This is a genomic window from uncultured Tessaracoccus sp. (assembly GCF_947286155.1).
Lineage (GTDB): Bacteria > Actinomycetota > Actinomycetes > Propionibacteriales > Propionibacteriaceae > Arachnia.
The window spans coordinates 1-55,966 of the sequence record NZ_CAMYPD010000008.1; the positions used below are offsets into that span (position 1 = coordinate 1).

Consider the following 55,966-nt stretch of genomic DNA (forward strand, 5'->3'; position numbering starts at 1 on the left):
TGTTGAGGGGCCAACTCTGGCCGGTGGACGCGTCGAAGCGTTTACAGAGTTGGTAGGTCGACGACGGCTCCGTCGACAGGAGCGCGAGTAACGCGTGTTTCACGGACATGCACTGTCCCCCGTTTCATGACAGCAAGGATGGTTACTTGATAACTAGTTACAGAGTAACCCCTGGCGGTTCAGGCCGTCAAAACGCACCAGCAGCGGCGTTGCTGCGAAGCTCCGGCTCTTCGCGCCCAGCGGCCTTGGCAACAATGGGCAAACCGATGAGAATAAACATCTATCGGTGTTTAATAATGAGGATCGAGGCCTCGCGCCTCCCCAACTACATGGAGAAGGTAGTCAGTGCAGACGAAACTCACACGACGTGCTCTCGCCCGCGGCGCCGCGGGCGGACTGTTATTGGCCGGGCTTACTGGCTGCAGCAAGGGCGTTTCCCGAGGTGCAGGCGACCAGCAAATCTTTCGCCTGGCCCTCAACCAAGCGGAAGACCATCCGAGCTTCATCGCGCTCGATGATTTCGCGAAGCGGCTCGAGAAGAGCAGCGACGGCCGCATGAAGATCGACATCTACGCCAACGAGACTCTCGGCGCCCAAGCTGAAGCACTGCAACTCGTTTCCGACGACATCATTGGCCTGGCGATCGTGTCCGGTACTCAGCTGGAGAACCTCAACGACGACTTCCTGGCCTACAACATGCCGGGAGTGTTCAAAGATGTTGATCACCAGATGAAGGTGATCAACGATCCGAACCTTTCCGGGGAATTGTTCACGTCGCTGGAAAACAGCAGCAACTTCACTGTGTTGGGAGGGTTCACGCAGGGCGCCCGTCACATCTACGCCAACAAGCCCGTGACGAGCCCGTCGGACTTGGCAGGGCTGAAGATTCGAGTCCAGGAATCGGCGCTGCACATGGCCATGATCAAGGCCATGGGTGGTGCCGCTACCCCGATGGCATATGGCGAGGTGTACACCGCGTTGCAGTCGGGCGTGCTGAACGGCGCAGAAAACAACGAGGTTTCATACTTCACCCAAAAGCACTACGAGGTGGCCAAACATTACTCGTACACCAACCATCTCGTCGGCCTCGACTACCTCATCGTCAACACTGCCATGCTGGGCGAACTGACCGACGCCGACCGCTCCTTGTTCATGCAAGAGTGGCAAACGACCTGGCAGTACCACACGAAACTCTGGGGGAAGAAAACCGACGAGGCTACGGCGGAAACGAAGCAGCGCGGCGCTCAGTATCACGAGGTTGACGCCGAGGCGTTCGCACGCGCCCTCGAACCGCTCCAGGCTGAGTTCCTGAAAACCCCGCGGCAGCGAGAACTGTTCGAGCAGTCTGTCGCGGTCGCTGAAGGAGGCAACCAATGATTCCCGTCAAGAAGGGTCTCGATGCTGTCCTGAAGTGGGCGTGCGTAGTGTTGTTCGCAGTGCTCGTGCTCGTCGTCATCTGGCAGGTGGTCACCCGCCTCGCGGGCTCCCCTAGTCCGTGGGCGGAAGAAGGGGCACGTTTCACGTTCGTGTGGCTTGGGTTCATGGCGAGCGCGTTGGTGTTTTCAGAAAAAGGGCACATCGCCGTCGACTTCCTCGTGCGACGCCAAAAGGAAGCCGGACAGAAACGCACCGCAGTACTGGCCCAGGTAGCAGTCATGGCGTTCGCGATACTGGTGCTGATCTGGGGCGGAGTGCGGGCGTCCATCCGCGCCTGGGGGCAGGGACTCTCGTCGCTGCCCGGCACCATGGGCATGATGTACACGGTGATGCCCATCACTGGAGCAATCATCGTGTTCTACGCGTGGTACCAAACCGTCGAGATTGTGCGCGGGGTGGAGCCCCCGTACCAGCTCGACGAGGCAGAACAGCAAGCCCTAGCGCAGATCGAAGAGGCCGAGGCCGAGCAGGCCTCCGTCGAGGACGAGGAGCACTGACATGGATCCCGTAACGCTCGCATCACTCGTGCTCATTGTTGGCATTCTCGCCTGTATCGCGCTGGGCTTCCCGGTGGCAATCTCCATTGGCCTGCCTTCACTGGCTGCCGCAGTGGTGTTTATCGGCTGGGACTCAGCGGTATTCCTCACAGCGCAACGCATGTTCACCGGCATCAACAGCTTCCCGCTCCTAGCCATTCCGCTGTTTGTTCTCGCAGGCGTGTTAATGAACTCTGGCGGTATCGCAAATCGTCTCATCGACGCGGCGAAGGTACTCGTCGGGAAGATGCCGTCATCGATGGCGGCAACCAACGTGGTAGCCAACGGGCTCTTTGGTGCAGTATCCGGCGCCGCGGTGGCTGCGGCTGCTGCCGTCGGCACCGTCACGCAGCCGAGAATGCGGCAAGAAGGCTACAACCGCGCCTACGCGGCGGCAGTCAACGTGGCCTCGGCACCTGCCGGCATGCTCATTCCCCCGTCGAACACATTCATCGTGTACTCCCTCGTGAGCTCAACGTCGGTGGCTGCCTTGTTCATGGCTGGCGTCGGCCCCGGCCTCGTGTGGGTACTGGCGTGTCTCGTGGTGGTGTTCGCGTTGCACCGGCGCTACGGGGCACCCACCAGCGACGAACGGCTCCCGCTCAAGGTTGCACTAGTCACCATCTGGAAGGCCGTCCCGTCGCTACTCATGATCGTCATCGTCGTGGGCGGCATCCTCGCAGGATGGTTCACTCCGACGGAATCCGCCGGCATCGCCGTCGTGTACTGCCTGGTGCTGGGCTTCGCCTACCGACAGCTCGAAGTTCGCAAGCTTCCAGAGGTACTCATCGAGGCGGCCCAAACGACGGCCATCATCACGCTCCTCATTGGCGTGGCTTCCGCGCTGTCGTTCATGATGACCTTCGCCCGAATCCCGGAAGCGGTTTCGGCCGGTCTGCTCGGCCTCACCGACAACCCGCAGATCATCCTCGTCATCATGATGCTCATCCTGCTCGTCGTGGGTACGTTCATGGACCCGACGCCGGCCATCTTGATCTTCACGCCGATCTTCCTGCCGATCGTCACCGAGATGGGTATCGACCCCGTGCATTTCGGCGCCATCATTGTGTACAACCTCTCGGTGGGCGTCATCACCCCGCCGGTAGGCAACGTGCTCTTCATCGGCGCCAGGGTGGCCGGTATGCGCATCGAGCCCGTCGTCGGCAAGCTTCTGTGGTTCCTCCTCGCCATTATCGTGGGCCTGCTCATCGTCGTGTTCGTACCAGCGCTCAGCCTCTGGCTGCCAGGCTCGCTGGGGCTGCTCTCATAGCTCGTCGCGCTCTGGCTTCCATCGAGTTCGAACTCGGAAGCCGGAGCGCAACGAGAGGTTGCCTTGCATGATGGATGGAGGGGGGGATAATCGAGCAGTACTCAAATCCGGATTTGCCGGCTCCAATACCCGATGCCGAGTTCAGTGAGGAACCCGCCATGCAACGCGTGCCTTTCATAGTCTGTGCAGCGGCCTCGCTGCTGTGTGTCACGGCCTGCGCCCCGGCGAAGCCGGTAGTTGACTCCAAACTGAGCCCCGTGGACGGTGTGTCGATGGACGTCTACCTCTTCGACGACGGCCCCCAGGCCACCCGGCACCACATCACCAACCGCACCGACGTCGGCAAGATCATCAGCTACCTCACCCGCTCGAAGGGGAAGCAGGTATCCGAACCCGACGAGCATGCCCACTACGAATCGTTCGTCATCACTCTGACCAACGGCAGCACCGTCGAAGCGCTCCACGCATATCACAACCCGAAGACCAACTGGATATGGACTGAGGCCAGCGGCTGGGTGGATGTGCACTACGGCGGCGAACTCGTCGGACCTGGCACGTTCGTGTCATTGGAAGACACCGGGGACACCGTCGATGTCAGCCAAGTGCCCCTGTCAGAACACCGGAGGGCATCATGAGCCGCAAACAGTGGACGGTGCTCGCCATCGCCGTGGTGGTAGTGAGCGTTGTCGTCGGGGCTGGCGTCGTGGTGTGGCGGCAGCTCATGCCGCGCGAATACAAGACAGCCATCTCCATGTGCCCGGCAGGTGCGACGACCGCCGACCTGGTGATCTACCATCGCTCGGCGCTCGACGGGCACGCAGAGCAAGTCACCAGAAAACAGGTTGATTGCAGCCCAGGGCTGGAGACTAGGGTGGACCGCGGCACCCACCCACGTGAGCCTGTAGACCAGCTCCCGCTGACTATTATCGTCGCCCAAGCTGGCGGTAGAGAGCAGACCACGTGGCTCTACCAGCTACCCGAAGCCGCCGGGTTTTTCGTGCAGCAGAAGGGCGTAGCTGGCTCCCGCGAAGACCGCACCTGGGACATCCCCCTCGACGATCAACCAACGACGGTGGATCCAGCCAGCCTGCCAACCGCACCCCAGTAACCAAACGACCCCGCCCGCAATAAGGAATGCTGGAACCCACCGTGTTTGGTGGGTTCCAGCATTCCTTATTGACGTCCCCCGTGGTGGCGCATGCAGCACAGGGAACGGAGGGTCACTCGATCACGAGCACCAAGTCGCCGCCCGAGAGCGGCGTCGTGCCGTTGATGGCGATGCGCTGCACGGTGCCAGCGATGGGCGCGTTGATGCTCGCTTCCATCTTCATGGCCTCGATCGTCGCGACGGGATGCCCGGCCTCGACGTGGTCCCCCACCGCGACGCTCGCCGTCACCGCACCCGAGAATGGGACGGCGACGTGCCCGGCGACGTTCGGGTCGGCCTTCTCCGCTGCCGGGACCTCGGACTCGACGGACTCGTCGCGCACCCGGATCGGACGCAGCTGGCCGTTCATCGTCGCCATCACCTGACGCTTCGCGCGCTTGTCGGGGGCGCTGATGGATTCGAGCCCCATGAGGAGCTCCACGCCCTTGCCGAGCGGCACGACGTACTCCCCGTCGGGCTCCATGCCGTACAGGAACGGAATCGTCGGGATGACGGAAACGTCGCCGAAATCGCCCCTGAGCTGGTCAAATTCCTTCGCCGGCCCGGGGAAAAGCAGGCGGTTCAACGTCTCCTGCCGCTCGCGCCCAGGCTCGTCCAGGCGCGGTAGATCGTCGGCCGGCACCTCGGTGATGCGCACCGGCTGCTTCCTGCCTTCGAGCGCCTTCGAGCGGAATGGTTCGGGCCAGCCACCCGCCGGCGTGCCGAGCTCACCGTTCAGGAAGCCGATCACGGAATCGGAGATGTCGAAGCGCTGCGGGTCGGCCTCAAACTCCTCGGGGTCAGCACCGACGGCAACCAGATGCAACGCGAGATCTCCCACCACCTTCGACGACGGCGTCACCTTCGTCGGGCGGCCAAGAATGTGGTTGGCAGCGGTGTACATGTCCTCGACGGCCTCGAAGCGGTCGCCGAGCCCGAGAGCGATGGCCTGCTGACGCAGGTTGGAGAGCTGCCCGCCGGGGATTTCGTGGTCGTAGACGCGCCCTGTCGGCGCCGGCAGCCCCGACTCGAACGGCTGGTAGAGCTTCCGCACGGCCTCCCAGTATGGCTCGAGGTCGAGCACCGCCTGGGGGTCGAGGTCGGGCGCGCGGTCGGTGCCGTCCAGCGCCGCCAGCAGGGCGGACATCGGCGGCTGCGACGTCGTCGAGCTCAGTGCCGAGTTAGCGACGTCGACGGCATCCACCCCAGCCTCGATAGCCGCAACGAGCGTGGCCACCTGGCCACCCGTCGTGTCGTGGGTGTGCAGATGCACGGGCAGGTCGAAGCGCTCACGCAGCGCCCTGACAAGGCGCCTCGCCGCCTCGGGGCGCAGCAGGCCGGCCATGTCCTTGATGGCCAAGATGTGCGCGCCTGCCTCGACGATCTCCTCCGCCAGGCGCAGGTAGTGGTCGAGCGTGTAGGTGGTTTCCGCCGGGTCCAGCAGGTTCGAGGTGTAACACAGCGCCACCTCGGCGACCGACGACGTGCCCAGCACCGCGTCGATCGCCGGGCGCATCTGATCGACGTCGTTGAGCGCGTCAAAGATGCGGAACACGTCGATGCCGACGCTGGCGGCCTCGTCGACGAACGCCGCGGTGACCTTCGTCGGATACGGGGTGTAGCCGACGGTGTTGCGCCCACGCAGCAGCATCTGCAGGTTCTGGTTCGGCATGGCTTCGCGCAGCTTCGCCAGCCGCTCCCACGGGTCTTCGCCAAGGAAGCGCAAGGCGACGTCGTAGGTGGCCCCGCCCCAGCACTCCACAGACAGCATCTGCGGCAACAAGCGCGCCTGGTGAGGAGCGACGGCGAGCAGGTCGCGGGTGCGAACGCGCGTCGCAAGCAGCGACTGGTGGGCGTCGCGGTACGTCGTGTCCGTGACGCCGACGGTCTTCGACGCGCGCAGTTCGCGAGCAAAGCCTGCAGGGCCGAGCTCCAGCAGGCGCTGGCGGGCGCCGTCGGGAATGGGGGCGGAGGTGTCGAGCTTCGGCAACTTGTGCGATGGGTCCAGATGCGTGGGGGCCTCACCGTAGGGACGGTTCACCGTCTTGTCCGCCACCCAGCGCAACAGTTTCGTGGCGCGGTCTGCGGGGGTGCGGGAGGTCAACAGGTAGGGGCGATCGTCGATAAACGACGTGGTCATACCCGGTTTTGCGAAGTCCGGGTCGTCGAGGAGTGCTCGCAGGAACGCAATATTCGTGGCGACGCCGCGCACGCGGAACTCGGCCAGCGCCCGGCGGGCGCGCGCCAGGGCCATGTCGAGGTCGCGGCCGCGCGCGGTGAGCTTCACCAGCAGCGAGTCGAAGTGCGGTGAGATCTCCACGCCGGTGCCGGTGGTGCCACCGTCGAGGCGGATGCCCGAGCCGTTCGCCGAACGGTACGCCGTGATGAGGCCGGTGTCGGGGCGGAACGAGTTCGACGGGTCTTCCGTCGTGATGCGGCACTGCAGCGCTGCGCCGCGGATCTGCAATTCCTCTTGGCGAATACCGATCTGTTCGAGGGTTTCCCCATTCGCCACGCGCATCTGCGCCTGGACGAGGTCGACGTCGGTGATTTCTTCGGTAACCGTGTGCTCCACCTGGATGCGCGGGTTCATCTCGATGAACACGTGCTGCCCGGAGCGCGGGCCCTCCGTTTCGACGAGGAACTCGACGGTGCCGGCGCACGAATAGTTGATGGCCTTCGCGAACTTCACGGCGTCGGACGTGAGGGCCTCGCGCTGCTCGTCGGTGATGAACGGTGCGGGCGCCAGCTCCACCACCTTCTGGTGGCGGCGCTGCACCGAGCAGTCGCGCTCGAAGAGGTGCACGATGTTCCCGTGTTCGTCGCCGAGGATCTGCACCTCGATGTGGCGCGGCCCCTGCACGGCCTGCTCGACGAACACCGTCGGATCACCGAATGCACCGTCGGCTTCACGCATGGCGGCGCCGAGCTCGTCGCGGAACTTCGTCGGATCATCGACGCGACGCATACCGCGCCCGCCACCACCGGAGACCGCCTTGATGAAGACGGGGAAGCCGATGTCATTCGCAGCGGCCTCAAGCTCGTCGATGTCGGTGCTGGGCTTCGACGACTGCAGCGTCGGCACCCCCGCCTTGCGGGCGGCATCGACGGCGCGCACCTTGTTGCCGGCCATTTCGAGGACGTGCGGGGCCGGGCCAATGAATTTGATGCCGTTGTCAGCGCAGGCTTGCGCGAGCTCGGGGTTCTCCGACAGGAAGCCGTAACCGGGGTAGATCGCATCCGCATCCGACTCCTTCGCGACCCGGATGAGCTCGTCGATGTCGAGGTAGGCCCGAACGGGGTGACCCTCCTCGCCAATCAGATACGACTCGTCGGCCTTCACCCGGTGGTCTGCATTGCGATCCTCATGAGGGAACACCGCAACGGTGTGCATTCCGAGTTCGTAGGCGGCACGAAAGGCGCGCACAGCAATTTCGCCACGGTTGGCAACCAATACCTTGCTCAGCATGGTTGACAGCGTACAAGCCCGACGGGGATCGTCGCCCTTCCTGTCCGCCGGCCGAGGCCCTGAACACCCGGTAGTGTGCGGGTATGAGCATGACCGATCCCGAGATCATCGAATTCCTAGGGACGCCAACAGTGGTTGTCCGCGGCGACAACATTCCCGTCGAGGACCTTGCCAATTTCATGGACGAGAGCTTCACGGCTCTCGGCAAGGCGATCCGCGAGCGTCGATTCGTGCCGAACGGCCCTGGCTTCAGCAGGTACGACACGCGGCTCATGGAGACAACCACCGTTGAGGTGGGGTTCCCCGTCGAGGAGGCGTGGGGCGAAGTGATCAAAATCGGCGAGGTGCTCATCCAGGGTTCCGAGCTGCCCGCCGGCAGCACCGCCGTTGCCAAGTTCAAGGGCGGTTTTGAGGACATCGGCGATGCTTGGCAAGAGATGCAGCAGCGGCTGGCCGAACGCGGCTACGAAACCAGCCGCCCGTTTTGGGAGTACTACGACGTGCCTCCCGCGCCCGGACGCGAGGAACGCCACTACCTGACGCGGCTAGCGGCACCCGTCAAGCGCCAGTGACCCACAAAATCTGACCGTTATCCTCCACGAGAAGCTTGTAACCCCCTTGTTTTGGGGATTTTTTGCAGGCGTGGAGGATAACGGTCAGATTTGTGTGTATCGGCCTCGGCGTGAGCCGCCGCGCTGGGCTGGCGGCCGGGCATAGCTGTCCGCCGAAGCAGCCAGCCGAACCCGGCGGTGTTTGACCGTTATCCTCCACACCTGACGATTTCTCGCGAAATCGGGGGTCGCGATGCTTCTCGTGGAGGATAACGGTCACTTGTTCGAGTAGCCCTAGCCTCCGATCAGGTCCAAGATCGGGCCTTGTACGAAGTAGATGATGAACATCGCTGCCACCACGTACATGAGCGAGTGCACCTGCTTCGCCTTCCCCATCACGACGTTCAGGAACACGTAGGCGAGGAAGCCAACGCCGATGCCCGTTGCGATCGAGTACGAGAACGGCATGAAGATGATGGTGAAGAACGCGGGGATGCCGAGCTCAGGCTTCGTCCAGTCGACTTCCACCACCTGCGAGATCATCAGGAACCCGACGAAGGCCAGCGCCGGAGACGCCGCTTCGGAGGGCACCATGTTGATGATGGGCGCGAGGAACATCGAGGCGATGAACGCCAGCCCCGTCACCACCGACGCGAAACCAGTGCGCGCACCTTCACCCACACCGGTGGTGGACTCCACGAAACAGGTATTCGACGACACCGAGCCAAGACCACCAGCAATCGCGCCGAACGAGTCAACGAGCAGAATCTCCGTGGGGCGCTCGGGCATGCCGTTCTCGTCGAGCAAGTCGCCCTCAGATCCCACAGCCACGACGGTGCCCATGGTGTCGAAGAAGTCCGCCAGCAGCAGCGAGAAGACGAGCACCACGAGCGACAGCGTGCGCGTGAGCGAGAACTCGCCGTTGGGGAAGAATGCGCCGATCATGTCGACGTTGCCCAGCAGCGAGAGGTCGGGCAGCTGGAAGTCGCTGAGCTTCGGCACGTTGAGCGACCACCCCGTCGGGTTGGCGCCGTCGGGGCCTTGCGGGCCCACCTTGGCGAGGGTTTCGATGATGATGGCGAGCACCGTCGAGGCGAGGATCGAGATCAGGATGGAGCCCTTCACCTTGCGGGCGTGCAGTCCGATCAGGAGGAAGAATCCGAAGAGGAAGACGAACACCGGCCAGCCCACGAGCGACCCGTCGATGCCGAGCGATACGACGGTGCCCCCGCCGGGCCGCACCACGCCAGCGTTGATGAGGCCGACGAAGGCGATGAACAAACCGATGCCGACGGAGATCGCGCTGCGCAGCGCCGGGGGTACGGCCTTGAACACCGCCGTGCGGAAGCCCGTGAGCACCAGCACTCCGATGAGGATGCCTTCCCACACCACGAGGCCCATGGCCTGACCCCAGGTCATTTGGGGAACGAGCGTGTAGGCGACGAGCGCGTTAAGGCCGAGGCCGGCGGCGAGGCCGATCGGGAAGCGCCCGATGACGCCCATGAGGATGGTGAGGACGCCGGCGATGAGTGCTGTCGCAGCTGCCACCATGCCGATGGACGTGGAGACGGCGGCGGCGTCGACCTCACCGTTCACCATGCGCGGCGCACCCGAGATGAGGTTGCCGTTGATGTCGGCGGAGGTGCCGAGGATGAGGGGGTTGAGCGCGATGATGTAGGCCATCGCGAAGAATGTCACGAGCCCGCCGCGCACCTCGCGCCCCACCGTCGATCCACGACGAGTGATGCCGAAGAAGCGGTCGAGGCTCGACTGTTCGGGGGATGTTTCAGCAACAGGAGAGTTCGTAACCACGGAGGGCATGGTATCGCTATGGGCCCGGACAAGCACTTCTGGGTGCTCATTCCTGCGCCCCAAGCCGGTACAGTTGCCCTCATGCATTCCTCGAGGTGGCGCAGGCACGGGGCGGCTGCGGCGGCGTGTGCCGTCGCGCTGGCGCTCGGCGCCTGCTCCGACGGGCAATCTCCCTCGTCGCCTGGCTCCACCACACCGCACCCTGCGCAGCCCCCGTCGCCTGCCCAGCCGGCGACGCCGTCGGAGGCACCGTCGCCGACGCCGTCTCCTTCCGACGAGCCTGCTCCTACACCGTCGCGAACGGCGAGCTTCGGCGGGACGCTACGTCTGACCCTCGGCGAGGTGTCCGGGGAATATGCGGACGTGGTGTGCGAGACGTCCACCGGCCTCGACGTGGCCGCGGCGGCGGGTTCGCTCGAGGGCGTGCAGTTCACCGTGGATGCTTCCGGGGAAGTGACCGGCCTTGTCATCACGCTGCCCGACGGGGTCACCGCCTTGGTGGGCGAGAACGTCGGACGGGCCACCTTCACCGGCGACAAGCGACGCTTCACCGTGCGGGGCGAAGCGGTGACAGCCGCTGACGGAAAGACGAAGCCGCTCGCCTTCAACATCGAGGGCAGCTGCGCGTAGCCGCGCAGCGTGGGCTAGTCGAAGAGCATGGTGTCGACGCCGATGGTGTCGTACATCGGCGCGGGCAGCTCTCGGGCTCGCGAGCCTTCGACGACGTCGGAGTGTCCGCCGCAGCCGTGGTCAAGGTGCACCACCTTGGCATCCGACGGGGAGTATGCGTTGGCGCACGCACCGAACAGTGTGCCCAATGAGCCGCGAAGCGGCACGAAATACCCACAGGTGCCACAGTTGGCGGGCGCTTCGCGGGAGCCTTCGTCGGAGGGCCCGGGTGCCCCGCGCAGCCACCGTTCGGCGGCTTGGTCGCGGCCTTCGAGTGACAGCACGCGCTCGCGGCCCAGCCCGAGTTCGGCCACCGTCGTGCGCAGCTGCACCCACTCGTTGGGGTCGGCGTCGGCGGGGAGGTCCGTCGCGGCGAAGCCGGGTTCGAGGCGCGGGTCGTTGTCGGGGGTTGCCATGAGCAGGCCGGGCGCGATGTCGCCGGGCTCGATGCGATCCTCCCACGGCACCCACTCGGGCGCGACGAGGGCGCCTTCTTGCGGGCTCAGCGACACCTCGTTGACGGTCGCCTTCTTCGCACGCGAGGCGCGCACGAGCGTCACGGCCCACACCCAGTTGGGGTATCCGGCGAGCTCGCAGGCGAACGTGTGCGTGGCGATGCGGTCGCCCACCTCGGCTTTCACTCCGAGGTGTTCTCCGACGGCGTCCGCGCCGGAGACTTCCTCCGCGGCCACGCGTGCCATGTCGACCGCGTCCGCGACGATTTGGTCGAGCTTCGGTGCGCGAGTTTTCGCAGCTGCCAAGTTACTTCTCCAGTTCTTCAGCGACGCGGCGCAGCACCTGCGCGGCCTTCGTCGCCATCTTCGGGTCAGGGTGGCGGTTCGCGCGGTACCCGTTGCCGAGCCCGTCGAGCATCTGGATCAGATCTTCGACGATCACCGCCATCTCCTGCGGTTTCTTGCGCGATGCCTTCGACAGCGACGGCGGCTGGTCGATCACGGTGACGTTGAGCGCCTGCTCGCCGCGACGGCCGTCGATGACACCGAAATCTACTCGCTGGCCGCTATGCAGCGCGGCAACACCGTCGGCGAGCGCAGTGGAGCGCACGTACACGTCGCCACCGCCGTCTTTAGTAATGAATCCGAAGCCCTTCTCCGCGTCGAAGAAGCGCACCTTTCCGGTAGGCACGTCGAACCCCACTTTCCTACGATGTTCGACCTCCCAGTCTACCGAGCACTCAGAGAGACTGGAAATGTTCCTTGTAGCGCAGCTTCGAGGCTGCCTTTTCGTCCACGACGACGATCGCGTCGGGGTGGAATTGGAGCAGCGACGCAGGGCAGACCTGGCTGACGGGGCCCTCGACCATCGCGGCGATGGCGTCGGCTTTGCCTTCACCTTGAGCGATCAGCACTGCGCGGCGGGAGCGCATGATGGTCGCGGGGCCTTGCGTGACCGCGTGGGTGGGCACTTCGTCGATGGAGTCGAAGAATCGAGCGTTGTCAGCGCGGGTTTGCTGCGTGAGTGGGACGACGTGGGTCGTGGCCGCGAACGAGGTGAACGGCTCGTTGAAACCGATGTGGCCGTTGGCGCCGATGCCGAGCACCTGCACGTCGATGCCGCCGGCTGCTTCGATGTCGGCGTCGTACTGGGCCGCGGCGGCGTCCATGCCATCGGCGAGACCGTCGGGGACGTGCACGTTCTCGAGCTGCATCCCGAGCGGCTCGGTGACAGTGCGCTGGATGACCGCGTGGTAGCTCTCGGGGTGATCGTGCGGGATACCGACGTACTCGTCGAGCGCGAAGCCCTGGACGGCGGAGAGCTTGAGGCCGTCTTCGCGCGCCATGCGCGCGAGCTCGGCGTAGAGGCCCAGCGGCGAACTACCGGTGGCTAGGCCAAGCACCGGATTCTGCGATGCGCGCAGCGCCTCCGCGACGAACCTGGCCGACACGTTCCCAACTTGAAGGGCGTCTGGGCAGATGACTACTTGCACGGTACTCCTGACTCTCTATCTAGCCCCTAGCCTAGGCCGAACACCCAGGCGAGGTCGACGAGGCGTCGACTTGCGGCACTGGCGCAGCGCCGAGTGCCCCGTAGAATAGGTGCATGGCCAGCTGGAAAGACGGAGCGGCGTACGCCCCCATCGAACGCCCCGACGGTTTTGCCACGCCCCATGCCAGCCCGCTCAGCGTGGCCGAGCCGCCCGAGCAGGCGACGCCCGGGGCTGTGCCGCGACCTGCTACCATCCAGCCTGTACCGGTTCCGCCCCTCGACGGTGCTGTGCGGGCCGCGAAACCGTCCCGCGATCCTCAGACGCCGTTCGCCGTGCAATCCGCATTGATGACCTCCGTGCCGATGCTCAGCGACGGCAACCGCGACCCAATGGCACCGTACGCCGTCACGACGGCCGCCCCAGTGTCGGTGCCCGACGCGCCTCCCCCACCGCCGCCTCATGCCGTCCCGCTGCCCCTGTCGCCAGCGCAAGGATCGACGTCGCAGGGGTCGGCGAACATCCTGCTGTGGTTATGCGCGGGGATGTGTCTCGTCGGGGTACTGCTGCCCGCGGGCGCGCCGATTCTCATGGTGCTGGCGGGTGTGCTGAGCGTGTTGCGCGTTGAGACCGCAAACAAATTGGGTGGCGCGGTCGTCGGGTTGGGTGCGACGCTGCTCGCCATCCAGCTGCTGTTGCCACTGGCGGATGTCTCCCCGCTGTCTCGCCTCGCGGGGCTCGGCTTCGGCATCGGTTTTGGCGTACTCGCCACGCACAAGTCCGCCTGATCAGCGACTGGATCCTGGCCGATGGTTGAGCCGCCCGCGGAGCGGGCGCGTCGAAACCACGTCCGTACCCGATGGTTGAGTAGCGCCGAAGGCGCGTATCGAAACCATCCTCACGACCGCGATCTAACCCAATATCCACACGCGTTTGCTACAGAGGGCGGTTTCGCCTTGTTTTGGGAAACCCGTGTGGATATTGGGTTAGCTCCGTCGCCTCCTCGATGGCCGGGCGCGGCGCGCCCGCCCCAGATGGTTGAGCTGGCCCGAAGGGCCGAGTCGAAACCATCGCCGGCAGGCATCACAGACCGAGCACAGGAACGATGCCTCCAGACCGACAAAAGCGTCGGGATTCCGGGTGATGAGCAACATGCCTTCGGCCGCCGCGACGGCTGCGATCAGCAGATCGGCCAACCGTCGACGCGGGTGACGACTCCGCGCGCGAGCAGCGGCATACACGTGACCGTAGGCGCGAGCCGCGGAAACCCCGAACGGGATTGGTTCAAAGGTCGCTTCGACGCGTTGAAGCCTGTCTTGTCGACGTGCCCGCTCGAGAGGATCGGCGGTAGCTGCAGGCCCGGCCGTCAGTTCAGCCAGGGTGACCGAGCAGATAGCGAGCTTTCCCGGAAGCTTCCCTGGCTAAGCAGTATCGAAAGGTCGATGACTGCAGAGGTGTCGAGCAACGCGGTCGGATGCTCCGCCTCACGCCCGCGGCTCAGCATCCTGAATCACGGCGCCATCGATGTCCTGCATGAACGCATCGCTGTCGATACTGGGGGACCCTGCAAAGTTTCGCTCTACGATGCTGAGATCCACAACCCTCGCACGGTGCAGAGGAACGACCTCGGCCACCGGGCGTTCGTGACGAGTAACCACGAATGACTGGCCTTCGTCGACAGCGCGCAGAATCCGCGCACTGTCATTGCGCAGTTCCCGCTGACTGATGCTCTGGGCCATGCGCCCCACGTAGCACGCAGTGCTACATCACTTTACGGGTGATTGAACGCCGTCCTGACCCAGGTGGTTGAGTAGCGAGCGAAGCTCGCGTATCGAAACCACACCCGTCTGGTATCACGTTGGTATCATCACGTTATGGCGATGACACTTCGACTGACGGAATCCGACGAGCAGGCGCTGACTGCGCTCGCGGAGGCCGACGGGGTCAGCAAACAGGAAGCCACGGTCCGAGCGATTCGCGAGGCTGCTGCGCGTCGCGGACACCAGGCACACGTCGCAAAGGCTTCCGCTCGCGTCCGCACTCGATACGCCCAAGTCATCGAGCGTCTCGGACAGTGATCACCTATCTGACCACCGAGGACCTGCTGGCGCTCACGGCAGACCTCGGCGTCGGCCCGGTCCGAGACCTGGGCTTGATCGAGGCCGCTGCCCACCGACCGGCCGCCTCGCTCTGGGGCGACGACGCCTACGCGTCGCTGGAGCTCAAGGCCGCTGCGCTCTTGGACTCGCTCGTCAACAATCATCCGCTGGTGGACGGCAACAAGCGTCTCGGGTGGCTGGCGGCTCTGGTGTTTCTCGATCTGAACGGAGTCTGGATCGAGGCTCCAGACGACGACGCGTACGACCTTGTCATTGAGGTCGCGAGCGGTCACGTGGAGCTGGCTCGCATTGCCGACGCGTTCGCCAGCTGGTCTCGGACGTCACCGGCTAGCGAATGAGGAACCATCCACATCAGGCCCGACGACCCGATCTCCCCGTAGCGTGAAAAACACAGAGGGAGATCCCGATGACTCAACAGCCACCGAACGACCCATACCGCAACTCTGTTCCACCACCGCAGCAACCACACTGGCCACCACAGGCTCCGCCCGGGCAGCCGTTCCCACAGGCGGGGCAACAGCCGCACCCACCCTCAGCAGCCCCCATACCCTCAGCAGCCCGGCCCCTGGCAGGAACTCCGGCAACCCGGCATTGTCTCCGGCGCGGTCAAAGACGGCATGAAGAGCTGGGCAAAGGAGAAACTCATCACCTACGGCATCATGGCGGCGATTGTGCTCCTCGTTGCTGGGCCCGTATTCCTATGGTCGATGTTCGGTCGCAGCAGCGGAGGCCCGGCATCGAGCACTACTCGCGACGACGCGCCCGCCGCGACGAGCGCCGCCACCCCCTGGCGAATCTAAGAGAGGCGAGGACTCCTCCTCGGATCAACCCGCAGACGCCGGCGTCCTGCAGTTCACACTCCCGGATGGATGGAGGACGGAGAAGAACGAGGCGAGCGAATCCGACATCTTGGAGTATCAGGTCAGCCAGGGCGACACGTGGACCATCCTGTTGGCCGGATGCAAGCCTGTCGAGCAGGACATGACGCTTTCCGAGCGCTGCGAAGACGCTATCGAGTTCGAGGCATCCGGAGAGCAGAGCAACGTCGGGCCTGTTTCAATCAGTCAGTCTGGCGACGATGCGGTCAAGTGTGCAGTCTCCGTGAACGACGCCGTGACGGGCGGGCAGGAGGCCGTTGTCACGTATTACTTCCTGCAGCAGCCGGGTGAGGATCGCTACATCGAGATGCGGCTCAGCGGCCCTACCCCGACGAACGACCTCGACATCAGCCCAGCGGACGTCAGGAAGACCCGCGACGAAGGACTCAAGATCGTCCGCGGCACCGCCTCCGCGGCTGGGTTTGATATCAATCGCTAGCGTCCGATCCCGCACCTCGGTACGCCCACTCCATGGGCTACTCGACGACCGGGAGACCGAACGGATGATCAGCCGCCGCCGAAGGCGGCGAGTCGAAGTCATCCTGCACAAAAACTGCAAAACTCGCCAACAGTCGCAACGCTCTCCGCTCACGCAAGCGTGAGGCACTCAACTAATGGCAAGTTTTGCAGTTTTCTCAGCCGACCCCCTCATCTCGATACGGCGACTACGTCGCCTACTCGATGGCCGGTTGTCCGCCGCCCCGGAGGTTGAGTAGCCCCCGGAGGGCGCGTATCGAAACCTCGCTGCGTCTCGATACGGCGACTACGTCGCCTACTCGACGGTCGGGGGAAGGCACGGGCCTACTCGACGACCGGAACCGTCGATTCCTCGACCTGCCCGAGCTGCATCGGCCCGCCGCCCTCCCACGCGAGCAACTCGCCGAGGCGCGAGGGCCACACGACCTCAGGGAGCGCACCCAGACAAAACCATGCCTGGCGCTGCATGCGCTGGCGTTCCGTCGGCGTGAGCCCCGCAGGGTCTGGCTCGAAGCGCTCAACGTCGACACGAAAGAACGTCTCGTGCTGAATCAGGATGCGGTCGGAGTAGCCGTGGTGCACCTCGCGCTCAGCCACCGGGCCGCGCAGCTCCGACGCCGCCACCTCAAGGCCCGTTTCCTCCCACAGCTCACGCACCGCCGCCTCTCGCAGCGACTCCCCATCGTCCACACCACCGCCCGGGGTCACCCACCACCTGGACCCTGCGACGCCGGGATCAGAATCTTCCTGCAGCAGCACCTCGTCGCCCGCCACCACGAGGACGCGGGTGGCACGTCGGCGCTTCACCCTACGCGTCGGCATCGGCTCGGCGCTCCCGCTCGCGAGCGGTTTCGTCGTCGATGAGTTCCCGCCACGACGCCACCAGCTCGGCGTCCACGTACGCCTTCCAAGAACCGCCCGGCCTGGCCGGCGAACCAATGTGGAACGCCCGCACGCCAGCGCGCACCAGCCAGGGCACATGCTCGGGCCGCAACCCGCCGCCGGCCATGATGAGCGATGCCAGTTGCGGGTCCTTTGCCACCGCGACGAGATCGTTCAGCCCGTGTTCCACGCCGCGCACCGAACCGGCCGTCAGCACATTCGTCACCTCGCCGGGAAGCTCCTTCACCGCTTGCCAGGCGCGGCGCTGATCCAAACAGTGATCAATGGCCCGGTGGAACGTGTACGGCACACCCGACTCCCCCATGAGCTCCGCCATGACGCCCAAGTCGATCTGATTGGCGCCATTTAAGAACCCGACAACCACACCATCGGCCCCGGCATCCATATACGCCGACGCCAGCCCCCTCATCCTGGTGATCTCGCCGCCGTCGGTGCTGAACCCCGCACGCAGCCGCAGCATGGGGCGGATTTGAATCGACGTGACCAGTCGCGCTTTCTCGACCAGGTCAGGCTCGGGCGAGAGCCCGTCGTCATCCATGGTGCCGACGAGCTCGATGCGGTCGGCACCCCCTTGCTCAGCACCGCGCGCGTCGCCGGCATGCAGTGCAATCACTTCCAGCAATGCCATGTCCCCTAGTCTGCCCCAGCAGACCCTCTAGCGACGGCAACTCGTCGATGAACCTCGGATAGGCGACGAGGGCGGCCCCGCAATTGGGACCGCCCTCGCTGCTGTTCAAGGGTGAACAGGCGTCACATCATGCCGCCCATGCCGCCCATCTCATCCATGCCGGGCGCGCCAGCCGGAGCCTTCTCAGGCTTGTCGGCGATAACGGCCTCGGTGGTGAGGAACAGGCCGGCGATCGACGCGGCGTTCTGCAGCGCCGAGCGGGTGACCTTGGCCGGGTCGATGATGCCGGAGGCAACCATGTCGACGTACTCGCCGGTGGCCGCGTTCAGGCCCTGTCCGGCATCGAGACCGGCAACCTTCTCCGCAATAACGCCACCCTCGAGGCCAGCGTTGTGTGCGATCTGACGCAGCGGAGCCTTCGCGGCGGCGAAGACGATCTGCGCGCCGGTGAGCTCGTCGCCGGAGAGCCCGTCGACGGAAGCCTTCGCGGAAGCCTGCAGCAGCGCGACGCCACCACCAGGCACGATGCCCTCTTCGACGGCAGCCTTCGCGTTGCGGACGGCGTCCTCAATGCGGTGCTTGCGCTCCTTCAGCTCCACCTCAGTAGCGGCGCCAACCTTCACGACGGCGACACCGCCGGCCAGCTTGGCGAGACGCTCCTGCAGCTTCTCGCGGTCGTACTCGGAGTCGGAGTTCTCGATCTCCTTGCGGATCTGAGCGACGCGACCCTCGAGCTGCGCCTGGTCGCCAGCACCGTCGACGATGGTGCACTCGTCCTTGGTGACCAGCACGGAGCGGGCCTTGCCGAGGAGGTCGAGCGTGGTGGCTTCGAGCGAGAGGCCGACCTCTTCGGAGATGACCTGACCGCCGGTGAGGATGGCGATGTCGGTGAGCATGGCCTTGCGGCGATCGCCGAAGCCGGGAGCCTTCACGGCCACGGACTTGAAGGTGCCGCGGATCTTGTTGACGATCAGACCGGCGAGCGCCTCGCCCTCCACGTCCTCAGCGATGACCAGCAGCGGCTTGCCCGACTGCATGACCTTCTCGAGCACGGGAAGGAGATCCTTCAGCGAGGAGATCTTGGAGTTCGCGATGAGGATGTACGGATCCTCGAGGGTGGCTTCCATGCGCTCGGTGTCGGTGACGAAGTACGGGGAGATGTAGCCCTTGTCGAAGCGCATACCCTCGGTGAGCTCGAGGTCGAGGCCGAAGGTGTTGGACTCCTCGACGGTAATCACACCTTCCTTGCCGACTTTGTCCATCGCCTCAGCGATGATCTCGCCGACGGAGGTGTCACCAGCCGAGATCGACGCGGTGGCAGCGATCTGCTCCTTGGTTTCGATGTCGGTGGACATCTCGCCAAGCTGCTCGACGATAGCCGCTACAGCCGCGTCGATGCCCTTGCGCAGCGCCAGGGGGTTGGCCCCGGCGTTCACGTTGCGCAGGCCCTCGCGCACCATCGCCTGAGCCAGCACGGTGGCGGTGGTGGTGCCGTCGCCGGCGACGTCGTCGGTCTTCTTGGCGACTTCCTTGACGAGCTCAGCGCCGATCTTCTCGTACGGATCCTCGAGCTCGATCTCCTTGGCGATGGACACGCCGTCGTTGGTGATGGTGGGGGCTCCCCACTGCTTTTCCAGCACGACGTTGCGACCCTTGGGGCCGAGCGTCACGCGGACGGCGTCGGCAAGGGTGTTCATGCCGCGCTCGAGGCCGCGGCGGGCCTCGTCATCAAATTCAATAAGCTTTGCCATGGTGGAACGAAAATCCTCCCATATGTGGGGCCTTCGCCCCTGATGTTCAGGTGTCGGATCGGTGCCAGGTGCCCGCGACGGACGGCATGTGCCTCACCCAGACCAGGTAGCACTCGCGCATGTCGAGTGCCAACTTCATTATTAGCACTCTCCTCCAAAGAGTGCAAAGGGATCCGGGGTTTCGACGGGGCTCAACCGCCGGAACGACGCAAGCACCGGGGCCTCGACAAGCTCAACCGCCGGTATGGCTCAACACCGACGGCGCCCCTCGCGCGGTGCGGGGACGCCATCGGGTCGTCTGGGGAACGTCAGCGAGCGATCTTGGGCCATTCGTTCGACGGCGCCGCAGCGTTGGCGGCGGAGCGCAGCTGCATGGTCTGCGACACAATCGCGATGATGGCCTTCACCCACACCTTAATCATTTGCAGAATCGCCTTCACCAGGGCAATGACGTCCTTCGCGGCGACCGCCGTGCCGACCGGCACAGCCCAGATCTTGGCGATGGCCCTGATGAGCGCAATGGCGGCCTTGATGAATCCCTTCACGAAGTCGATGGTGGCTTTCACGCCTTTCTCACCCATCTGCTCAACGACCTGCCCGAACTCGGCGGTGTGCTGCTGCAGCGTGGTGGCGAACTCGTATTGGCTGTCGACGTTGCTGCGGAAGCGTTCAGCGGCCGAACCTGTCCACGTCGTGTTCGACTGGAAGTTGCCCGGACCGAGAGCCTCGGTGAATGACTGTGCCTGCGGCACGATCTGCTCGTTGATGCCGCGCCCGGCCGAGCGGATCTCCCAGGGAGCGAGGGCGTTTTTGCAGAACTGCAAGACGTCGGCTTCCAGGTTGTAACAGAACTCCGCAGCGTCACCAGCCTTGTCACAGGCGGTTCTAATGGCGTCCTTCGCCATCTTGCCGACACCAGGCACCCAGGCGAACCAATCGACGATGCCGCTCAGCGCGGCGAGCACTTCACCGACGATGTCGAACACTTTGTTCACGGCTTTGCCGACGTTGCGGAGGAATTCCGAAACCTTGTCGATGATGTCGATGATCCATTGCACGTCGAGCTCGAACGAGCACGCTTCGGCAGCGGGAGGCACACAGACGTTGCTCGATGATTGCGAGTTGACCAGTACAGCCATGGTTGTATGTTCTCCTTACCGTGCGATCTGAGCGGCGAGCTTCGCGCCTTGCTCTTCTTGCTTGTCGTAGTCGTCAGCCGTGCAGGTGAGCGCTTCGGCATTGCGGTTCATCTCTTCTGCGGCCGTGCGGTAGATGTCCGAGAATTTCTGGCACGCTTCCTCGAACGGGCCGCGCGCGCCAAACCACAGACCCCAGTGCTGCACGAGGCCCTTCATCGCTTCCCAGCACTGTGCCAGGTTCTCCGCAGAAGGAGCGATGCCCTCGAACGAGCGTGCGTCGGAGCGGAGATCGTCGGTAGCGACCTCGTAATCGGTGCCGCCGCCGTTGTCGCCGGTGCTGGGCAGGCCCGGGTCGGCGCCACCGCCACCACCGGATGGAGCACCACCTCCACCACCCGACGGAGCACCACCCCCGCCACCCGACGGAGCACCACCACCGCCACCTGACGGGACGCCACCACCGCCACCTGAGGGGATGCCGCCTCCGCCGCCGGCAGGGCCACCGCCGCCAAAGTCAGGCGCATCGGCGCCACCCGCACCGTCGCCGGAAGGGATGTTTCCGGCGCCACCGCTGGGGTCACCAAAGTCGGGGCTGCCGAGACCGTCGGAACCAACTCCGCCGGACGGCGTATTCGTGCCACCGCCACCGGGGCCGAGGCCACCGCCGAAGTCGGCGTCACCGAAGCTCCCGCCGCCGGACGGAATGCTGCCGCCGCCGGACGGTCCACCACCGGAGCCGCCACCGAAATCGGGGCTGCCGAGACCGTCGGAGCCGCCTTCGGGGATGTTCGCACCGCCGGAAGGACCGCCGAAGTCGGGGCTACCAATGCCGTCGGAACCACCGCCGTCTGACGGGACGCCGCCTCCGCCACCCGACGGGGCACCGCCACCGCCGAGACCCCCGTCGGAACCACCGCCGCCAAGGCCACCACCAGATCCGCCGCCCATGCCGTCGTCGGCACCGAGGCCGTCGTCAGTGCCCGGCTCGCCGCCACCAGAACCACCGCCGGTACCGCCGCCCATGCCGTCGTCGGCGCCTTCGTCTTCACCCTCGCCCGAGCCGTCGTCGCCGAGGCCGCCCCCGGAACCGTCACCAATGCCGGCGTCGGGGCCCATCTGGTCGTACTCGCTCGGCACATCGACGTCGACGGTGCCGTCCTCATGCACAGTGAGCACCTGGCCGTTAGCCTGCTCGATGGTGACGGAGCCGTCCTCGTTGCGCGTAATCACGGTGCCCGATTCCGTGGTGAGCGACGCCCCGACGCCCAGCGTGGACGTGTCGGGCACCTCGAGCTCGTTCTTGAAATCGGCATCCACTTCGACGCTGCCGTCCTCCGCGATGGTGATCTCAACACCGTCAGAGGTGGAGATGAGGCTGCCGTCCACCGACGTGTCGATCACGGTGCCGTCGGGGGCAACCGCAACCAGATCGTCGTCGACGGTCACGTCTTCGGTGATCTCGATGGCATCGTCGGGAACAGCCGTGACGGCCTCGCCCTCGACGTAGTCCATCGTCGGCTCGAACTCCTCGCCCGCAGCTTCGTCGATGGCGCCGTCCGTGGCCGCCGGATCGTCGGCCGTGCCGGGGGCAAGATCGCTTGTAGGAGCGGGTTGGGGCCGCAACGAGCCGATGTGTTGGGCCGATGCAGCCCAGTCGATTCCTTGTCCTTCGGTCAGGTTCTCGGACACGGCTGGTTCCTCCTAGTGGTGATTGCGCTAGCTGTTACTGGTGTGGCTGAGCCGCGGACACACCCGCTAGCCCTTGGATGGCTTCAGTGAAGCATTCGGTGATGACGTTGCCGGACTTGCCGGCTACCCACGACGGGCGGATCGTCACGCCGATGACAACGCCGTTCGCGACCTCGACGCCCACCATCTGATTCTCGGAGTACGAGGTGACGGTTTCCACCTCGACCGGCTCCTCGGAGATCTGCGTCTTCGCCTCGTCGGCGTGCGCGAGGAGGTTCTCGAGCTGCGCGTTCAGGTCGTCGAAGGCCTTTGGCAGCGAGGCTGCGAGCTCGGCGGTCTCCTCCGGCGTGCGGTTGGACTGCATACTGCGAGCGATCTCCGCCTCTTCGCGTTCCCGGATCCGCGCCACTTCCTCGTCGGAAAGCTCGACGACGTCGACAGGCTCGCCGTCTCCGTCGCGGGCGAGAATGAGGGTGTCGGTGATGACGGTGACGAGCTCTTCGGGCTGAATGTTCTGCTCCCAGGTGGGCGCGACGGAGATCGTCTGCAGGTCGCTACCTTGACCGAATTCGACGGTGACGGTGCCCGTCGGATCGGTCGCGGCGCCTGAGCCACCGACGGCTTCGAGTTCTGCGCTCTTGCGGATGAGTGCGTCGATTTGTGCATCGAGGTGTGCCAGGAATGCTTCTGGATCTTTGGCAAGCTCCGGGTTCGTCATAGCCTGTACTCTTCCAGCCAGGGAGTTCTTTTCGGCTAGGTATCTGGGCTCAGATCGGGAGTAAGCCTGTGATCAACTCACGTGTGGTGCGCAACATCGCGAATCTCTGCAACGGGTCCACCGTGCTGGGTCTTGTGGCGGGTGTTATAGGGCGCGGGCGGTTTCGTCGGCACCGGCAGCTTGTCGTCGTCGACGGTGTGCGTCTCCCGCTGGTGCGGGCGTCGGCGATGACGGTCGGCAGCGTGGTGCTGGTGCCGGATAGGACACTCGAGGAGGCGTCGAAGCGCATTCCGCTGCTCGTTGAACACGAGGATGCCCACGCGTGGCAGTACGCCTATTGCATGGGGTTGCCGTTTCTGCCGTGCTACCTCATCGCGACGTTGTGGAGCTTGCGACGAACAGGGCACCGTGCGCAGGCGAATTTCTTCGAGGTGCAAGCTGGGCTCGAGGCCGGCGGCTACCGATAGCCGCGGGAAGCTCAGCGCAGGCGGCGGGCCGAGCGGTCAGCCTGCCGCTGGGAGCGCATGCGCCGCAAACGCTTCACGAGCAGAGGCTTGTAGGTGAGCGCTTCCGGGCGGTCGAGCAACGCGTTGAGCTGCTGGTAGTACCGCGCCGACGAGCAACCGAAGTGCTCCATAATCGCCTGGTCCTTGGGCACCGACGACGTGTACCAGCTGTCCTCGAAGTCGAGGAGCGCGGCATCACGCTCGGCCAGATCGGCCGTGGTGAACGAGAGTGCTTCGGACATGTACCCCATCGTAATAGAAGAATCACATGCATGTCATTCCCTTCTCCTCAACCAATGTGGCGTCGACGGCGGCGTCATTGACTACTATTGGGGCGACCAATTGAGAGGGAGACCGAGATCATGCGTGGCTTGACCGGCACCGTGCAGCACTTCGACTGGGGTGACCGCACGGAGATTCCGAGGATTCTCGGGATCGAGCCCGACGGGCAACCCTGGGCGGAATACTGGCTGGGTTCGCACCAGGCCGGGCCTTCCATGTTCGACGACGAACCAGGGCTGACGCTCGCCGCATACCTCGAACAGCATCCCGACGAAGTGGGCGCCAGGTCACTCGACGCCTACGGCGCCCGACTCCCCTTCCTCATGAAACTGCTGTCGGCGGCCAGCCCGCTCAGCATCCAGGTGCACCCCAATCGAGAGCAAGCCGTCGAGGGCTATGCCAAGGAGTCCCTGATTGGCTTGCCCCTGTCGCACCCCGAGCGGTCGTACAAGGACGATTGGCCGAAGCCCGAGACCATCATCGCGCTCACCCCGTTCGAAGGCCTGCTCGGGTTCCGCGACCCGCAGGAGACTGCCGAGCTCTTCGAAGACTTGGGCGTCGCGAATGAGTTGGCCTCCGTGATCGGCCCACTGCGGGAGCGCACGGAGTCGCTCGCTTTGCAGGAAGTGTTCCTCGACGTGCTCACCATCCGCCGCCGAAGGCCATTGGTTGACCTCGTGCTGGCGCGCGCCGTCGAATTTCTCGACGCCGGCGGCGCGTTGGGCGAGTTTGCCCGCACCGCCGTCGAGATCGATGAGTATTTCCCCGGCGACCCCGGCATTCTGGCTGCGCTACTCATGAATCGTTTCACGCTCCAGCCTGGGGAATCCGTCTCACTCCAGCCAGGCGTCCTGCACGCCTACCTCCATGGCACCGGAATTGAGGTCATGGCCTCGTCGGACAACGTCATTCGCGGCGGGCTCACACACAAGCACATCGACGTCGACGGGCTGCTCGGCATGGCGAACTTCTCGTCGATGGTTCCCCAGGTGCGCCACCCTGAGGGCGCTGACGGGGTGTACCGCTACCCCACGAACTTCCCTGAATTCGAGGTGTGGCAGCTCACCCCGATGACTGATCGGGGCGTGGACATGCCGCGCGACGACACGGCACGCATCGCGCTCGTCACCGACGGGGAGTGCACCCTGATCGGACGCGACGAGGTCACGCTGAGGAAGGGCCAGGCTGCCTTCGTGCCCGCCAACGAGAGCCTGCGCGTATGCGGGGCCGGGCGGCTCTTCGTCTCCGCAGCAGGCTGCTGACGCGCCCCCGCTGCTGGGCGCATTCGACGACGCAACCCCTAACCAGACGCCAAACATGCACTCACGCTGCCAGTTGCGGCACAATAGGCGGCACGCCTCCTTAGCTCAGCGGCTAGAGCACCTGTCTTGTAAACAGGGGGTCGTGGGTTCGATTCCCACAGGGGGCTCCATTCTCTTGACGGCGAAGTGCCCGGCTCATGCCGCCCGGAACCGTTTCAGTGCGCCTTGACGAGTCATGCCAAGCACCTCGCCGATAGCCTGCCAACTGTTGCCAGCCTCTCGAGCTGACGCCACTGCGGCATCCAGCGCCTGTTCCGCTGCCGCGACCTGCATCATCGCAACCGCCACCTGCGCCAGTTCACCACTGACGGTAGCCGTAGGCTCAGGCCCCTCTTCACTCTCTATTTCTGCAAGGATCTCTTCATCCGTTCGCATCACAAGTCACCTCCTCAAAAACTTTTGCCGAGCTCTCATCGCGTGGAAAATCTGCCCTCTAGAATTGACTGCAACCTCCAAAAGCAGTCCGTTCCGGCCCGGGCCGACGATCATTCTGTAGTCATCGAAGAAGTGCACAAACATCACCTGCGCCACCGCATGGAGCATGTCAGCATCGGCCACGCCATGCTTCCGAGCAGTCTCCACGATCTCCACACTGGTAACTGTAGTTACCATCACCTACACCCGTCAACGGCGATTCGCAGACTCGAGGGTGGTTTCTCCCTAGCGGAACTCCAGCCAGCGGCACCCCAGAACGATCAGCCTTGGCGACGTCCTGCGTCGCGGACCGCTTCGTCGAGGGTGTGTCGTCGACGGAGCCACTCCGCGCCTGAGACCCACCCGGACGCGTAGTCGAGGTCGCCGTCCGGATCGATGATCGCCAACACCGCGTCTCTGCCCAGCACCGCTTCTGCACCGCGGGCGGCGGCGAGGTCGTCGAACGCGTCGCGCATAAGCCGGTGGCGCAGCGACGGCCAGGCCTGCCCGTCGGGACCGGGATACACGATGAACGCATCACCGCTCAGGAATCCGCCGCCGGCGCTGGTTTCGCGGAACGGGTCGATGGCGCCGAGGGAGAGCTGCCGCGAGTAGAAGTTGAGCGCCCAGTGGAGGAAACCCTGCGCCTGCGACTTGTAGAGCTGCCATCCGAGCGCACGCGTGCGCATCGCCGTCTGCGCGATGAACCGGTTCGACACGTCCCACGACTGGCCCACGCAGTAGTACACCCAGCGAGGCTCGATGCCGGCCTCCCGGAATGCCGGCACGGCATCCGTCGCGACGACGGGTTCCGCCACGAGCTCCACGAAATCGGGGTGCGAGAGCGCGTCGACCACGCGTGCACCGTCGAGCAGGGGCTTGGCGACGCTGAGCGCCTCCCGGTAGGAGTCGAGGTGTTCGCTGCTGGGCTCGTCGGAGATGTGAAAGAGGGTGTGGCGGAGCCCGACGCGTTCGTCGAAGTAGTGTTTGAGGAACGGCACGAGCGCGGCGAGGAAGTGCTGGTAGGAGGGGTCGGTAGCGGGCACGTCCCAGCCGAAGCGTTCCTGCGGACGACCGTCGACGGTGATGGTGAAGCGCGGGGTGGCCTTCGCACCCCACTGTGTGAAGAGGTGCGGCACCTCCACCTCGCGCATTCCGACGGTGGCGAGGAGGTTCATCCAGCGGTCGAGCTTGTCGGTGCCGAACGAGTATTCGTCGCCGTCGAGCGTGATGTCGAGCAGCTGCGTCGAGCGTCGGTAGGTGCCGACGGCGGTGTCGAGGGGTGGGGTCCACACCGGCGTAAGCACAGAGGTGACGCCCATCTCGCGAGCGGCGCGCAGTTGCTGTTCGACGATGCCCCAGTGCGCTTCGCTCCATGGTTCGACGTCGTAGTGGGTGGCGAGGCAGTCGGCGTGGAACCACTGGGTGTATTCCACGCCGTGTTCCGGGAGCGGCTGGGCGACGATGGCCACGGGGAGGGTGGTGTCGAGGAGGACGGCGTCGTCGGTGGTGACGCGCACTCGCACCTCGCTGGCCGGCAGAGTGACGTCCACCCACAGCGCATGCCATCCGATGTGCGTGGGCCGCACGGTGACCTCCGCAGTACCGGTGGGGCACAGCACGTCGGGCAGCATGCCTGGCTGGTCGAGGATGTACCCGTCGTCATGGCCCTCCCAGCACGGCACCTGCACGGGTACGAGGTCGACCACGGATACCGCCACCGGCCCATCACTCTCGACAGCGACGCGCAGCGCATGCGGGGCGGAGAGCCGGTCGGTGTCGACGGGACGCCAGGCGATCTGGAACGACACCGTCTCGCCTTGCCAACCGCTGAGCGAGGCCGGGGGCTCCGGCGGCTCCCAGCGCGGCGTGACTTTGGTGAGCGCATCGGCGAGCACGACCGTCGGCGCGGAGCTGGGCATCGGGTGCGTCCTTTCGTGGGTTAGGTTCTCGCGCTGCGGCTGGCGCGTCGGCGTGGTGTTGGCGTATCTAGTGTTCCATGTGGGTATTGCCGCCACACGTCTGGCCTCGTCAGGTGCGCTTTGGGGCAGCATTGTCAGGGGCATGCTCTAGGCTGGCAAGCGTGTTGAACACTCCTGCGTCCACGTACCGCCTCCAGCTCACGCCGTCGTTCACCTTCGACGACGCCGCCGCCCGCATCCCGTACCTGCAGGCACTCGGCGTCACGCATGTGTTCTGCTCCCCCATTCTGCAGGCCGCGCCCGGTTCTATGCACGGCTACGACGTCGTCGACCACTCGCGTATCTCCGACGATCTGGGCGGCGAAGAGGGCTTCCGACGGTTGGCCGCGGCCGCGTCGGAGCACGAGCTGGGGCTCGTGGTCGACGTGGTGCCCAACCACATGTCGGTGCCCACGCCCATGTGGTTGAACACTGCGTTGTGGGACGTGATGCGCAGCGGTGCCGATTCGCAGTACGCGCGCTGGTTCGACATGGATCTCTCCGGCGACCAGGCCATTTTGATGCCGGTGCTGGGCGAGAAGATCGGCAAGGAGCTGTCGTCGGGCAATATCAAGGTGGAAACCCGCAGCGTGCCGGGGCTCGGTGAGCAGCCCGTCGTGAGCTACTTCGACCACGTGTTCCCCGTGCGCCCTGGCACCGAGGAGCTGCCCATCGCCGAGCTGCTCGAACACCAGTGGTACCGCCTGGCGCATTGGCGCGTCGGCTCTGAAGAGCTCAACTACCGGCGCTTCTTCGACGTCGACACGCTCGCCGCCGTGCGGGTAGAAGATCCGGCGGTGTTCGACGCGACGCATGCGAAGCTGCTGGAGCTCTACCGCGAGGGGCTGTTTCAGGGCTTCCGCCTCGACCACATCGACGGTCTCGCCAATCCGCGAGCCTACGTCGCGAGGCTGCACGAAGTCACCGATGGCGCGTGGATCGTCGCGGAGAAAATCCTCGAAGCCGACGAAGTGCTCCCCCAGGCCTTCGATTGCGCCGGCACCACGGGCTACGACGCGTTGCAGCGCATCACCGGCCTATTCCAGGAATCCGCCGCACTGCCGCGGTTGAACGACATCTGGGAGCGGGCGACGGAATCGGCCCAGGGCTTCCATGCCGCGCTCATTGAGGCGAAGCACGAGGTCGTCGAAACCATGCTGTTCACTGAGGTGAACCGCCTCACGTCCATCGTCGTCGCCATCTGCGACGCCGACATCCGGCTGCGCGACCACACCCGTCGCCAAATCATGCATGCCATCACCGAGCTGCTCATCGGCATGGATCGCTACCGCGCCTACGTCGAGCCCGGTCTGCCGGCGGGCGAGGCCGAGCAGCAGGTGCTCATCGACGCCGCCGACCGCGCCCGCCCCAACCTCACCGACGACGAACAAGACACCCTCGATCTCGTCCTCGCGCTCGCCATGGGCGAGCCTGGCACCGGCGACGAGGGGTGCGGTGCCGAGACGCTGCCCGTCGTGGATGCCGACGAGGTCACCACCGAGTTTCCTGAGGAACGCGACGAGGTGGGCGTGCTGCGCGCCGAGTTCATGGTTCGGTTCGCGCAGACGTGCGGGCCGGTGATGGCGAAGTCGAAGGAAGACACGTCGTTCTACCGGTGGAACCGCTTCATCGCGGTGAACGAGGTGGGCACGGAGCCGACGGTGGTGGGCCTGCCACCCGACGCGTTCCACGAGTTCTGCGAGCAACAAACCAGGCTGTGGCCGAGCGCCATGACCACCCTCTCCACACATGACACGAAACGCTCCGAGGACGTCCGCGCTCGCCTGGCCGCGCTCACCGAGTTCCCGCGCGAGTGGGAAACGTGCTTGTCGGAGCTGCGTGCGGCGGTTGCAGATGAGCGCTCCGAGCTCGTCGACGGCGCCACCGAGCTGTTTTTGTGGCAGACGTTGGCGGCCGAGTGGCGCCTTCCCGGCGCTGCCGCAGGGCAGCATCCCATCACCCTCGAGCGTCTGGCCGCGTACCTCACCAAGGCCATGCGCGAGGCCAAGCGCTACACCGGGTGGACTGAGCCCGACGAGCAGTACGAGGCCGCGGTGCAAGAGCTCGCCGCGTTCGCGCTCGGAAGCGACGCCGTCGCGGCGGCGCTCGATGCGTTCACCGAGGTCACAGCCGAGTCCGTGCGGGCCAACATTCTTGGCCAGAAGCTCCTCCAGCTCACCATGCCGGGGGTGCCCGACGTGTACCAGGGCTGCGAGGTCGTCGACCTGTCACTCGTCGACCCCGACAACCGCCGCGAAGTCGATTTCTACCGACGCGCCGGCATCCTCGCGTCGCTGCAGGAGAACCCACCTACCGATCTCGACACGGAGAAGCTGTTCATCACCAGCCGGGCGCTGCGCCACCGTCGTGAACACGCCGACGCGTACCGCGGGCCGAGCGCGCAGTACCACCCCATCGCCTCCACGACGGGTCACGCGGTTGCGTTCTCGCGCGGCACGGGCGACGAGGTGGCGGCCATCACGGTCGTCACACGGCTGGCCGCGAAGCTCGCTGAGCGCGAGGGCTGGGGCGACCACACGCTCTTCCTGCCCGACGGTGAGTTCCGCAATCTGTTTACCGACGAGGTGGTCTCGGGCGGCCAGACGCCCGTCGCCGATGTCCTCGGCGCCTACCCCGTCGCGCTGCTCGTGCCTGAGCCGAGCGGGGAGTAACCTGGCCCACTTTTCTACCCAGTTCTACCTTTTCCATCGATTAAGGTAGAACCATGGCGATCAATGTCAAAGACCCAGCCACTGACGCGCTCGCACGGGAGCTGGCGGCACTCACCGGCGAATCGCTCACGACGGCCGTGCGCCGCTCCATCGAGGAGCGACATGCGCGCGTGCAGCGAGCACGCAGCCGCAGCATGTCGAACGCCCACATCATGAGCATCATCGAGCGTGCCAAGCGCCTCCCTCACCTAGACGACACCCCATCTGACCAGTACCTCTACGGCGACGATGGGCTGCCCGCGTGATCGTCGACGAAGCCGTACTTGCTTGGCGCAGGTTCGGGAAGGGCAACCACGAAGCCGCGCTGAACTTCGGCGACACCTTCTCGTACGCGCTCGCGAAGCTGACGCGCGAGCCGCTGCTCTTCAAAGGCCAAGGTTTCTCCGCCACAGACATTCCCAACGCACTCGAGCACTGACGCTTCGCACGCTCGGCGTGCCACGGGTGTCCCGTAGGCTGGACGCATGCGTGATTTCACCCGCCCGGCACTGTGGGCGCCCCGAGCCAACCGCGTCGACCTCGTCGTCGATGAAACCCCACGCCCGATGCGCCCCGACGCAGAACGCGCCGGCTGGTGGATAACCGACGAAGCACTCGAGCCAGGCTCCCGCTACGCGTTTTCCCTCGACGGCGGCTCACCTCGCCCGGATCCACGCAGCCTCGCCCAGCCTGACGGTCCGCACGGCGCCAGCCGCATCGTCGACCCCGCAGCCATCGACCGCCCACAGTGGGAGGGCATCGACCTCCGCGGCGGCGTGCTGTACGAGCTGCACGTCGGCACCTTCACCGACGAGGGCACCTTCGACGCCGCCATCGGCAAGCTGGACCACCTCGTCGAGTTGGGCGTCGACGCGGTGGAGGTGATGCCCGTCGCGGATTTCCCAGGGCGCTGGGGCTGGGGGTACGACGGCGTCGGGCAATATGCCGTGCACCAGGCATACGGCGGGCCGGAGGCGTTCGTGCGGTTCATCGACGCCTGCCATGCGCGCGGGTTGGGCGTGATCCTCGACGTTGTCTACAACCACCTCGGCCCGGAGGGTAACTACCTCGCGGAGTTCGGCCCCTACTTCACCGACAAGCACCAGACGCCGTGGGGCGCCGCGCTCAACCTGGATCAAGAGCACGCCGACGAGGTGCGCGCGTTCTTCCTCGGCGCGGCGCATCAGTGGCTTGCGCGCTTCCAATGCGACGGGCTGCGCCTCGACGCTGTGCACGCGCTGGCCGATGATTCGGAGCACCACTTTCTCGCGGAGATCGCCGACGCATCCCTCGCCTGGGAGCAGGAGCTCGGCCGCCCGCTGTTCATCACCGCCGAGTCGGATTTAAACCAACCATCCATGGTGAGCCCGACGAACTCCGTCGCCTTCGCGCGCGGCATGGACGCGCAGTGGGCCGACGACGTGCACCACGCGTTGCACGCGTTCTTCACCGGCGAGACGCAGGGCTACTACGTCGACTTCGGCACCGCCGAGGTGCTCAGCAAGGCACTCACTAGGGTGTTCATCCACGACGGCACCTACTCGACGTTCCGAGGCAAGGACTGGGGCGCGCCCGTCGAGCCCGCCACGCCACTGTACGACGCGCACTCGTTCATCACCTTCATCCAGAACCACGACCAAGTGGGCAACCGTGCCGCCGGCGACCGCCTGAGCGACGCCGACCGCCAGGCCGCAGCCGCCGCACTGCTGCTGCTGGCCCCGTTCACGCCGCTGATCTTCATGGGTGAAGAGTGGGCGGCCTCGACGCCGTTCCCGTTCTTCGCCAACCTCGGCCCCGAGCTGGCCCCGCTCGTCTCCGAGGGCCGAGCGCGGGAGTTCGCCGAGATGGGGTGGAGCGACGAGGTCCCCGACCCGCAGGCCGAGTCGACGTTTACCTCGGCCAAGTTGCGCTGGGACGAGTGCGACGGCGAGGGGCATCGTCGGATGTTGGCGTGGTACCGCACCCTGCTCGCGCTGAGACGCGTGCTCCCGGGTGCGACGGACCCCGCACTAGACGCGACGTCGGTGGATGTCGTCGACGCCGACACCGTCGTGATGCACCGGCCCGGGTTCGCCGTCGCTGCCACACGGGGCGATGCGGCGGTGGAGGTGCCCGGAGACGGGAAACTGCTCGCGGCATGGGGCGACGCCACCCAAGGCGCCGACGGCCGGTGGCTGCTTCCCGGCGCGGGTGCCATCGTCGTCGCGACGGACGGCTGACCCATGAGCTACACGTACGGCGGAGGCATCCCCGAGGTCGTGGCGTACCCCGAGCCCAATCGCCAGACCAAGCAGAAGTTCGGCGCCGCCGTCATCGGCGCCGTGTTCATCGCTCTCATGGTGGCAGCCGTCGCCGCCTTCAGCAGCACCGGCGAATGGATGATGTTGGTGGCAGTGCCACTGCTGGGGCTAGCCGTATTCGGCCTCGGCGTGTCCGTCAAGGAGAAACAGCTGCAGCGGAAGGTTGACCTTTCTAGCCCTGCGCTCCTACTCAACGATGCCGGCATCGGTAACGGTGATGCGCAGGTTCCTTGGAACATCGTTGCCGCGGTTGAGACCTTCGTGTATTTCAACCGATCCGTGATGCCTTCTGCGGGCAAGCGCCTCGCCAACCAATTCACCGACGCGGCTGGCGTCCTCGACGGGACATTCCTCGTGCGCGTCTCGCTGCGCGGAGAACAGCAGCTCGGCGGTCGCAAGCTACTCAAACCCGGCAAGCACGGTAACAACTTCACCGTGTTCGATATGGGCAACGCCATAACCCAAGCTCGCGCAACTGGCCTCAACGTAGTCGTCATCGAGGTAGGGAGCCTCGTCAACGCCTCGCAGTGGCAGACGCTGGCCGACGCCGTGCGTGCGCACGTACAAGCACGTGGCATCCATTTTGGGGAAGACCCACGCCTCACCTAACCCAATATCCACATGCGTTTACTCAGAAGCCCGATTTTGGGCGATTTCAGCAAACGCGTGTGGATATCGGGTTAGCTGGCGCCCCTCTCCCCTTTCCAAGCCCCCAACTAGGGTGGAGGCATGAAGTATCGCTACGCAGGAAACTCCGGTCTCAAGATCTCCGAGATCACCTACGGCAACTGGCTCACCCACGGCTCCCAGGTGGAAAACGAGGTAGCCACGAAGTGCGTCCACGCCGCGCTCGACGCCGGCATCACCAGCTTCGACACCGCCGATGTGTACGCCAACACCGTCGCCGAGTCGGTACTTGGTGAGGCGCTGAAGGGTCAGCGTCGCGAATCGCTCGAAATCTTCACCAAGGTGTACTGGCCCACAGGGCCGGGCGGCGCGAACGACACCGGGCTGTCACGCAAGCACATCATGGAGTCCATCAACGGCTCGCTGGAGCGGCTGCAGACCGACTACGTCGACATCTACCAGGCCCACCGCTACGACTACGAGACGCCGATTGAGGAAACCATGCAGGCATTCGCCGACGTGGTGCGCCAGGGTAAGGCGCTGTACATCGGCGTCTCGGAGTGGACGGCTGAGCAGATCCGCGAAGGCCACCAAATGGCGCGCCAGCTCGGGTTCCAGCTGGTCACGAACCAGCCGCAGTACTCCGCGCTGTGGCGTGTGATCGAAGACAAGGTTGTGCCCACGTGCGACGAGCTCGGGGTGTCGCAGATCGTGTGGTCGCCCGTCGCGCAGGGTGTGCTCACCGGCAAGTACAAGCCGGGCGAGCAGCCGCCGGCCGGGTCCCGTGCCACCGATGACAAGGGCGGCAAGAACATGGTGGCGCGCTTCCTGGACAACCAGCAGGCCGTCGAGCAGGTGCAGAAGCTGCGCCCCATCGCCGACGAGGCCGGCCTCACTATGGCGCAGCTCGCCATTGCGTGGGTACTGCACAACCCGAACGTCGCGGCGGCGATCATCGGGGCGTCGCGTCCCGAGCAGGTGGCGGAGAACGTCGAGGCCTCGAACAATCCCATCGGCGACGACGTGTGGGACGCCGTCAACGAGGTGCTGGATGAGGTGGCGGAGAAGGACGGGCAGCGCACCTACGAGTCCTCCCCGAAGGAGCGCCTCACGTAGTCGCGGCGAGTGGTCACCGTCGGTGCCGTTTCGCGGTTTTCCTGCAACATTCGCCCAGATTTGGTGAAGTGGAGCCATGCGAGATCCATACAACGGCATCGACGGCGGCGCGCCGCTCACCGTCACCAGCGACGATTTTTCCGACGGCGACTCCCTGCCGCTGGAATGCACCGCCGAGTTCGTGGGCGCGGGCGGCCGCGATATAACCCCGCAGTTGGCGTGGTCGGAGGTGCCTGAGGGCACGAAGTCGATCTACATCCACGCCTACGACCCGGACGCCCCCACGCCTGCGGGCTGGTGGCATTGGTCGGTGGTGAATCTGCCGCCGACACTGCGCAGCCTCGAGCGCGATGCGAACGGCAACATTCCCGACGGCGCCGTCGTCCTGAAGCACGATGGTGGTGGCGTGGGCTATCTGGGGTCGGCCCCGCCGGAAGGCCACGGCCCGCACCGCTACTACTTCACCGTCCACGCGCTCGATACGCTGCTCGATGTCGACGAGCACACCTCCGCCACCGCGGCCGCGTTCCAGACCGTCGGCCACGTGCTCGCGCGCGGGTCCATCGTCGGTACCTGGGAGAACTGACGCAGACAGCGGGGCGGAACAAGCGCATTCACCGACGTCAGCCCGTAGTGCGTGCGCACCCACTTGCCTGCTCACCAAGCGAGGGTCGCTCATTGAGTGAGATAGGTAAGTGGAGTAAAATATTTTCGACTCAGGATCGTCACAAGGCGCGACCGGCGGGAGGAGGACGCGATGACCACGGTGTTCGATATCGCTCGGGAGCTCATTACCCGTGGTGGCGGCTCTCTCGAAACGTTGAAGCTACAGAAACTCACCTTCTATACCTTCGGCTGGTACGCACATCTCACCGGCGAGCAACTGTTCGGCGAGAAATTTTACGCGATGCAGCGAGGGCCCGTCGTCGGGGAGTTGCTCAGCGCACACGCTAGGCAGAAAACCGCAGACATCACGATGATCGATGCGCAGCGCGAAGCCCGCGAGGATCTTCCCGAAGAGCTGGATGCCTACATATCAGCCGTGCTCGACGGCGTCTGGCGTGCCTACGGCCAGAAGGACAGTTGGGACCTCGTGAACCTCACCCATCAGGAAGCGGTGTGGGTTGACGCATGGGCTGCGCGTCCGGAGGGCAGCGGACGAGGCGACCTTCGGAGTCGGCACATCGTGGAGTATTTCCTCACCCGGGCTCCCAAGCCGGGTGAAGACCTCGATCTGCCACCCGCGATGGTCTCGCTGGTATCGGCGGAAGATCTGGAGGCAGTGGAATCTGGCGCCCAAGTACACGTTCCTTTCGTGCAGGCTGCTCGTTCCTTGCCTTCCCGCTGAGATGTACGCGCGTCTGCCCGATTACCTCGGCCAACGGGGACTACAACTGCGCAGGCTGGACGAAGAACACTATCTGGAGTTCTTCACCTGTGGTCGCGACGATTCCATGGACGACTGGCTACAACGGCACGCCCGCGCATGGCAAGAGGAGAATCTCTGCAGCGTTTGGGTGCTCTCCAGCATCGACAACCTCGATCAACCAACCGCCTTTTTCACGCTGAGTGCGCATCAGATCATCCCGAGCAACATCAAGCGCGGGCACAAGGCAGCAGTAAGCAGCAACAGCCCTTGGGTGAATAACCTGAATCAGGCCTTCCCCGCCCAATTGCTCGGGAAGTTTGCGGTGGATAAAGACTCGCAAAGCACAGGCACGGGAACGGTACTCATGGTGTGCGTCTACGCCCAGCATCTCGCTGCTGCCCACGCGTCGGCGGCAAAATTTCTCGTCGTGGATGTTCAGCAGCCAGCGCTGGTGCAGTACTACCGCAAGCGGTTCGGCTTCGTGCAAGTCGAAAGCTCTGGCGAGATGGTGCGGATGTATCGTCCCACCACCGCGATTCGTCAGGACCTGGACCGGATTCTCGCCTGACGAGACACTTGCTCGCGCGTGACGTGGTGATCGGGTGCTGGGGATTTCGCTGCGCCTCCCCTCCCCCCTGTCACCCGCTGGCAAGATGAAGAGAACTACAGAAAGGGCACCCATGAGCTGGACCACCGATCCCCGCGACGTGCTGCGCGTCACCGACGACTTCAACCTCGCCACGTTTGACCGCAATGGCAAACCTGGTTTCGACGGCACAAAGTCGGACGGAGAGCAGGTGATGGCCACGCGCGGTGAGCTGCTCGCGGAGCTGCAGGAACGGCTGTTCGCGGAAGGGCGAGCCGGCGGCGAGCGGTCGTTGCTCGTCGTAGTGCAGGGGCTGGATACCGCCGGTAAAGGTGGTGTGGCTAGGCATGTCATGGGCATGGTCGACCCGCAGGGGGTGCAACTGCGCTCATTCGGAGTACCGACGGAGGAAGAGGCATCGCACCACTTCCTGTGGCGCATCCGCCGCGCGTTGCCAACGCCCGGTCGCATCGGCATGTTCGACCGCTCGCACTACGAAGACGTGCTGGTGCAGCGCGTCGACAACATCGTGCCGGAGGACGTGTGGCGGGGACGCTACGCCGAGATCAACAGCTTCGAAGAGCAGCTCGTCGAGAGCGGCACCACCGTGCTGAAATTTGCGCTCATGGTGAGCTACGACGAGCAGGCTCAGCGCCTGATGGAGCGCCTCGACCGCCCGGATAAGCGGTGGAAGTTCTCGACGAGCGATTTGAAGACCCGCGCGAAGTGGGACGACTACCAAGAGGCCTACGCCGACGTGTTCCGCTTTACGAACACCGAGTATGCGCCCTGGTACGTCGTGCCTGCCGACCGGAAGTGGTACGCCCGTGCGGCCATCACGGAGATCATCACGCGCACGCTCGTCGACATGAAACCGCGCTGGCCGGAGGCCGACTTCGACGTCATGGCCATGCGCGAGCAGCTCGCGCAGACTATGTCGAAGGCGGCGTTGGAGGAGTCGCTCGACGGCACCGCCAGCACCGTGCAAAGCGCCATCGAGTCGTCCATCGACGTGCGCAAGGAAGCCATCGAACTGCACGGCGACAAGCACGCTGCAAAGCAGGCGAAGCAGCAGCGCGAGGAATGGGAAGCCGATCTCGCCGCGACGCTGAAACAGAAGGAAGCGCTCCTAAAGTCGCGCTGATCGACGCCTCGACACGGCGCCGACGGTCGGTGTCAGACGCCCACCGATGGTTGAGTAGAGGGCGTAGCCCGCATATCGAAACCCCGGCGGCTTAGGTGGCAGATTGTGGTCCGTGTTCGGGCGCGGATCTGCCACCTAAGCCCTCTTCGAGTGGGTCCGGTGGTTGAGTAGCGAGCGAAGCCCGCATATCGAAACCCCGGCCAGAGATGATTTCGACACGCCGCCTGCAGCGGCGGCTCAATCATCGGGTCGGGGGCTGAGCTGCCAACCGCTACCCCGCGACGAGTCGACGCTCGGCGTCGCTCAATTGCGCACCGAAGGTGGCGATGGCTTGGCGACGCACGTCGTCGGGCAAGGCATCGACGAGTGCTTTGAGCTCCCTGGCCGCGACGACGTGTCGGGGGTGCGCGGCACGGTACTGCCAGGCGCGGTTCACGAGCTCGCGGTCGGCCAGGTGCTTCTTAGCAAGCCTGTCGAGTACGGTCATCACCGTCGTGTAGGCAAGCTCGCGCTCCCGCCTAAGTTCTTGGTGCACGTCCGCGACGGAGCGAGGCCCATCCGCCTCCCATAGCAGCTCCATAATGCGCTGCTCCAGCTCTCCTCGCGATGCCATACGCACCATGATAGTGACAGTCAAAGAAGTCGGTCGGGATTGGGGTCATTTACTCCTACAAAATGTCGTAGCCACCCATGACGATGGGCGACAGGCCGAAATATTCGGTGTTATTCGCGCGCATACGACTATCCGTAGTAACCTGCCGCCATGGAACCAGTGACCCTTGCACGGTGGCAATTCGGGATCACCACCGTTTATCACTATCTATTCGTCCCAATCACCATCGCACTGTCGATGCTGGTGGCTGTCTTGCAGACCATCTGGGTCAAGACCGGACAGCACCGCTTCCTGCAGTTGACGAAGTTCTTCGGCAAGCTCTTCCTGATTAACTTCGCGCTCGGCGTCGTCACCGGCATCGTGCAGGAGTTCCAGTTCGGCATGAACTGGTCGGAGTACTCGCGTTTCGTCGGCGATATCTTCGGCGCCCCCCTCGCGCTCGAAGCCCTGCTGGCATTCTTCCTTGAATCCACGTTCATTGGCTTGTGGATCTTCGGCTGGGACAAGCTGCCGAAGAAGCTCCACCTCGCCACCATTTACTGCGCAGCCATCGGCACGATGATCTCGGCTGTGTTCATCCTCGCCGCGAACTCCTGGATGCAGAACCCCGTCGGCGCAGTATTCAATGTCGAGTCCGGCCGCGCGGAGATCGACGGTCTGGCCGGCTTCGGCGCGCTGTTCACCAACCCGGTGTTCATCGCCACCATCACGCACACGCTCACCGCTGCCTACATGGTGGCGGGCGGTCTGATCTGCGGCATTTCCGCTTGGCACCTCGCGAAGCTGAACAAGGCAGTGCGCGACGAGGGCGCCAGCGACGAGCACATCAAAACCTGGCGCTGGGCCACGAAGTTCGGCGCTTGGGTACTGTTGATTTCTTCCATCGGCGTCATCCTCACCGGCGACCTGCAGGCCAAGGCCATCGCGCAGACGCAGCCCATGAAGCTCGCTGCCGCTGAGGGCCTGTTCGAGACGGAGAAGGACGCATCGTTCTCGCTACTCACCATTGGCGACCGCGAGGCCACCGAAGCGGTCTTCGAGCTGAAGGTGCCAAAGCTGCTCTCCATCTTGGCTGGTCAGGAAGAGGTCAAGGGCATCAATGACCTCGACAAGCGCTTCCAGGAAGAGGGCTACTTCATGGCCGACGAAGGCCGACAGAAGCTCCAGCAGCAGGTGTACGAGGCCACGCAGAACGGCACGATTTCACCCGAAATCCAGAAGTCCTACATGGATCTCAACTACCGTCCGGACATCATCGTGAGCTACTGGTCGTTCCGCATCATGATGACCCTCGGATTCATCGCAATGGCGATTGCCGCGGTGGTGCTGGTGATGCTGAGCGGCGGGCGCAACCCGATGCCGTCGAAGTTCCTCACTACCTGCGCGTTCGCCTTGCCGCTGCTGCCGCTGCTCGGCAACTCGGTCGGCTGGATCTTCACCGAGATGGGCCGCCAGCCGTGGATCGTCGTCGGCGTGCTGCCCACCGCGTCGGCAGTGTCTCCGACGGTGAGCGCGGGCGAGGTGCTGTTCTCCATGATCGTCTACACACTCTTGTATGGCGGACTCGCTGTACTCGAGGTGTGGCTGTTCATGAAGTACACCAAGCACGGACTTCCCGACGTGGAGCCCGTCGAACTCAACGATGACCCCGACAAGCCAATGAGCTTCGCGTACTGAGAGGAGCTGGAGCAATGTTGTTACTTGAAACCACAGTTCCCCCGTTCACGCTGGTTTGGTTCCTGCTCGTCGCAGTGCTCTGGATCGGCTACTTCTTCCTCGAGTGCTTCGACTACGGCGTGGCGATGCTCATCAAGATCATCGGCGGCAACGACAAGGAGAAGCGCGTCATCGTCAACACCATCGGCCCACTGTGGGACGGCAACGAGGTGTGGCTACTGACCGCAGGTGGCGCCATGTTCGCGGCCTTCCCGGGCTGGTACGCGTCGCTCTTCTCCGGCCTATACCTGCCGCTGCTGCTCGTATTGATCGGCCTGATCCTGCGTGGCGTGGCCTTCGAGTACCGCTCGAAGCACCACACGTCGCAGTACCGCAACATGCTCGACTGGTTCGCCGCGATCGGTTCGTTCCTGCCCGCGCTGGTGTTTGGCGTCGGCTTTGCGAACTTCGTTTCCGGCCTGCCGAACGACGGCAAGCTGTGGAACGGCAACTTCTTCGGCCTCTTCATGCCGTTCGCCCTAGTGGGCGGCCTGATGCTCGTCGCGATCTGCCTCTTCCACGGCTCCGCATTCCTGGCACTGAAGACGTCGGGCGTCGTACATGACAAGGCCAAGAGCTTCGGCACCAAGGTGGGCTGGGTCGCCGTCGCGCTCACCGCGATCTTCGTGCTCTGGCAGAACATCGTCTACCCCGCGAAGAGCGAATTCGGCGACTTCTCGGTGCTCACGTGGATCGTCGGAATCCTGAGCGTGGTTGCGCTCGTCGTGGCTGTATTCATGGTGATGAAGGACCGCGACGGTTGGGCGTTCATCTGCACCGGTCTCGCCATTGTGACGCTGTTCACCGGCATCTTCTTGAAGATGTACGGCAACATCGGCTTCGCGCAGGACGAGACGGTGGCCGTCGGCGATCGCCTCAACATGATCACCACCGCATCGTCGGAGACGACGCTCACCATCATGACGGTGGCGGCTGCCATCTTCGTGCCGATCGTGCTGGCCTACCAGGCGTGGAGCTACTGGGTATTCTCCAAGCGCATCAGCACGAAGTCGATCCCCGACGACGTGTCCCCCGCTGCGTAGGTCCCCTGGCGACCAGCTAACCAGATTAAGGAATGCTGGAGCCCACCGAATCTGGTGGGTTCCAGCATTCCTTATGTTTCCGTCGCCCGTAAGCTAGTGATAACGATTTCACACAACGAAGGAGCACAGACCATGCCAGAGCATGCACTCGCCGGCCCGTGGCAGCAGGCCGCGCTGATTCGCCCCACCCATACACGCTCGATATCCCCCGAGAACTTCACCGGCGCGCCCGGCGAGGGCGGCAAGGCCACCACGGGCACCGGCGCGGAGGCTTCCCGCGAACTGGGCGTCGGATGGAAGGTCTCCCCCAGCATCAAGCTCGACGCCGGCACCACCTTCACCCTCGCCGACATCAGCGGCTCCGGCTGCATCACCAACATCTGGCTCACCACCGACATGCGCAAGATGCGCTCACTCATTCTCCGCGCGTACTGGGATGGCGACGATGCACCCGCCATCGAGGTGCCCCTCGGCGACTTCTTCTGCCACGGCTGGAACCAGTTCGCCCAAGTCAGCTCGCAGATGATCGCCGTCAACCCCCACGGCGGCTGCAACTCGTACTGGCCGATGCCGTTCCGCAGCGGGGCCCGCTTCACCATTGAGAACCTGAGCGACGAAGACGTGTTCGTCTACTACCAGATCACATACGAAGAGGGCCCCGTGCCCGAAGAAGCGGCCTACTTGCACGCCCAGTGGCGGCGTTCGCAGCCCGTCACCGACGGCCTCCACGTGATGCTCGAGGGTATTGAAGGCCGCGGCCACTACGCGGGCACCTACATGGCGTGGGGCGTCAACTCCACCGGCTGGTGGGGCGAAGGTGAACTCAAGTTCTACATGGACGACGACGTGGACTACCCCACCATCTGCGGCACCGGCACCGAGGACTACTTCGGCGGTGCATGGAACTTCGACGTGCCCGGCCAGGGCTACACCGCGTTCACTACGCCGTTCCTCGGCATGCCGCAGGTGATCCGCCCCGACGGCCTGTACGAAAGCCAGCAGCGCTTCGGCATGTACCGCTGGCACACGCCCGACCCGATCCGCTTCTCCGAGCGCCTCAGCCGCGTCGACGTGCAAACACTCGGTTGGCGCTCGAAGGGCCGCTACCGTCAGCTGCGCGACGACGTCGCCACCACGGCGTTCTTCTACCTCGACCGCACCTCGACGAACCGACCCGCCGCTCCTACGGCCGACGAGATGGAGCCGTAAATCAGGGGCCTACTGAGGTTTGCGCGACTGAGCGCACGCCAGATGCCGATTTCTCCCCGTTTGGGGCGGTTTTCACGATCTGGTGTGCGCTCAGTCGCGTCTCGCGTTCTAGACCACAGTCTGAGCATGAGAGACTAAACCCCGATGCCCGGACCGATTCACCCCCGCCTACTCCAGCGCGCCGCAGCCACGCGCAGGTACCTCGTCGCGTCTGTGGTTGTCGGCGTGATTACTGCGCTGCTGGTCACCGCGCAGGCGTGGCTCATCGCCATGGGCATCACGCAGACCTTCGCGCTGGGCCACCTCCCCGACGGTTGTTCGCGCCTGCTGCTCCTGCTCTCGGCTGTGTTCCTGGCCAGGGCGGCGTTGGCTTGGGCGAATGCGTGGCTCTCGCATCGCTCGGCGGCGGCCGTGAAGTCACAGTTACGACGAGACATCGTCGCGGCGCACCTGCGCACCCCCGTGGGCGGGACCCCGTCGGCGTCGCTGATGCGGCTCGTCACCCGAGGGCTCGACGACCTCGACGGCTACTTCTCGAAGTACCTCCCCCAGCTCGGCCTCGCCGCCACGGTGCCGTTCATCGTCGGCGCCTTTGTGCTGTGGGCCGACCTGACATCGGCGATCATCATGGCGATCACGCTGCCGCTCATTCCGCTGTTCATGGCGCTCATCGGGTGGACGACGCAGAAGGCGACGAAACGCTCGTTCGCGATGGCCGACCGACTCGCCAACCACTTCGCGGACCTCATCGCGGGCCTGCCAACGCTCCAAGCGTTCGCCCGCGCGAAGGCACAAAAACGAGGCGTGGACCTCAGCGAGGAGCGCTACGCGCAGGCGACGATGCGGGTGCTTCGGGTGTCGTTCCTGTCGTCGCTCGCGCTGGAGCTGCTTGCGTCGCTGTCGGTGGCGGTGATCGCGGTCACCATCGGCTTCCGGCTGGTATTCGACGAAGTCAGCTTCTTCACCGCGCTGTTCGTGCTCGTACTCGCGCCCGAGGCGTACCTGCCTGTGCGCATGGTCGGCACGCACTTCCACGACTCCGCCGACGGGGTGGCCGCCGCGGACGCGGCCTTCGCCATCATCGACGGCGCCCCCACCCACGACGGCACCGCGCCGGCGCCGCGCTCCGGGGCACTGCGCTTCGACGACCTCACTTTCGCCTACCCGGGCGCCGACACCCCCGTGCTCGCCCACTTCAACCTCGAGCTGGGCGAGCGGGAAATCGTCGCGCTGTCCGGCACGTCGGGCGGAGGAAAGACGACGGCGCTCGCGTTGGCGATGGGTTTCCTCACCCCCAGCGAGGGGCGGGTGAGCGTCGGCAACGCTGATCTCGCGGGCGTCGACCTCAGCTCATGGCGCGAGCAGGTGGCCTACGTTGCGCAAGACCCGGGGCTGGTGCGAGGCACCGTCGGTGAGAATGTGCGGCTCGGCGCCCCGGAAGCCACCGACGACGAAATCGTCGACGTGCTGCGGCTCGCGGGGGCTGATTTCGGCCTGGACAAGGCCGTCGCCGACGACAGCGAGGGGCTCTCGGCTGGCGAGCGCCGTCGCGTCGCGCTGGCTCGGGCGCTGCTGCGCATCCGGCATGGGGCCAGGCTGCTGATTCTCGACGAGCCCACCGCCGGGCTCGATTCCGACCGCGAGGCGCACGTCGTCGACGCGGTCCGGGCCTCGGGAGCTTCCGCGCTGATTGTGAGCCACCGCCCGGCGGTGCTGCAGGCCGCGGACCGAATCGTGGAGTGGCAAGGGGTGACGCCATGATCCGCTTCATGCGCGATCTCCTGCGCGCCGTCCCCGGCGGACGCGCGCGGTTCGCGCTCGCCACGCTGCTGGCCGCCGCCGCGTCGGCGTGCTCCGTCGCGCTCATGGGCGTGTCGGCATGGCTGATTTCCCGCGCGGCGGAGTTCCCGCCCGTGCTCTACCTCCAAGCCGCCGCCGTCGGCGTGCGGGCGTTCGGCATCGGGCGCGGCGCGGCGCGCTACGCAGAACGCCTTGTCGGCCACGACGTGGCGCTCCGCGTCGTGGGCGTGCTGCGCTCCCGCACCTACGACAAACTCTCCCGCACCACCCTCATCGGCCGCCGCCAGGGCGACCTCCTCACCCGCGTCGTGCAGGACATCGCCGCCGTCCAAGACGTGGTGGTCCGCGTCGCACTGCCGGCGCTGTCGGCGTCGCTGGTGATTGTCGCCACGACGGTGTTGCTCGGCAGTTTCAACCCGCTCAGCGCCGCGGTGCTGTTCGTGACCGCCGTGGTGGCCGGCATCGTGGTGCCCATCCTCGCGCAGCGGATGAGTCACGCGGTCGACCGCGCCGCCGTCGCCACGCGAGGCGAGCTCGCGGATGCGACGAGGGAACTCGCGCTGGTCGGGCCGGACCTCCTGGCGAACAACGCCGAAGCGCGCACCGTCGCCGCGATGCTCGACATCGACGACCGCCTCCGCCGACAGGAGGCGCGCGGCGCCTGGGTGCGTGGGCTCGCCACCGCGGCGCAGATCGTCGCGGCAGGAATCGCCGTCGTCGCGGCACTGTGGATTGGCGGCGAAGCCGTGGCCGCCGGCACGCTAAAACCGCGCCTACTCGCGGTGCTCGTGCTCACGCCCCTCGCACTGCACGAGGTGTTCCAGGACTTCACGAAGGCCGCGCAAACCTATACACGCGCCAAGGCCTCCATCGAGCGGGTCCAGCAGGTGCTCGACGCCGAACCCGTCGGCACCGGCGACGTGCTCCCTGGCGACGGCGTGAAGGTGCAGCTGCGCGACGTCACCGTCGGTTGGCCAGGCGGCGAGCCGGTGCTCGAGCACCTCGACCTCACCGTCGAACCTGGGGAGAAGGTGGCGCTAGTCGGGCCGTCGGGCGTGGGCAAGACCACCGTCGCGGCCACACTCATGGGCCTGATCCCGCCACTCGCGGGCGAGGTGGAACGCGCCGGCCGCGTCGGATATCTCGCGCAAGACGCGCACATCTTCGCCACCACCGTCGCGGAGAACGTGCGCATCGGCAACAAGGACGCCACCGACGACGACGTGCGCCTGGCGCTGCAGCGGGCGGGATTGCGGCTCGACCCGGAGCGCGTCGTCGGCGAGGGGGGATCCACGTTGTCAGGGGGCGAGCGACGGCGCCTCGCCCTCGCCCGAGTGCTGGCCGCCGAACGCGATCTCATCATCCTCGACGAGCCCACCGAGCACCTCGACCACGACACCGCAGCGCACCTCATGACCGACGTGTGGGAGGCCGCCGCTGGACACCCCGTGCTCGTCATCACCCACGACGAGGACGTCATGCGCGCCTGCGACCGCGTCGTGCGGCTGCCGTAGCCCCGCCGGCACGAACATGCCGATATGCGCACCGACGCGGGTGCAACTCGCCATAAACCCCCATAACCGGCACGAGCGTGCCTATTTGGCTTGCGTCGCACCGCTGCAGCCTTCAGAATGGGAGAAACCGGCACGTTCGAACCGATAGGAGCACGCATGGATTTGGGCGCCACCGTGCGCGAGCGCAGAAAGGATCTGCGCCTCACGCAGCAGCAGCTCGCCGACCTCGCCGGCACCTCAGAGCGCTTCGTCCGCGCGCTCGAACACGGCAAGCCGACGGTGCAGCTGAACCACGTCGTCGCGGTCCTCGACGCACTCGGGCTCGAGCTTCACGCAGAGGTCCGACGATGAACCTCACCGAAGTCGAGCGCGCAATCGTGCGTAAGGCGGGACGCGTCGCGGCAACCCTGACCCGTGACAGCGACGGTGTGACCTTCGCGTATGTCGACGGGTACGCGGGCCCGCCCGTCGCAACGACGCTCCCCGTGGACGCGCCACCCGTTGTGACGCAGCCAGGGCAGCTTCCAGCATTCTTCACGGGGCTACTCCCCGAGGGCCGCCGACTCACAGCATTGCGCCAGAGCGTAAAAACCAGCGTTGACGACGAGTTTTCCCTACTGCTGGCGGTCGGAGGCAACACCGTTGGCGACGTCACCGTACTGCCCGACGGCACCGACCCCACGCCCATCCCCGCGCTCATCAGCGGCGACGAAATCAACTTCGCAGAGCTGAGAGAGCGCACCGGCCTCGTGGAGCGCACGGGCCTCGCCGGCGCCCAAGACAAGGCCTCGGGGGCCATGATGTCGCTCCCCGTGAAGCTTGGCGGCACGGACGCGATCGTCAAGCTCGATCCCCCTGAGTATCCGCTGGCTACGGTCAACGAGCACTTCTTCCTGAAGCTTGCCCGTGGCCTGCGGCAGCCCGTCGCGCGCAGCGAGCTGATCACCGACGTCAACGGTGAAACAGGCCTCGTCGTCCGGCGCTTCGACCGCGTGCCTGAGCCACTGGCCGTCGAGGACGCCTGCCAGCTGGCGGGCCGGTATCCCGCCGACAAGTACCGCATGACCGCCGCCGATGTCATCAATGTCGTCGCAGAGGTGTGCCCCGCTCGACTCGTCGCGATGCAGGCCGTCTTTCAGCAGTTCGTGTTCGCGTGGCTCACCGGCAATGGCGATCTCCACGCGAAGAACGTGTCCGTGCTGCAAACCCACGACGGCGAGTGGCGCGTCGCGCCCATCTACGACATCCCGTCGACGCTCCCCTATGGCGATCGGACTTCGGCACTCACCGTAGCGGGCGCCCGGGAGAACCTCACGCGACGCACGTTCCTGCGCCTTGCCGATGAAGTGGGGCTCCCGGAGCGCGCAGCGAGCAGAGCCATCGACGAAGCACTGCGCGCCACGCAGTCGTGTATTGACAGCGTGAGCGCGGGGACGCTCCCCTACTCGGCGCACGTCGTGCGGCAGTGGACGCGCCAGCTTCGTCGCCGCAGAACTGATTTGGCCGGCTGAGACCCTCAAACCGCACGGGACCGCGTCGGTCGACTCCCCTGAGGGCGGCGGGCGTTAGGCTGTGGGCGTGGATCGACGACTCAGAGTGGCGCAGGTCACTGATAACTACGGCCCCGGCTCGAACGGGCTCATGGTTGCCGTGCAGCAGCTGGAGGGCAACCTCCTCGACGCTGGGCACGAGGTGATCGTCGTCGCCCCCGCCGCGAAGGGCGTCAACCCGCACGCCGGGCGCGCGGGCCGCACCGAGATCCGCCTCCCCAGCGTGCGAGTGCCCCGGATGCCCACCCGCGTCGCCAACGGCCGTCACTTCGAGCGCACCATCAAACGTCTCGGAGAGCTCCAGCCCGACGTGCTGCACGTGCACGGCTTCGGCACCGTCGGCGCGCTCGGCATGTGGGCCGCCAAGCAGCTGAACATCCCCATGATGCTCACGTGGCACACCGATTTCGACGCCTACGCCGACCATTACTCGTCGGTGCTTCCGCTGCTCACGATGGTGTTGAAGTCGTTTGCGAAGATTTCGCACGGCGGCATCATCGACGGCGAAACCATCAAAGCTGCCGAGATCCGCTATGAGGATCGGGGCAAGTCGACGGCGTCACTGCTCGGGCTGTGCGCCAAGATGCTGGAGTCGGCAGACCTGGTGACCACACCGTCGCCAAAAACCCTCAACCGCTGCCTACAGATTGCCCCTACGGCGAACGTGATTTGCGTGCCGAACGGCGTCGACCCGCTACCGCCCGGGCCTCCGCCGGCGCCTCGTGGCGACGGGCCCCTCGTGCTGTATGCGGGGCGGATTGCTCCAGAGAAGGGGCTGCCGCTACTCATCGACGCGTTTGAGCTTGTCGCGGCGCAGCGCCCCGACGCGCAGCTCATGGTGGTGGGCGACTGGCAGCGTTACCCGAAGATCAAGAAGGCGCTCGCCGCCGCGCGCGACCGCGGACACTGCGTGCTGCCCGGCGAGCAGCCACGCGATGCGCTCGGCGCGTTCTACGGCATGGCTGACGTGTTCGCATTCCCTAGTCAGACGGACACCCAGGCGCTTGTGCTCCACGAGGCCGCGCTGGCCGGCCTACCGCTCGTCGCCGTCGACCACGAACTGCAGCTGGTCCTCGAACCCGGCATCAACGGCGAGCTCGCCCGTCCGACGCCAGCTTCCTTCGCTGCCGCCATCATGCGAGTAATTCAGAAGCTTGACGACCCCGCTTGGAAAGCGCAGGCGTCGCGACGCTCCGTCGAGCTGGCCAGCCAGTGGACGATCCAGTCGCAGGCCGACGAGATGTTGCGGCTCTACGCCGACGTCGCAGCCGGCCGAGCGCGAACGTCGACGAAGGCCTGAAGATAGATCAAGTTGGTGGCTCGTCTACCCGCCACGAACTTGATCTATGTTTACCTGCCGGGGCGGTCAACGCCACTGGGAACGGTCAATAGCGACGCCCGACCACACTAAGATGATGAGGTGCCCTCTAAGCATCCCGAGTTATCGAAACGCATCTCGCACAAGACCTTGCCGGATAGCGTGTATGAAGTGCTCTTCGAGGAACTCTCGATGGGCAAGTGGGAAGCAGGCACGCCCCTGTCAATCGATGGATTGGCGTCGTTTCTCGGCGTGTCACCTACGCCTGTTCGTGAGGCGCTTGCCAGATTGGAAGCGACAGGTCTCGTCCGACGAGAGGCTCGACGCGGTTACCGCGTCTCACCCCCTATGTCTCGCGCGCAGGTGATCGAGCTCGTAGACGCCCGCCTGGTCTTAGAGACTGGGTCCATTGAACGAGCAATGAGGCATCAACCAGAGCTGGTTGCAGACCTGCATACGGCTTACGAAGCGCACGTAGCTGCTGTGCATCGCCTAGCTGAGACTGACGAGAGTAGCGAAAGAGAAGCGCTCGCGCGCTATTTCGCTGCAGATTGGTCGTTCCACTCTGCCATTCTGAAGCACTGCGATAACCGCTACTTGGAGCTGCTCGTCGAATCGCTCGGTTTCCGTGCTCACCGAATGAGGCAAGCTATCGGATCAGGCGTAACTGATGCTTCTGTTGCGTTGAAGGAGCATAAGGAGATCCTCGATGCTGTGGCTTCGGGTAAGGCCGATGCAGCCGTTGACGCCATGAGCGCTCACCTTCATCGGCTTCTGGACCGAGTTAAGGATGAACCTGACCCGCCCCAGCACTAGAGACGCATTTTGTTACACGTAGGATTGGCTTCGGAAGAAACAAGACCAAGGGAGAATCATGAAACTCGCTTTCGGCAGTGACCCCAATGCGACGGAGTTCAAAACTGCGCTGATGAAGCGCGCGGAAGAACTCGGTCACGAGACCACGGATCTCGGCGCGGATGACCCCATCTACGCCAACGTCGCTGTGGACGTCGCAAACCGCGTCGTCGCAGGTGACTTTGATCGCGGCATCGTGGTCTGCGGCACTGGCATCGGCGTCTCGATTGCAGCAAACAAGGTTCCCGGCGCCTACTGCGCCTGCGTGACCGACGTGTACCAGGCCCAGCGCGCTACCTTGAGCAACAATGCCAACATGCTCGCCATGGGCGCGCAGGTGATCGGCATCGAGACAGCGAAGGTGCTGCTTGAAAACTATCTGGCCAATGAATTCGACGAAGGCTCCCGCAGCGCACCTAAGGTGGCTCGCATTAAGGAGTACGAATCGAAGGGCTGCTGATATGTCGCGTAACAGCTCACGGAAGCCAATCACTGCGGTCAGCCTGAAGATGTATTTCGAGCGTGAGCGCACGCTCGAGTACGTCAACGCACTGACTTCCCTCGTACGGGCTGAGCAAAGCCTTACCGACGAGGTAACGCTCGCAGTCCTGCCTGATTTTCTCACGATGGCTGCAGTGGCAGAACCGATAGCCGCTGCGGGCATGATGCTCGGGGCTCAGAACCTTGCTCCCGAAGACCGAGGTGCTTTTACGGGTGAGGTGTCCGGAGCGGACCTATACGCGTTAGGCGCCCGCGTCGTCGAGATTGGGCATGCAGAGCGAAGAACCATTTTCGCGGAGAGCGACGCAATGGTGGCCCAAAAGGTCGCCACGGCGACGAAAGTGGGCCTCACGCCGCTGCTGTGCATCGGAGAACCCAAGCAAACCAACCCTGACGACGCTGCCAAGCTTTGCGTCGAGCAGATCCGCAGTGCCCTTCACGATGCCACGCCCAACGAGATCTGGCTCGCATACGAACCCTACTGGGCCATTGGAGCAGCCAAGCCTGCAGAACCTGAGTATGTTTCGGCAGTCTGTGATGCCATGCGAGATCAACTCCAGGATATGCCCGGAATCTCAATCCTTTACGGCGGATCGGCTGGAACTGGTCTTATCCAAGAGTTGTCAGAGAGCATCGATGGTCTGTTCCTTGGCCGCTTTGCACACGATCCAGAGGCTTTCGTAGCCGTAGCCAAAGAGACACACGAGCGTCATCGAAAGTAAGATTTCTCGTTTGGTGCGCAGCCGCTCGGTTACGCACCAAACCAGAAATCTGCGTCTTAGAGCGGGATGACCAGGGCGCCAATGAGGGCTTGCGTGAAAATAAGCACAGCCGAAATGAAGGACCCAAGGGTATACGTTTTCAATCCGCCCGTCACAGTCAAGCCGGACATATTCGTTGCTACCCAGAACCCAGAGTCGTTGACGTGACCGATCGAGTTCCCACCCGATAGGCAAGCGAGAGCAATCCATACGGGATGAATGCCAACGGCTGGCGCGACGGTCGCCATGATCGTCATGGACGTCATACCGGCAACTGTTCCTGAGCCCTGCGCGACTCGGAAAATCATACCGATAGTGAAGGCAAGAAACATCGCTCCGATCACCGATGTGTCTCCCTCTGTGGAGAGAAGAGCCACGATGCTGTCACCAACGCCCGCAGCAGAAATCACCGAAGCGAAAGCACCGCCGGCGCCTGTAATCAGTAAGACAACACCTGCAGCCTTAAGCCCTTCGCCGGCAGACTGTTCGAGTTTGTCCCGGCCTATGTAGGCCGCAGAAATCGCGTACGCTCCGAGGGTTCCGAGAAGCATAGCGATAGTTTTTTCACCCAAGAATGCTGACCAAACCGGCGCCTCTTCAAACAGAGCGTTTCCGACCGTCCCACTAAGGATGCAGATGATTGGGATCACGATAGGAACCAAGGCTAGCAAAAGAGGGGGCTTTGGCTTATCTTCCGCGAGGACCTGCTCCCTCTTCGCGAGAAGCTCTTCAGTCACCTGGGACGCATGGTTTACATCTTTTTCATCATTCCAAATATTGAATTTATCATGAATCCATTGATACACGAGGATCGATAGGATGACTGTGACCAAACCTACGATGAGACCGACACCCAGCATCACACCCAAATCGAATCCAAATATATCGGCAGCGGCGAGCGGGTTTGGAGTAGGCGGGACGACACAATGCGCCGTCGTCGCACCAATTGTAAGGAAGCCTGTCACATAGGCCATCTTCATATTGACCTTGGCAGCAATAGTGATTCCGATAGGAATCAAGATAACGAACGTGACATCGAAAAACACAGGGATCGATAGGACGAATCCCGCCAAGGCTACGGCCCACATAGCACGTCGCTCAGGAAAGGCCGACATGATTTTATCCGCGATGACCTGAGCTCCACCGCTATCAGAAAGCAGCTGACCAAGGATAATACCAAATCCAATAGGCAACCCGATTCCAGCCATCATATTTCCAAAGCCGCTAGTCGCCGTCGATACAGCATCCATTATTGGCATACCGGTAGCAATACCGAGATACAAGGTTGCAATAATCATCGCGACTGCAGCATTCAACTTGAAAAAGATGATCCCCGCCAGGATGATCGCAATGGCGATCACCAGGTGAAGAATCAATAGTGCAGCAGACATAAATTTCCCTTATCGTCGTCATTGACTAAGTTGGGCGTAGAATTCAACGCATGTGCTTTCCGCCATCGGCGTTTAGAACAGTGCCATTTACAAACGAGGAGTCCTCCGATACGAGGAAAGAGCAAACGGAGGCGATCTCCTCAGGTTGCCCGACACGCTGCAGCGGAATGTTCGAAGACATTGTCGCCTTACGATCATCGGTGAGCTTGCCACCCATAATTTCGGTATCAATCGGCCCTGGGGCGATGACATTAACTGTGACCCCCGACGGGCCAAATTCTCGAGCGCCACCCCGGGTCAATCCTATAATTCCAGCCTTTGCTCCCGCGTAAATTCCCTTTGAGAAGGTCCCTCCACCATCGAAGGCGGTGATAGAAGAGAAGTTGACGATTCTACCAATACCATGTTGCTTCATACGGGCGAAGGCGTGGCGCATCATCAAGAATGTACCTCGGCAATTCACTGCAAAGACCTTGTCAAAGTCAGCCACAGAGATATCCAGCAGCGTCTCAGGGCACGCGATACCTGCAGGGTTCACAAGCGCAACTAGCTGAGGAAGCTCCGTATCAACCTTTTCAAAAGCGGCGACCACCGATGCCTCGTCGGCGACATCGAGGTGCAAGCCTACAATCTTGCGTTTGGGGAATTCGCCTCTCACTTCTTCGACGAAACTATCAACGTTGTCGAATTGAATATCACCCACAGCAACGTCAAATCCATCTTCTAGCAGTCGTCGAGCAATACGACGACCAATACCAGAAGGGGCACCTACACCCGTGACGACGGCAGCCCGCTCTTCAGGGAAAATCATTTCATCGCTCCTATACATTTCTCCAGAAATAATTCGTTATTACAAAATCTACTGAGACTCAGCGTAGAGGCCCTGTGAAGACTGAAGGACCTCACGGATATAGCGGGCATTTCTAGCCCCATTACCCAGCCAGTCCCCTCCATAATGTTCAGCTTGGAAGGCGCCACGATACCCTAACGATAGTGCTTTTTGGATAACCCATCTATAGTCAATCCATCCGTCTTCTAGAGACGCCGGCGCAGAGAAAAAAGCTCCCGTGGCAGAGTCTTCATCTCGAATGTAGTTCTTGATATGCCAGTAGTTGGAGTACGGCAGCACAGCCTCGAAAATATCCTTGTAATCGGGCACTGGGCGATGCAGTCTTACAAGGTTCCCTACATCAGGGTTGATTCCCACCGCTGGGTGACCGCAGTCCTTAACAAACGCCACTGCGTCCTCAGCCGTGCCGATGTATGTGTCTTCATACATTTCCAATGCGATTTCCATGCCATTGCGCTGGGCATGATCGGCTAACTCCCTTACTCGCTCGATTGCGAGGGGACGTAGCGCGGGGTCGTCGACATGCCCCTGGGCATGCCAGAACCACATCGCTTGCTGCTGCTCCGCTGTGAGTGGCTGCATGAAACCGATGTTGAGGATTTCGGCCCCAAGCTCAGCCGAGCGGTCAAGCGCACGGTGCATCATTGCGAGGTGTTCCTCGCCGTGCTCCCTGTCAACTAGGCTTCGTCGGCCAAAGGAGACACCTGGCACCGCCAAGTCAAAGGACTTGATGAGCTTCTTCAGCTCCACGAAACGCTCTTCCGGCAGTTCTCCGATGAGAATCCAATCGTCGATGGGGTCTATCGCTTTAAAGCCTGCGCCTACGACTTGCTCGAGGTGGTCTGCCCAAGCAGAGACAGGCGCTTCCGCTAAGGGCGTTCCATCATCTGCCGTGTTGCCGAAGTTCATTTTTGCCGCGATTGGCCAATTATCTGCGGTGTACAACGCAGTTCCGCCTTCCTCTTGGTTGTTGTGACTCAGCCCTGCTTCAGCTCTTCCGTCAGGGCTTCGACGATGAGCGCGAATGAAAGTGCGCCTGGGTCAGCTACACCGACGGCTTTGTCACCGTGTGATCGGGCACGCCCCAGGCCCGGCATCATGTCTGTGGTGGCGTCGGCACCATTTCTTGCAGCCGATGCAGCTTCGCCCCACGCGGCAGCCAAATCGTAATCGGAGGTGTTCGCCAGAGTCTCAGCAAACGGGGCGAGCGCGTCGACCATCGTCTTATCCCCTGGCATCGCGCCACCCATGGACTGCACAGCCTCCGCTGCTGCAGAGACGCCTTCTTTCACCTGCTCAACGGAGGGCGTATCATCGTCGCCGAGCACGCCGCCGATGGCTCGTAACATCGCGCCCCAGAGGGCACCGGATGTGCCACCGGCCCCGTCCTGCCAAGCATCGCCAACTCGCTTCAATAGCGTGCCCGCACCTGCTCCCTGCTCCGTGAGCGCTACAGCGGCCTCCGACGCTGCATGCGAGCCGTGCTGCATTCCAATCCCATGGTCTCCGTCGCCGGCAATGGCATCAACCCGCCCAAGCTCCTCGGCATGTTCGTCGACGACGCGCGCCACGGTCTGCAGCAACTCAGCGACGCGGGATGCGGCACGGCGCGATTCCTCACTGGCGTCGGGAAGCGCTTCGTCGGCATCGGCAGCGCTTGCCTCAAGGGCCACGGTCTCCTTGGACTCCGATACAGACCCTTCCGAGTACGCAGGCGACTGCGCCGCTGCTTTCCAAAGCTCTTCAAGTTCGGAGTCCACCCAACACAAGGTGAGCGACACACCAGCCATCTCGAAGCTGGTGCAAAACTCGCCGACCTTGATGTCTGCGACTTCGACATTTTCCGCATCGAGTTGCTGCATCACATGTCCTAGTAGGACGTACATTTCATCGTTCTTGAACGCGCCAAGACCATTCACAATCACCACGGCGCGGCGCGAACCTCGATCGGGAGTAACAGATTCGGCGAGCAATTTCGTCACAAAGAGTTCAGCCAGCTCGGCAGGCGTAGGAACATCTACCTCATCCAATCCAGCCTCGCCATGGATGCCCATCCCAACGGCCATTCGTCCACGCGGCACGGAGAACAACGGCTCGTCACTACCGGGAAGTACACAGCCAGTGAAGGCAACGCCTACGGAGCGAGTGCGGTCATTCGCGAGCGCGGCAAGGCGATGCACTTCATCAAGATCTTTACCTGCGGCCGCGGCGGCCCCTGCCACTTTGAACACCACAAGGTCGCCGGCAATACCACGCCGCTTATCGATCTCCGATTCGGGAGCCGACGAAATGTCATCGGTCACGCGGACGGTACGGACCTCGATGCCAGTTGCCTCGAGCGCCGCGCTGGCCTCGTCGAATTGCAACTTGTCACCGGCGTAGTTGCCATAGCTGAGCAACACACCACGCCCCTGCTCGACGGTACGGGCGACGCTTTCCACCTGCCGGGCGCTAGGCGAAGCGAAGATATTGCCGAGCACCGCGCCGTGTGCGAGTCCCGGACCTACAAGGCCAGCAAATGCCGGGTAATGACCAGACCCTCCACCGATCACCAGAGCTACTTCATCCTCGGCGCTACGCGTCGTACGCACCACCCCACCAAACACCGACTGCACGGCATCACTGTGAGCACGCACAAAACCGCGCGCGGCATCCGCGGCAAACGTGGATGAATCATGCTTCAGAAACGTCATCGCTCAGCTCCTCATCGTCGAGGGATCCGTATACAAGATCCTATAGGATGTTGTACATCGTAGCTGATCCCGCTCGCCGCCGCTAGGGGATCCCATATATTCATCCGCGAGGTACGGGAACCAAGCGGCAACTAACCCGATATCCACATTCGTTTGCTACAAACGCCAAAAACCAGCGTTCTCAAGAAACGAGTGTGGATATCGGGTTAGTCGAGCGATCTACGTCAGCGCCCCAGCGCGCCCGGCCCCTGCTCCACGAGTACCTTGAATTGCGCTGCGTCGAGGACGGGAATCCCGAGTTCCTCCGCCTTCGCGAGCTTCGAGCCCGCGCCGGGCCCAGCCGCCACGTAGTCCGTCTTCTTCGACACCGACCCAGCCGCCTTGCCGCCTGCGGCGATGATGGCTTCCTTCGCGCCCTCGCGGGTGTAACCCTCGAGCGTCCCCGTCGCGACGACGGTCAGCCCAGCGAGCACACCGTCGTTCACCACCGCTGCGCCTGGCCCCGGATGACCGGGCGTCGCGAATCGCACGCCAGCGTCGCGCCACCGTCGGATGATGTCTTGGTGCCAGTCGACGGCAAGCCAGTCGACGAGCGAGGCCGCGATCGTCGGGCCCACACCTTCCACCTGGGCGAGCTCGTCGGCCGACGCCTGCTCGATGGCCTCGAGCGAGCCA

General features: G+C 64.2%; 58 protein-coding genes and 1 tRNA gene (1 of these 59 cut by a window edge). 36 read left to right on the top strand and 23 right to left on the bottom strand.

What is annotated here, in order from left to right; genetic code table 11:
- The first annotated feature begins 345 nt into the window (after positions 1–345).
- From Q0X68_RS03210 to Q0X68_RS03230, 5 genes are all read left to right on the top strand, one after another.
- Complete coding sequence (locus Q0X68_RS03210) at positions 346–1,377, top strand: TRAP transporter substrate-binding protein (RefSeq protein WP_297747475.1); 1,032 nt, start codon at positions 346–348, stop codon at positions 1,375–1,377.
- The gene (locus tag Q0X68_RS03215) at positions 1,374–1,934 is read left to right on the top strand and encodes a TRAP transporter small permease (protein ID WP_297747478.1); all 561 of its coding nucleotides are present in this window, start codon (positions 1,374–1,376) and stop codon (positions 1,932–1,934) included. The genes Q0X68_RS03210 and Q0X68_RS03215 overlap by 4 nt, the downstream gene beginning before the upstream one ends.
- A gap of 1 nt (position 1,935) precedes the next feature.
- Positions 1,936–3,243, top strand: coding sequence for a TRAP transporter large permease (locus tag Q0X68_RS03220; protein WP_297739899.1), 1,308 nt, complete (start codon positions 1,936–1,938; stop codon positions 3,241–3,243).
- A gap of 158 nt (positions 3,244–3,401) precedes the next feature.
- Positions 3,402–3,878 (top strand): hypothetical protein, encoded by a 477-nt coding sequence (locus tag Q0X68_RS03225; protein WP_297747481.1) that lies wholly within the window; start codon positions 3,402–3,404, stop codon positions 3,876–3,878.
- A complete protein-coding gene (locus Q0X68_RS03230; RefSeq protein WP_297747483.1) occupies positions 3,875–4,351 on the top strand; it encodes a hypothetical protein in 477 nt (158 codons plus the stop codon). The genes Q0X68_RS03225 and Q0X68_RS03230 overlap by 4 nt, the downstream gene beginning before the upstream one ends.
- A gap of 112 nt (positions 4,352–4,463) precedes the next feature.
- On the opposite strand, the gene Q0X68_RS03235 is transcribed toward Q0X68_RS03230, so the two are convergent.
- Entirely contained in the window at positions 4,464–7,859 is a 3,396-nt protein-coding gene (locus tag Q0X68_RS03235) for a pyruvate carboxylase (protein ID WP_297747486.1), read from the bottom strand.
- Positions 7,860–7,942: 83 nt separating this feature from the next.
- Here Q0X68_RS03235 and Q0X68_RS03240 point away from each other — a divergent pair, with 83 nt between their 5' ends.
- On the top strand, positions 7,943–8,431 hold the full coding sequence (locus Q0X68_RS03240; protein ID WP_297747488.1) for a GyrI-like domain-containing protein: 489 nt from the start codon (positions 7,943–7,945) through the stop codon (positions 8,429–8,431).
- A 273-nt stretch (positions 8,432–8,704) separates the two neighbouring features.
- On the opposite strand, the gene Q0X68_RS03245 is transcribed toward Q0X68_RS03240, so the two are convergent.
- The gene (locus Q0X68_RS03245) at positions 8,705–10,093 is read right to left on the bottom strand and encodes an NCS2 family permease (RefSeq protein WP_297747673.1); all 1,389 of its coding nucleotides are present in this window, start codon (positions 10,091–10,093) and stop codon (positions 8,705–8,707) included.
- 210 nt (positions 10,094–10,303) lie between these two features.
- Here Q0X68_RS03245 and Q0X68_RS03250 point away from each other — a divergent pair, with 210 nt between their 5' ends.
- Positions 10,304–10,852 (top strand): lipoprotein LpqH, encoded by a 549-nt coding sequence (locus Q0X68_RS03250; protein WP_297747491.1) that lies wholly within the window; start codon positions 10,304–10,306, stop codon positions 10,850–10,852.
- A gap of 14 nt (positions 10,853–10,866) precedes the next feature.
- Here the strand turns inward: Q0X68_RS03250 and Q0X68_RS03255 are convergent, their stop codons facing one another.
- The 3 genes from Q0X68_RS03255 to nagB all read right to left on the bottom strand — a co-directional run bounded on the left by Q0X68_RS03255 (position 10,867) and on the right by nagB (position 12,839).
- Complete coding sequence (locus tag Q0X68_RS03255; protein ID WP_297747676.1) at positions 10,867–11,592, bottom strand: DUF3027 domain-containing protein; 726 nt, start codon at positions 11,590–11,592, stop codon at positions 10,867–10,869.
- Positions 11,593–11,653: 61 nt separating this feature from the next.
- Positions 11,654–12,037 carry a cold-shock protein gene (locus Q0X68_RS03260; protein ID WP_174202232.1) on the bottom strand — a complete coding sequence of 128 codons (384 nt, stop codon included), beginning with the start codon at positions 12,035–12,037 and terminating at the stop codon, positions 11,654–11,656.
- A gap of 49 nt (positions 12,038–12,086) precedes the next feature.
- Positions 12,087–12,839 (bottom strand): glucosamine-6-phosphate deaminase, encoded by a 753-nt coding sequence (gene nagB, locus Q0X68_RS03265; RefSeq protein WP_297747496.1) that lies wholly within the window; start codon positions 12,837–12,839, stop codon positions 12,087–12,089.
- Between the two features lie 113 nt (positions 12,840–12,952).
- Between nagB and Q0X68_RS03270 the strand changes: the two genes are divergently transcribed.
- A complete protein-coding gene (locus tag Q0X68_RS03270) occupies positions 12,953–13,624 on the top strand; it encodes a hypothetical protein (RefSeq protein ID WP_297747499.1) in 672 nt (223 codons plus the stop codon).
- Between the two features lie 198 nt (positions 13,625–13,822).
- On the opposite strand, the gene Q0X68_RS13100 is transcribed toward Q0X68_RS03270, so the two are convergent.
- The gene (locus tag Q0X68_RS13100) at positions 13,823–14,230 is read right to left on the bottom strand and encodes a PIN domain-containing protein (RefSeq protein ID WP_366127651.1); all 408 of its coding nucleotides are present in this window, start codon (positions 14,228–14,230) and stop codon (positions 13,823–13,825) included.
- Positions 14,231–14,320: 90 nt separating this feature from the next.
- On the bottom strand, positions 14,321–14,575 hold the full coding sequence (locus Q0X68_RS03275; protein WP_297747502.1) for a type II toxin-antitoxin system Phd/YefM family antitoxin: 255 nt from the start codon (positions 14,573–14,575) through the stop codon (positions 14,321–14,323).
- A gap of 135 nt (positions 14,576–14,710) precedes the next feature.
- Between Q0X68_RS03275 and Q0X68_RS03280 the strand changes: the two genes are divergently transcribed.
- The 4 genes from Q0X68_RS03280 to Q0X68_RS03295 all read left to right on the top strand — a co-directional run bounded on the left by Q0X68_RS03280 (position 14,711) and on the right by Q0X68_RS03295 (position 16,273).
- Entirely contained in the window at positions 14,711–14,914 is a 204-nt protein-coding gene (locus Q0X68_RS03280; RefSeq protein WP_297747505.1) for a CopG family transcriptional regulator, read from the top strand.
- The gene (locus Q0X68_RS03285) at positions 14,911–15,294 is read left to right on the top strand and encodes a type II toxin-antitoxin system death-on-curing family toxin (RefSeq protein WP_297747508.1); all 384 of its coding nucleotides are present in this window, start codon (positions 14,911–14,913) and stop codon (positions 15,292–15,294) included. Before Q0X68_RS03280 ends, Q0X68_RS03285 begins: the two co-directional genes overlap by 4 nt.
- A 279-nt stretch (positions 15,295–15,573) precedes the next feature.
- The gene (locus tag Q0X68_RS03290) at positions 15,574–15,756 is read left to right on the top strand and encodes a hypothetical protein (protein WP_297747511.1); all 183 of its coding nucleotides are present in this window, start codon (positions 15,574–15,576) and stop codon (positions 15,754–15,756) included.
- Positions 15,757–15,865: 109 nt separating this feature from the next.
- Positions 15,866–16,273, top strand: a complete 408-nt coding sequence (locus Q0X68_RS03295) for a hypothetical protein (protein WP_297747513.1) — start codon at positions 15,866–15,868, stop codon at positions 16,271–16,273.
- 362 nt (positions 16,274–16,635) lie between these two features.
- Here Q0X68_RS03295 and Q0X68_RS03300 read toward each other — a convergent pair whose 3' ends face one another.
- From Q0X68_RS03300 to Q0X68_RS03325, 6 genes are all read right to left on the bottom strand, one after another.
- On the bottom strand, positions 16,636–17,133 hold the full coding sequence (locus Q0X68_RS03300; protein ID WP_297747516.1) for an NUDIX hydrolase: 498 nt from the start codon (positions 17,131–17,133) through the stop codon (positions 16,636–16,638).
- Positions 17,120–17,842, bottom strand: coding sequence for a copper homeostasis protein CutC (locus tag Q0X68_RS03305; protein ID WP_297747518.1), 723 nt, complete (start codon positions 17,840–17,842; stop codon positions 17,120–17,122). Before Q0X68_RS03305 ends, Q0X68_RS03300 begins: the two co-directional genes overlap by 14 nt.
- A 122-nt stretch (positions 17,843–17,964) precedes the next feature.
- Positions 17,965–19,593, bottom strand: coding sequence for a chaperonin GroEL (gene groL / locus Q0X68_RS03310; RefSeq protein WP_297747521.1), 1,629 nt, complete (start codon positions 19,591–19,593; stop codon positions 17,965–17,967).
- A 308-nt stretch (positions 19,594–19,901) separates the two neighbouring features.
- On the bottom strand, positions 19,902–20,732 hold the full coding sequence (locus tag Q0X68_RS03315) for a hypothetical protein (RefSeq protein WP_297747524.1): 831 nt from the start codon (positions 20,730–20,732) through the stop codon (positions 19,902–19,904).
- A 15-nt stretch (positions 20,733–20,747) separates the two neighbouring features.
- Positions 20,748–22,421 carry a hypothetical protein gene (locus Q0X68_RS03320; protein WP_297747527.1) on the bottom strand — a complete coding sequence of 558 codons (1,674 nt, stop codon included), beginning with the start codon at positions 22,419–22,421 and terminating at the stop codon, positions 20,748–20,750.
- 34 nt (positions 22,422–22,455) lie between these two features.
- A complete protein-coding gene (locus tag Q0X68_RS03325; protein ID WP_297747530.1) occupies positions 22,456–23,139 on the bottom strand; it encodes a hypothetical protein in 684 nt (227 codons plus the stop codon).
- A 68-nt stretch (positions 23,140–23,207) separates the two neighbouring features.
- On the opposite strand from Q0X68_RS03325, the gene Q0X68_RS03330 reads away from it, so the two are divergent.
- Positions 23,208–23,606, top strand: coding sequence for a hypothetical protein (locus tag Q0X68_RS03330; RefSeq protein WP_297747533.1), 399 nt, complete (start codon positions 23,208–23,210; stop codon positions 23,604–23,606).
- A gap of 11 nt (positions 23,607–23,617) precedes the next feature.
- Here Q0X68_RS03330 and Q0X68_RS03335 read toward each other — a convergent pair whose 3' ends face one another.
- Complete coding sequence (locus Q0X68_RS03335; RefSeq protein WP_297747536.1) at positions 23,618–23,887, bottom strand: DUF3263 domain-containing protein; 270 nt, start codon at positions 23,885–23,887, stop codon at positions 23,618–23,620.
- A gap of 120 nt (positions 23,888–24,007) precedes the next feature.
- On the opposite strand from Q0X68_RS03335, the gene manA reads away from it, so the two are divergent.
- Both manA and Q0X68_RS03345 read left to right on the top strand, forming a co-directional pair.
- Positions 24,008–25,189, top strand: a complete 1,182-nt coding sequence (gene manA, locus Q0X68_RS03340; protein WP_297747539.1) for a mannose-6-phosphate isomerase, class I — start codon at positions 24,008–24,010, stop codon at positions 25,187–25,189.
- A 94-nt stretch (positions 25,190–25,283) separates the two neighbouring features.
- Positions 25,284–25,359: transfer RNA gene (locus Q0X68_RS03345), tRNA-Thr, on the top strand.
- A 25-nt stretch (positions 25,360–25,384) separates the two neighbouring features.
- Here Q0X68_RS03345 and Q0X68_RS03350 read toward each other — a convergent pair.
- The 3 genes from Q0X68_RS03350 to Q0X68_RS03360 all read right to left on the bottom strand — a co-directional run bounded on the left by Q0X68_RS03350 (position 25,385) and on the right by Q0X68_RS03360 (position 27,585).
- Positions 25,385–25,624, bottom strand: a complete 240-nt coding sequence (locus Q0X68_RS03350) for a hypothetical protein (protein ID WP_297747541.1) — start codon at positions 25,622–25,624, stop codon at positions 25,385–25,387.
- A gap of 6 nt (positions 25,625–25,630) precedes the next feature.
- Positions 25,631–25,840: a hypothetical protein gene (locus tag Q0X68_RS03355; RefSeq protein WP_297747544.1), complete on the bottom strand. Its 210-nt coding sequence runs from the start codon at positions 25,838–25,840 to the stop codon at positions 25,631–25,633.
- 104 nt (positions 25,841–25,944) lie between these two features.
- The gene (locus Q0X68_RS03360) at positions 25,945–27,585 is read right to left on the bottom strand and encodes a DUF4091 domain-containing protein (RefSeq protein WP_297747547.1); all 1,641 of its coding nucleotides are present in this window, start codon (positions 27,583–27,585) and stop codon (positions 25,945–25,947) included.
- A 161-nt stretch (positions 27,586–27,746) separates the two neighbouring features.
- Between Q0X68_RS03360 and treY the strand changes: the two genes are divergently transcribed.
- The 10 genes from treY (at position 27,747) to Q0X68_RS03410 (ending at position 37,477) form a co-directional block, all read left to right on the top strand.
- Positions 27,747–30,296 (top strand): malto-oligosyltrehalose synthase, encoded by a 2,550-nt coding sequence (gene treY / locus Q0X68_RS03365; protein ID WP_297747550.1) that lies wholly within the window; start codon positions 27,747–27,749, stop codon positions 30,294–30,296.
- Positions 30,297–30,349: 53 nt separating this feature from the next.
- A complete protein-coding gene (locus Q0X68_RS03370; RefSeq protein WP_297747553.1) occupies positions 30,350–30,601 on the top strand; it encodes a type II toxin-antitoxin system VapB family antitoxin in 252 nt (83 codons plus the stop codon).
- The gene (locus Q0X68_RS03375) at positions 30,598–30,774 is read left to right on the top strand and encodes a type II toxin-antitoxin system VapC family toxin (RefSeq protein ID WP_297747556.1); all 177 of its coding nucleotides are present in this window, start codon (positions 30,598–30,600) and stop codon (positions 30,772–30,774) included. The genes Q0X68_RS03370 and Q0X68_RS03375 overlap by 4 nt, the downstream gene beginning before the upstream one ends.
- Before the next feature lie 46 nt (positions 30,775–30,820).
- Complete coding sequence (gene treZ / locus Q0X68_RS03380) at positions 30,821–32,554, top strand: malto-oligosyltrehalose trehalohydrolase (RefSeq protein ID WP_297747560.1); 1,734 nt, start codon at positions 30,821–30,823, stop codon at positions 32,552–32,554.
- Positions 32,555–32,557: 3 nt separating this feature from the next.
- Positions 32,558–33,244 (top strand): hypothetical protein, encoded by a 687-nt coding sequence (locus Q0X68_RS03385; protein WP_297747563.1) that lies wholly within the window; start codon positions 32,558–32,560, stop codon positions 33,242–33,244.
- 120 nt (positions 33,245–33,364) lie between these two features.
- Complete coding sequence (locus Q0X68_RS03390) at positions 33,365–34,378, top strand: aldo/keto reductase family protein (RefSeq protein WP_297747566.1); 1,014 nt, start codon at positions 33,365–33,367, stop codon at positions 34,376–34,378.
- 76 nt (positions 34,379–34,454) lie between these two features.
- On the top strand, positions 34,455–34,964 hold the full coding sequence (locus Q0X68_RS03395) for a YbhB/YbcL family Raf kinase inhibitor-like protein (RefSeq protein ID WP_297747569.1): 510 nt from the start codon (positions 34,455–34,457) through the stop codon (positions 34,962–34,964).
- 171 nt (positions 34,965–35,135) lie between these two features.
- Positions 35,136–35,726 (top strand): Panacea domain-containing protein, encoded by a 591-nt coding sequence (locus tag Q0X68_RS03400; RefSeq protein ID WP_297747572.1) that lies wholly within the window; start codon positions 35,136–35,138, stop codon positions 35,724–35,726.
- Between the two features lies 1 nt (position 35,727).
- The gene (locus tag Q0X68_RS03405; RefSeq protein ID WP_297747575.1) at positions 35,728–36,315 is read left to right on the top strand and encodes a hypothetical protein; all 588 of its coding nucleotides are present in this window, start codon (positions 35,728–35,730) and stop codon (positions 36,313–36,315) included.
- Positions 36,316–36,427: 112 nt separating this feature from the next.
- The gene (locus Q0X68_RS03410) at positions 36,428–37,477 is read left to right on the top strand and encodes a PPK2 family polyphosphate kinase (RefSeq protein ID WP_297747578.1); all 1,050 of its coding nucleotides are present in this window, start codon (positions 36,428–36,430) and stop codon (positions 37,475–37,477) included.
- 271 nt (positions 37,478–37,748) lie between these two features.
- On the opposite strand, the gene Q0X68_RS03415 is transcribed toward Q0X68_RS03410, so the two are convergent.
- Complete coding sequence (locus Q0X68_RS03415; RefSeq protein ID WP_297747581.1) at positions 37,749–38,090, bottom strand: BlaI/MecI/CopY family transcriptional regulator; 342 nt, start codon at positions 38,088–38,090, stop codon at positions 37,749–37,751.
- A gap of 150 nt (positions 38,091–38,240) precedes the next feature.
- Here Q0X68_RS03415 and Q0X68_RS03420 point away from each other — a divergent pair, with 150 nt between their 5' ends.
- From Q0X68_RS03420 to Q0X68_RS03470, 11 genes are all read left to right on the top strand, one after another.
- Positions 38,241–39,767, top strand: coding sequence for a cytochrome ubiquinol oxidase subunit I (locus Q0X68_RS03420; protein WP_297747585.1), 1,527 nt, complete (start codon positions 38,241–38,243; stop codon positions 39,765–39,767).
- 14 nt (positions 39,768–39,781) lie between these two features.
- A complete protein-coding gene (gene cydB, locus Q0X68_RS03425) occupies positions 39,782–40,849 on the top strand; it encodes a cytochrome d ubiquinol oxidase subunit II (protein WP_297747588.1) in 1,068 nt (355 codons plus the stop codon).
- A gap of 132 nt (positions 40,850–40,981) precedes the next feature.
- Positions 40,982–42,058 carry a glycoside hydrolase family 172 protein gene (locus Q0X68_RS03430; RefSeq protein WP_297747591.1) on the top strand — a complete coding sequence of 359 codons (1,077 nt, stop codon included), beginning with the start codon at positions 40,982–40,984 and terminating at the stop codon, positions 42,056–42,058.
- Between the two features lie 144 nt (positions 42,059–42,202).
- Complete coding sequence (cydD, locus tag Q0X68_RS03435; protein WP_297747594.1) at positions 42,203–43,819, top strand: thiol reductant ABC exporter subunit CydD; 1,617 nt, start codon at positions 42,203–42,205, stop codon at positions 43,817–43,819.
- A complete protein-coding gene (cydC, locus tag Q0X68_RS03440) occupies positions 43,816–45,372 on the top strand; it encodes a thiol reductant ABC exporter subunit CydC (protein ID WP_297747597.1) in 1,557 nt (518 codons plus the stop codon). Before cydD ends, cydC begins: the two co-directional genes overlap by 4 nt.
- A gap of 156 nt (positions 45,373–45,528) precedes the next feature.
- Positions 45,529–45,723: a helix-turn-helix transcriptional regulator gene (locus Q0X68_RS03445; RefSeq protein WP_297747600.1), complete on the top strand. Its 195-nt coding sequence runs from the start codon at positions 45,529–45,531 to the stop codon at positions 45,721–45,723.
- Complete coding sequence (locus Q0X68_RS03450) at positions 45,720–46,883, top strand: type II toxin-antitoxin system HipA family toxin (protein ID WP_297747603.1); 1,164 nt, start codon at positions 45,720–45,722, stop codon at positions 46,881–46,883. Before Q0X68_RS03445 ends, Q0X68_RS03450 begins: the two co-directional genes overlap by 4 nt.
- A 67-nt stretch (positions 46,884–46,950) precedes the next feature.
- Positions 46,951–48,222 (top strand): glycosyltransferase, encoded by a 1,272-nt coding sequence (locus Q0X68_RS03455; protein WP_297747606.1) that lies wholly within the window; start codon positions 46,951–46,953, stop codon positions 48,220–48,222.
- A gap of 120 nt (positions 48,223–48,342) precedes the next feature.
- On the top strand, positions 48,343–49,056 hold the full coding sequence (locus Q0X68_RS03460) for a GntR family transcriptional regulator (protein ID WP_297747608.1): 714 nt from the start codon (positions 48,343–48,345) through the stop codon (positions 49,054–49,056).
- Between the two features lie 58 nt (positions 49,057–49,114).
- Positions 49,115–49,555 (top strand): RpiB/LacA/LacB family sugar-phosphate isomerase, encoded by a 441-nt coding sequence (locus Q0X68_RS03465; protein WP_297747611.1) that lies wholly within the window; start codon positions 49,115–49,117, stop codon positions 49,553–49,555.
- 1 nt (position 49,556) lies between these two features.
- Complete coding sequence (locus Q0X68_RS03470; RefSeq protein ID WP_297747614.1) at positions 49,557–50,318, top strand: triose-phosphate isomerase family protein; 762 nt, start codon at positions 49,557–49,559, stop codon at positions 50,316–50,318.
- A 56-nt stretch (positions 50,319–50,374) separates the two neighbouring features.
- Here the strand turns inward: Q0X68_RS03470 and Q0X68_RS03475 are convergent, their stop codons facing one another.
- The 5 genes from Q0X68_RS03475 to ligA all read right to left on the bottom strand — a co-directional run.
- Positions 50,375–51,748: a GntP family permease gene (locus Q0X68_RS03475; protein WP_297747617.1), complete on the bottom strand. Its 1,374-nt coding sequence runs from the start codon at positions 51,746–51,748 to the stop codon at positions 50,375–50,377.
- Positions 51,749–51,791: 43 nt separating this feature from the next.
- Complete coding sequence (locus tag Q0X68_RS03480; protein WP_297747620.1) at positions 51,792–52,559, bottom strand: SDR family NAD(P)-dependent oxidoreductase; 768 nt, start codon at positions 52,557–52,559, stop codon at positions 51,792–51,794.
- Positions 52,560–52,607: 48 nt separating this feature from the next.
- The gene (locus Q0X68_RS03485; RefSeq protein ID WP_297747622.1) at positions 52,608–53,543 is read right to left on the bottom strand and encodes a sugar phosphate isomerase/epimerase; all 936 of its coding nucleotides are present in this window, start codon (positions 53,541–53,543) and stop codon (positions 52,608–52,610) included.
- A gap of 32 nt (positions 53,544–53,575) precedes the next feature.
- On the bottom strand, positions 53,576–55,291 hold the full coding sequence (locus tag Q0X68_RS03490) for a dihydroxyacetone kinase family protein (protein WP_297747625.1): 1,716 nt from the start codon (positions 55,289–55,291) through the stop codon (positions 53,576–53,578).
- A gap of 224 nt (positions 55,292–55,515) precedes the next feature.
- A protein-coding gene (ligA, locus tag Q0X68_RS03495; protein WP_297747628.1) for an NAD-dependent DNA ligase LigA crosses the window boundary here: on the bottom strand, positions 55,516–55,966 show its end. Its footprint extends 1,811 nt past the window's final position; only the last 451 of its 2,262 coding nucleotides appear in the window; its start codon lies beyond the right edge, outside the window; its stop codon occupies positions 55,516–55,518.

What these genes read in the sequence shown, in the direction of transcription:
- Q0X68_RS03215 (WP_297747478.1), top strand. Translation starts at nt 1,374, where the DNA reads ATGATTCCCGTCAAGAAGGGTCTCGATGCTGTCCTGAAGTGGGCGTGC.
- Q0X68_RS03220 (WP_297739899.1), top strand. Translation starts at nt 1,936, where the DNA reads ATGGATCCCGTAACGCTCGCATCACTCGTGCTCATTGTTGGCATTCTC.
- Q0X68_RS03225 (WP_297747481.1), top strand. Translation starts at nt 3,402, where the DNA reads ATGCAACGCGTGCCTTTCATAGTCTGTGCAGCGGCCTCGCTGCTGTGT.
- Q0X68_RS03230 (WP_297747483.1), top strand. Translation starts at nt 3,875, where the DNA reads ATGAGCCGCAAACAGTGGACGGTGCTCGCCATCGCCGTGGTGGTAGTG.
- Q0X68_RS03235 (WP_297747486.1), bottom strand. Translation starts at nt 7,859, where the DNA reads ATGCTGAGCAAGGTATTGGTTGCCAACCGTGGCGAAATTGCTGTGCGC.
- Q0X68_RS03240 (WP_297747488.1), top strand. Translation starts at nt 7,943, where the DNA reads ATGAGCATGACCGATCCCGAGATCATCGAATTCCTAGGGACGCCAACA.
- Q0X68_RS03245 (WP_297747673.1), bottom strand. Translation starts at nt 10,093, where the DNA reads ATGGCCTACATCATCGCGCTCAACCCCCTCATCCTCGGCACCTCCGCC.
- Q0X68_RS03250 (WP_297747491.1), top strand. Translation starts at nt 10,304, where the DNA reads ATGCATTCCTCGAGGTGGCGCAGGCACGGGGCGGCTGCGGCGGCGTGT.
- Q0X68_RS03255 (WP_297747676.1), bottom strand. Translation starts at nt 11,592, where the DNA reads ATGGCACGCGTGGCCGCGGAGGAAGTCTCCGGCGCGGACGCCGTCGGA.
- Q0X68_RS03270 (WP_297747499.1), top strand. Translation starts at nt 12,953, where the DNA reads ATGGCCAGCTGGAAAGACGGAGCGGCGTACGCCCCCATCGAACGCCCC.
- Q0X68_RS03275 (WP_297747502.1), bottom strand. Translation starts at nt 14,575, where the DNA reads ATGGCCCAGAGCATCAGTCAGCGGGAACTGCGCAATGACAGTGCGCGG.
- Q0X68_RS03280 (WP_297747505.1), top strand. Translation starts at nt 14,711, where the DNA reads ATGGCGATGACACTTCGACTGACGGAATCCGACGAGCAGGCGCTGACT.
- Q0X68_RS03290 (WP_297747511.1), top strand. Translation starts at nt 15,574, where the DNA reads ATGAAGAGCTGGGCAAAGGAGAAACTCATCACCTACGGCATCATGGCG.
- Q0X68_RS03300 (WP_297747516.1), bottom strand. Translation starts at nt 17,133, where the DNA reads ATGCCGACGCGTAGGGTGAAGCGCCGACGTGCCACCCGCGTCCTCGTG.
- Q0X68_RS03305 (WP_297747518.1), bottom strand. Translation starts at nt 17,842, where the DNA reads ATGGCATTGCTGGAAGTGATTGCACTGCATGCCGGCGACGCGCGCGGT.
- groL (WP_297747521.1), bottom strand. Translation starts at nt 19,593, where the DNA reads ATGGCAAAGCTTATTGAATTTGATGACGAGGCCCGCCGCGGCCTCGAG.
- Q0X68_RS03315 (WP_297747524.1), bottom strand. Translation starts at nt 20,732, where the DNA reads ATGGCTGTACTGGTCAACTCGCAATCATCGAGCAACGTCTGTGTGCCT.
- Q0X68_RS03325 (WP_297747530.1), bottom strand. Translation starts at nt 23,139, where the DNA reads ATGACGAACCCGGAGCTTGCCAAAGATCCAGAAGCATTCCTGGCACAC.
- Q0X68_RS03335 (WP_297747536.1), bottom strand. Translation starts at nt 23,887, where the DNA reads ATGTCCGAAGCACTCTCGTTCACCACGGCCGATCTGGCCGAGCGTGAT.
- manA (WP_297747539.1), top strand. Translation starts at nt 24,008, where the DNA reads ATGCGTGGCTTGACCGGCACCGTGCAGCACTTCGACTGGGGTGACCGC.
- Q0X68_RS03350 (WP_297747541.1), bottom strand. Translation starts at nt 25,624, where the DNA reads ATGCGAACGGATGAAGAGATCCTTGCAGAAATAGAGAGTGAAGAGGGG.
- Q0X68_RS03360 (WP_297747547.1), bottom strand. Translation starts at nt 27,585, where the DNA reads ATGCCCAGCTCCGCGCCGACGGTCGTGCTCGCCGATGCGCTCACCAAA.
- Q0X68_RS03370 (WP_297747553.1), top strand. Translation starts at nt 30,350, where the DNA reads ATGGCGATCAATGTCAAAGACCCAGCCACTGACGCGCTCGCACGGGAG.
- treZ (WP_297747560.1), top strand. Translation starts at nt 30,821, where the DNA reads ATGCGTGATTTCACCCGCCCGGCACTGTGGGCGCCCCGAGCCAACCGC.
- Q0X68_RS03385 (WP_297747563.1), top strand. Translation starts at nt 32,558, where the DNA reads ATGAGCTACACGTACGGCGGAGGCATCCCCGAGGTCGTGGCGTACCCC.
- Q0X68_RS03390 (WP_297747566.1), top strand. Translation starts at nt 33,365, where the DNA reads ATGAAGTATCGCTACGCAGGAAACTCCGGTCTCAAGATCTCCGAGATC.
- Q0X68_RS03395 (WP_297747569.1), top strand. Translation starts at nt 34,455, where the DNA reads ATGCGAGATCCATACAACGGCATCGACGGCGGCGCGCCGCTCACCGTC.
- Q0X68_RS03400 (WP_297747572.1), top strand. Translation starts at nt 35,136, where the DNA reads ATGACCACGGTGTTCGATATCGCTCGGGAGCTCATTACCCGTGGTGGC.
- Q0X68_RS03405 (WP_297747575.1), top strand. Translation starts at nt 35,728, where the DNA reads ATGTACGCGCGTCTGCCCGATTACCTCGGCCAACGGGGACTACAACTG.
- Q0X68_RS03410 (WP_297747578.1), top strand. Translation starts at nt 36,428, where the DNA reads ATGAGCTGGACCACCGATCCCCGCGACGTGCTGCGCGTCACCGACGAC.
- Q0X68_RS03415 (WP_297747581.1), bottom strand. Translation starts at nt 38,090, where the DNA reads ATGGCATCGCGAGGAGAGCTGGAGCAGCGCATTATGGAGCTGCTATGG.
- Q0X68_RS03420 (WP_297747585.1), top strand. Translation starts at nt 38,241, where the DNA reads ATGGAACCAGTGACCCTTGCACGGTGGCAATTCGGGATCACCACCGTT.
- cydB (WP_297747588.1), top strand. Translation starts at nt 39,782, where the DNA reads ATGTTGTTACTTGAAACCACAGTTCCCCCGTTCACGCTGGTTTGGTTC.
- Q0X68_RS03430 (WP_297747591.1), top strand. Translation starts at nt 40,982, where the DNA reads ATGCCAGAGCATGCACTCGCCGGCCCGTGGCAGCAGGCCGCGCTGATT.
- cydD (WP_297747594.1), top strand. Translation starts at nt 42,203, where the DNA reads ATGCCCGGACCGATTCACCCCCGCCTACTCCAGCGCGCCGCAGCCACG.
- cydC (WP_297747597.1), top strand. Translation starts at nt 43,816, where the DNA reads ATGATCCGCTTCATGCGCGATCTCCTGCGCGCCGTCCCCGGCGGACGC.
- Q0X68_RS03445 (WP_297747600.1), top strand. Translation starts at nt 45,529, where the DNA reads ATGGATTTGGGCGCCACCGTGCGCGAGCGCAGAAAGGATCTGCGCCTC.
- Q0X68_RS03450 (WP_297747603.1), top strand. Translation starts at nt 45,720, where the DNA reads ATGAACCTCACCGAAGTCGAGCGCGCAATCGTGCGTAAGGCGGGACGC.
- Q0X68_RS03465 (WP_297747611.1), top strand. Translation starts at nt 49,115, where the DNA reads ATGAAACTCGCTTTCGGCAGTGACCCCAATGCGACGGAGTTCAAAACT.
- Q0X68_RS03470 (WP_297747614.1), top strand. Translation starts at nt 49,557, where the DNA reads ATGTCGCGTAACAGCTCACGGAAGCCAATCACTGCGGTCAGCCTGAAG.
- Q0X68_RS03475 (WP_297747617.1), bottom strand. Translation starts at nt 51,748, where the DNA reads ATGTCTGCTGCACTATTGATTCTTCACCTGGTGATCGCCATTGCGATC.
- Q0X68_RS03480 (WP_297747620.1), bottom strand. Translation starts at nt 52,559, where the DNA reads ATGATTTTCCCTGAAGAGCGGGCTGCCGTCGTCACGGGTGTAGGTGCC.
- Q0X68_RS03490 (WP_297747625.1), bottom strand. Translation starts at nt 55,291, where the DNA reads ATGACGTTTCTGAAGCATGATTCATCCACGTTTGCCGCGGATGCCGCG.